8 protein-coding genes (2 of these 8 cut by a window edge) are annotated in these 57,671 nt (G+C 50.9%); all 8 read right to left on the reverse strand.

From position 1 onward, the window contains the following. Positions 1 to 7,031 carry the 5' portion of a non-ribosomal peptide synthetase gene (locus ACXHJ2_RS11665; protein ID WP_165083676.1) on the reverse strand. It extends 4,216 nt beyond the left edge of the window, so only the first 7,031 of its 11,247 coding nucleotides appear in the window; its start codon is at positions 7,029 to 7,031; its stop codon lies off the left edge, out of view. A gap of 173 nt (positions 7,032 to 7,204) precedes the next feature. Further along, on the reverse strand, positions 7,205 to 49,582 hold the full coding sequence (locus tag ACXHJ2_RS11670) for a non-ribosomal peptide synthase/polyketide synthase (protein WP_457874834.1): 42,378 nt from the start codon (positions 49,580 to 49,582) through the stop codon (positions 7,205 to 7,207). 51 nt (positions 49,583 to 49,633) lie between these two features. Further along, positions 49,634 to 51,499 carry an ABC transporter ATP-binding protein gene (locus tag ACXHJ2_RS11675; protein ID WP_064962318.1) on the reverse strand — a complete coding sequence of 622 codons (1,866 nt, stop codon included), beginning with the start codon at positions 51,497 to 51,499 and terminating at the stop codon, positions 49,634 to 49,636. Further along, positions 51,474 to 53,303, reverse strand: a complete 1,830-nt coding sequence (locus ACXHJ2_RS11680; protein ID WP_165084302.1) for an ABC transporter ATP-binding protein — start codon at positions 53,301 to 53,303, stop codon at positions 51,474 to 51,476. The genes ACXHJ2_RS11675 and ACXHJ2_RS11680 overlap by 26 nt, the downstream gene beginning before the upstream one ends. Positions 53,304 to 53,518: 215 nt before the next feature. After that, positions 53,519 to 54,343 carry a thioesterase II family protein gene (locus ACXHJ2_RS11685; RefSeq protein ID WP_165084304.1) on the reverse strand — a complete coding sequence of 275 codons (825 nt, stop codon included), beginning with the start codon at positions 54,341 to 54,343 and terminating at the stop codon, positions 53,519 to 53,521. A gap of 806 nt (positions 54,344 to 55,149) precedes the next feature. Continuing rightward, positions 55,150 to 56,127 carry a class II fructose-bisphosphatase gene (gene glpX, locus ACXHJ2_RS11690; RefSeq protein ID WP_014599716.1) on the reverse strand — a complete coding sequence of 326 codons (978 nt, stop codon included), beginning with the start codon at positions 56,125 to 56,127 and terminating at the stop codon, positions 55,150 to 55,152. Between the two features lie 144 nt (positions 56,128 to 56,271). Then, positions 56,272 to 57,075: a pyruvate, water dikinase regulatory protein gene (locus tag ACXHJ2_RS11695; protein WP_064962314.1), complete on the reverse strand. Its 804-nt coding sequence runs from the start codon at positions 57,073 to 57,075 to the stop codon at positions 56,272 to 56,274. A 13-nt stretch (positions 57,076 to 57,088) separates the two neighbouring features. Further along, positions 57,089 to 57,671, reverse strand: partial view of a helix-turn-helix transcriptional regulator gene (locus ACXHJ2_RS11700; RefSeq protein ID WP_052452861.1) — the 3' portion only. Its footprint extends 113 nt past the window's final position; the window shows 583 of its 696 coding nt (coding positions 114-696); its start codon lies off the right edge, out of view — the gene reads right to left on this strand; the stop codon is at positions 57,089 to 57,091.

Below are 57,671 nucleotides of genomic sequence, written 5' to 3' on the forward strand. Positions count from 1 at the left end.
CCACTATAAGGAGACGACTGCAGGTCATTTCCCTTCATATCCTGATCAAATTGTCCTAAATAGTTAAAGCTGATCTCAGGATCTACCTCACATAGGGCTGGAGATACTTCGGCTAAATATTTCAGTATCCCGTAACCTATTCCTTTTTGCGGAATACTGCGCAATCCTTCTTTCGCATGCTTGATTCGCTGCGAAAGAGCCGTTTCTTTTGGCATATCGAGTAAAACAGGATATTGGCTTGTAAACCACCCAATCGTCCGGGTAATGTCCACCTCTGGTAAAATGGCTTCACGACCATGTCCCTCTAGATTAATTAGGAATCGATCATGACCACTCCATGCTTGCAATGCCATTCCTACTGCCGTCAGCAACAGGTCATTAATTTCTGTACGGTAGGCACGATTGGCCTGCTTGAGCAATTGCTCTGTCTCTTCGTGTGTCCACAAAGCAGTAACCGACTCACTATCGCCAATCAATGGCTTGTCGTGCTCGTTATGTCCATAATCTTGCGGCAAAGGTGCCGGTTTCGCTAGTGCAATCCCCTCCCAATACGCCCGCTCACGTTCCATAGCTGGGCTGTTAGCATAGGCGTGCAGCTTCTCGGTCCATGTTTGAAACGAATCCGTCTTGTGCGGTAACTGAATCATCTGTTCGCCCTTGGCGGCTTGCTCATATGCTGTCGCCAAATCCTCGAATAGGATGCGCCAGGATACCCCATCCACTGTCAAATGGTGAATCACGACCAACAGATGATCACCATCCGGGCAACGGAATAGGCCGAGCCTCATCAATGGCCCTTCGCTCAAGGAAATACTGGATTGAATTTCATTGCATTTTGCCTCAATCATTTTCTCCAAATTCTCTTCAATTACTTCGCTATCCCTATAGTCAAAGCACTCCAAATGGTACGGTTCGCCTTCCCCTACACCTCGGTTCCATGCCGTATATCCGTTCTCCGACGAACGAAAAGTCATTCGCAAGGCGTCATGGTGCGCTGTAATCTGATGGAGTGCCAGCCGAAGTGCCCGTTCGTTATAGCCTTCCTGCCGATAGAGCATGACAGATTGGTTGAAATAATGTGGTTCATCCGTTGACTGTTCAAAGAACCAGCGCTGAATCGGTGTAAGCACAACATGTCCCGTAACCTCACCCTGCTCGGCTACTCGTTTAACTGGCTGAATATATGTGCTCAATCCTGCAATCGTTGGATATTTGAACAAATCCTTCATTTCCAGCTTGTATCCAGCCTGAAACAAGCGGGACGATACTTGGATAGCCTTGATGGAGTCACCACCCAAATGGAAAAAGTTATCTTGTGTGCCTACCTTCTGTATACCCAGAATGGCTCCCCAAGCCGCAGCCAAGGCCAGTTGGACATCTGTCTCAGGTGCCACATAATCCATACCTGTATCGACATTAGGCTCAGGTGCAGACAGTGCCCTACGGTCTACTTTGCCATTCAGTGTCAAAGGCAGTTTCGACAGCTGCACAAAGTAGGAAGGCACCATATAGCTCGGCAGATCCTGTGATAACACACTACGTAAGTCGCTAGCGCTCAATTCGCTGTCTGTTACAAAATATGCACACAGCTGTTTTTGCCCGCTATCGTCCTGCCGCACAGTAACAACAGATTCCTTCACACCTGCAATCGTGGACAAACGGGTTTCAACTTCACCCAGTTCGATGCGGTAGCCGCGAATTTTGACCTGCTCATCCATTCTTCCCTTGTACTCCAGTACGCCATCAGCACGCCAACGCACCAAATCCCCTGTACGATAGCAATATTCTTCAGGCCGGAATGGACTTTCAATAAACTTTTCTGCCGTAAGCTCAGGCCGGTTCAGATACCCGAGTGCCACGCCATCGCCACCGAGAAGGAGCTCGCCCCACGCCCCGACAGGCTGCAATTTTAACGAACGATTGACCACATAAATGGTGGAATGATCAATCGGACGTCCAATGGGAACACCTTGAGTTTGCGGTTCTGTAATTTCATAGGTGGTGGAAAAGGTCGTGTTCTCTGTCGGCCCATAAACATTACTCAACCGAAGCTGCGGGTACTCCTTCAGCACGCGGTTAACATGTGGTACGGACATCACATCCCCACCCACGAGCAATTCCTTTAGGGATGCAAACACTTCAATGTCTTGCTGTGAATGCTGATTGAATAAAGCCGTGGTCATGAACATGGTGTTAATACGATACTTGTTCATCACTTGTTTGAACTTGGCAGCATCCAAAATAGTGTCATGATTTACTACATATAATTGACCACCGTTCAGCAGCGTTCCCCAGATTTCAAACGTGGAGGCATCGAATACAACTGCGCCCATTTGCAGCATACGCGTATTTTCGTCAAGCGTGGCGTAGCTATTGCCTTTCACCAACCGTGCGACATTACGGTGATTGACCATAACGCCTTTCGGCTTGCCTGTCGTACCAGAGGTGTATATGACATGCGAAAGATCTAAGGCAGACCCCCCATTTGTAATGGAATCTGATTCATGAGTATGAGTGTATCCTTCAAATTCGCTGCTCCATAGTTGCGCATCACTCAAATCGATAACCGGAATACCTGGTTCAAAAGAAATCTGTTCCCGTCGCTGTGACAGTAACAGCTCGGCACCGGAATCCTCCAGTAAATAACGGATACGCTCTTCCGGATACTCGGGATCAATAGGAACGTAAGCCCCGCCTGCCTTCATAATAGCCAGCATGCCCACGACCATTTCAATGGAACGCTCAGCTACTATCCCTACTCGCTGTATCTGAGCCCCGGACCCACGCCGTATCCCATGGGAAGTAAGGACACATGCCAGACGATCGGAACGCTCATTCAGCTCGCGATAAGTGAGCTGTGTGTCCGCAAAGGTGATCGCTAGTCGATCTGGCGATTGTGCAACCTGTTCCTCGAACAGCACATGCAGTAATTGATCCCGTGGATACGGAAAGTCTGCTGCTGTAGTGCTGAATTGCTCCACCAGCTGCTCTTTTTCTTGGGCCGAAACCATTTCTATAGCCGCAAGAGCGATCTCCGGCTGTTCTATAACCACATTGATTAGCTGCTGTAAATGTACAGCCAGTCGTTCGATGGTTTCGCGTTTGTACAGCCGGGTTCCGTATTGAAAACCGCAGGCAATTTGTTCCCCATCCTCCTGCGCGAACAGACTTAGATCAAATTTGGCCGTTGTTTGTTCACTCGGATAGGGCGCTAATTGCAGCTCTGCCAGCTGCTGCTCTGTTTGCTCCAGGTTTTGTAAAGCAAACATGGTATCAAATAATGGATTGCGGCTTAAATCCCGATCCACGCCCAGCTTTTCTACCAGCTCTTCGAAAGGATAATCCTGATGTTCAAAAGCCTTTAACGCGTTATCCTTGACCTCCAGCACATAATCGCGGAATGTTTTCCCGCCTTCCGGATAATTGCGGATCGCCAGTGTATTGACGAACATCCCAATCAGACTGCTAAGATCAGCATGTGGCCGCCCCGCAATCGGCGAGCCGACAATAATATCCTCCTGCCCGCTGTATTGGCTAAGCAAAGTCGTATAGGCAGCCAACAGCACCATATATAAGGTCGATTCGGTCTGCATCGCAATGCCTTTTAATCCTTCGCTTTGCCGTTGATCGAGCGTAAATTCCAGTACATCTCCTTCAAAGCTTCTCACCGCCGGACGTGGATAATCCGTCGGGATATCCAGCACTGGCAGCTCTCCTGCGAAGGTATTGAGCCAGTAATTTTCCTGTTCCTGATAGCGTTCACTTTGCTGCTGTTCCTGCTGCCATGCAGCATAGTCCTTATACTGAATGCGCAGCGACGGCAGCGTGTCCCCCGCATATAAGTGGATGAAGTCCTGAATCAATACATTTATAGAGGTGCCGTCCGAAATGATGTGATGCATATCCAGCAGCAAAATATGATGCTCTGGCCCAGTTTCAATCAGACCCGCCCGGAACAGCGGAGCATGCGCAAGATCAAACGGCTGAACAAAGCCATGCACCAGCTCATCCGTTTCCTTTTGGTCAGCTCCGTGGGCATGAATCAACTCCACGCGAAAAGGAACCTCGTCATGTACTCGCTGGACAGGTTCACCGTTCATGCTCTCAAAGCTTGTGCGCAATGTTTCATGGCGATTAATAAGCTGACGGAACGCGTTATCCAGTGCCTTGTAATCAAGTGAACCGGTCAATGTCAAGGCGCCTGGTATGTTATAGCTAGTTCCCGCTCCATCAAGCTGATTGAGAATATACATCCGTTTTTGAGCCGAGGATACCGCATAAAATGGCTTATTTCCCGAAACAGGAATGGATTCATAGGTGGTTTGCTCCAGTGCTTCAATAACCTGCGCAAGCTGTTCGATGGTTGGGTGCTGGAACAGGTCCTTTAGCTGCACATTTTTATGCAATTCCTTATGGATGAGCGAGATGACATTTGTCGCCCGTAAGGAATGACCTCCTGCTTCAAAAAAGTTATCCTTAATCCCAATGCACTCAAGTTCCAGCACATCTTTCCAAATGCTGACCAGTTGTGCTTGTAACTGATTTTGAGGAGCTACATATTCTGCACCTGAGCTTATGCTTCCCTGCGGCTGAGGCAAAGCTCGACGATCCACCTTGCCATTAGGCGTCAATGGCAACTGCTCCAACTGCACAAAATACGACGGCACCATATAGCCCGGCAGTTCCCGGCTCAAAGCGCTGCGGAGCTCACTTAACTGTGCATTCGCATGAGTTACTACATAAGCGCAGAGCTGCTTTTGCCCCTGCTCATCCTCATGTGCAGTCACAACAGCTTCTCGCACCACCTCCAGCTTCAACAGCTGCGCTTCCACCTCGCCCAGCTCGATCCGGTAACCCCGGATTTTCACTTGCGCATCGATCCGTCCCTTGTATTCCAGCGCCCCATCTGCATTCCAACGTACCAGGTCCCCGGTGCGATAGCAGCGTTCGCCGTTACGGAACGGACTATCGATGAACTTTTCAGCCGTTAAGTCCGGACGGTTGCGGTATCCACGTGCCACCCCATCACCGCCCACTAGCAACTCACCCCATACCCCGACGGGCTGAAGCTGCATCGAACGGTCCACGACATATGCTGTCGAATTATGGATCGGTCTGCCAATTGGCACAGATTCCGATTGCACACCGTTGATCGCATGCACTGTGGAAAAGGTCGTATTTTCAGTTGGGCCATAGATATTACTGATTCGCAGGGACGGATGAGCCTTCAGCACCCGAGTCATATGTGGTACGGACATCACATCACCGCCGACCAGCAGTTCCCGTATCCCCTCGAACAGCGCCAGATCCTGCTGAGACAGCTGGTTAAAGAGCGGTGTGGTCAGAAACATCGTGGTAATGCCGTGGCTGCGTACAGCTTCCTTAAGCTTAAGCACGTCCAAAATGACATCCTGACTCACTAGCACAAGCTGTCCACCATTTAGCAACGCCCCCCAAATTTCAAAGGTGGACGCATCAAAGACAACAGACCCAGTCTGCAAAATGCGCGTGTCCGCATCCAAACGTGCATAGTTTGCATGTTTCACCAAACGAACGACATTGCGATGTTCCACCATTACCCCTTTGGGCTGGCCTGTTGTCCCTGAGGTGTACATAATATAGGCCAATCGATCAGCTGCGGTCGCCTTCGGTTGTTCTTCAGCTGCATAAACCTGCTGTATTGGTTTAGCTTGTTCTGATTGCGTAGCTTCTGTTGGGATAGTTGTAGTAGAAGCAAGTTCGGGACTAGCAGAAATAGAATAGAGTGGGTTTAGGCAGTCCACATATCCCATATTACCCGTATCTGTACTCATCCCGTTATCATACGACAAAACGGAATTGCAGCGATCAGCATCATCTGTTTCATAGATCGCATCATCACTCAGGTCAAGTACTATTCCCTTAAAATCTGTGGGCCGATGCTCCATTTTTTGTACAAGTAGTATCTTGGTCTCGGAATCCTCCAGCAAATAACGCACGCGCTCGTCCGGGTAATCAGAGTCAATCGGAACATACACCCCGCCTGCTTTAAGAATCGCGAGCATGCCTATGATCATCTCAATCGAACGCTCAGCTACAATGCCGACTGTCTGTTCGGTACGGATTCCCTGCTTACGTAAAAAATGAGCCAGTCGGTTGGCCTTTTCATTTAATTCTTCATAGGTTAGGCTATTGGGTCCAGACACTACTGCCACCTGCTGTGGTACCTGCTTCGCCTGTATCTCGAACAATTCATGAATGGAAGCATCACGTGGATAATCTACAGCTGTATCGTTGAAAGTATGAACCAGCTGCTCTACTTCTTGCTCTGACAGCACTTGTGCTGTGCAAATCTCCAACTCTGGCTGATGTAGAACAACGGTATACAGCCGTAATAGCTGCTCAACAAAGCGTTCAATCGTCACCTGGTCGTAACGGTCGCTACTGTATTTCACGTTTAGAGAAACTGCAGCATTTTCCCATTGAAATTGAAAATCCAGCTCAGATTGCACGTGATGTAGAAAATCAGAAATGTGAATATTTTGCAAGGAGGCCGTGGTGTGGATAAGAGGCTTGTCGTCCTTGTTACGTAGGATTTCAAGCCCCTCAGTATAGTTCCAAAAAGGAATATTTTGGTGTTCAATAGCTTCACTGACAGAGGTTTTGATTTGAGACAGCAAGGTTTTGAAGGTCGTGAATGAATCCAGCGTATTTTTCAATAAAAGCAGATGGTTGATCGGCTTGGTAGCACCGTTGCCAGACTTGGCTACAGGAATGCCCAGCAGCACACTTTCTTCACCTGTGTATTTATGCAATAAGCTCTCAACTCCAGCCAGCAGAACCATAAACACGGCCCATGGAGCTCCACCTGTTATAGATGATATTCTTTGGGAAATTTCTGATGGAAATGTCAGCGTGTACGTATGACAATTAGAATCCGTTGCAGCTGTATCCCTGGACACATGGTTGGTATATGGCAAGCAGATGATACGATCCTCGGATTCCAGCTTATGACTCCAGTAATTTTTCTCTTTCTCAAATAAGGCTTTCAATGACATCCCTCCTGCTTTATGGGGTCTGTACCCCGGTTGGAATGGTGCGTTGTTACGTAGATGAGCGTTGTATCGGAAAAAGAATACTTTGCAGGCAAGGGCAGTCGGACGAAGCCGCTGCCCTTTGCACATGCAAAGTGAAATCATTGCCTTTTAGAAACCTGAAAACTGATCTAGAAAACAAAGTCGATGGAATCCGGTGAGAAGCCTTCTGCTTGTTCACCCAAGTTCACCTGAATATCGCTTAATTGCAAATCTGGATTGGCCGCAACCTGTGACAGGATCGCTATCAAATCTCCGGTTAATCGTTCAATAGCGTCGGCGCCAAACAGCTTCGTGCAATATTCAAAGGAACCCTTGATCTGCCCGTCTTCATCACTCATGGACAAGGTCAAATCAAATTTGGAAATACGATGCTCCTGCACATAAGGACTGAAGGACAACGTTTCAAGCTTCGCTTCCTGCGACTCCGTATTTTGCAGTACAAACATAGTATCAAACAACGGATTACGGCTTGCATCCCGTACTATATCCAGCTTTTCCACCAGCTCTTCCAGCGGATACTCCTGATGCTCGAAGGCTTGTAACGTACGATCTCGGGCTTCCAGTAGGTAGCTGTGGAACGTTGAGTTGCCCTGTGGCTGGTGCCGAATGGCTAGTGTATTGACAAACATGCCGATCAGCGGCTCCAGTTCAGGTAACAAACGACCTGCTACTGGCGTACCGATGATCAAATCATCCTGACCGCTATATTTGGACAGCAGAACGGTGTAGGCGCTCATCAGCACCATGTACAGCGTACTTCCGGTCTGTGCCGCCACTTGGCGCAATTGCTCAGATACATTCGGGTCCACGGTAAACTCATACGTTGCTCCCTCGAAGCTGCGAACAGCAGGTCTAGGATAAGCAATCGGCAAATCCAGTACCGGTAATTCCCCGGCTAAATGCTCCAGCCAAAACTGTTCCTGGCGCTGGTAGGACTCACGCTGCATTTCCTGCTGCTGCCACACCGCATAGTCCTTGTACTGAATGGACAACGGCTTCAAGGCCTGTCCCTCGTACAGTTGTCCCAGCTCCTGCACGATATTGTTAGACGATACCCCGTCTGAAATAATATGGTGCATGTCGTACATCAGGAGATGGCGCTCGGGTCCGGTTTGAATAAGACGGACACGCAGCAGCGGTGCCTGCCGAAGATCGAAGCTGCGTACAAAGGACTCGATATACACTTCCGCTTCGGACTCACTAGCCTGCAGGCGTTCTACGGCAAACTCAACCTGATCGTAAACCCGCTGCACGACCTCGCCGTCCACCATTTCAAAGGAAGTTCGCAGCGTTTCATGGCGGGCCACTAACTGACGGAACGCATCCTCCAGTCGATCGGCCTCCAGCGGCCCCTCCACTACTAATACACCCGGCATATTGTAGCTGACATCTCCACCTTCCAGATGGCTCAAAATGTACAGTCGTTTTTGCGCCGAGGAAGCAGGGTAGTAGGCTTGTTTCGTCGCGGCAGGGATCACCGTATAGGCATCTGTGCCATGCGTTGCGATGAGCTGGGCTTGCTGCTCAATCGTAAAGTGCTGGAACACTTCACGCAGTGTCATTCGGCTGCCCAGTTCCTGATGGATTTTGGCCACCAGCGACGTTGCCCGCAGGGAGTGCCCCCCCACATCGAAGAATGAGTCGGTGACGCCTACGCTGGACAGCTTCAATACATCCTGCCAGATTTGCGCTAACTTGGCCTCCAACGGCGTCCGCGGTGCAACGTACTCCAGACCTCCTTCAAGGCGTGTTTCCGGTGCTGGCAACGCCTTCCGGTCGATTTTCCCGTTTGGCGTCAGTGGGAAACGATCCAGCTGTACCACATACGTCGGGATCATATAATCCGGCAGCTTCGGCTGCAGCGCATTCCGCAGTTCTGGTAAACTCAGCGACTCCGAAGCTACGATATAGGCACACAGATCCTTGTGTCGGTCTTCGTTTTCCCAGGCTGTGACCACGGCTTTTTGAATGCCGTCCACGGTCAGCAGCTGCGCTTCAACCTCGCCCAGCTCGATCCGATACCCCCGAATTTTCACTTGGTGGTCGATCCGGCCCAAATACTCGATACTGCCATCCGGTAGCCACCTTGCCAGGTCGCCCGTTCGGTACATCCGGTTTGCGAAAGTGCTGTCCGCTTGATCGGCTGCCTCCGCATCAGCGAACGGATTCGGAATAAACTTCTCAACCGTCAGTTCCGGCAGGTTGAGGTATCCTCGTGCGATACCTGCACCTCCGATATAGAGCTCACCTGCGATACCGATCGGCACCAGCTGTTGCTGGTTGTTCAGGATATACACTGCCTGGTTCGCTATCGGCGTTCCGATAGATACCGTATGCTCCCCTTTTTCCAGCAGTACATGCAGGGACTCTACATCTTCAATCGTATAAGCCGTCGCATCTACCGTCGTTTCGGTCGGACCATACACGTTCGTAATCACCGGACGATACCCGGACCATTTGTGTAGGAACACCTTTACCAACTGCACGGATAAGGCTTCGCCCCCGATCAGGTAGTGCTTCACTTCAGGCGCTTCGGTCACGCTGACACTTTCGTTCAAAATATGCAGGTGCGCAGGTGTGCCGTCCGACAGATCGATTCGGTGCGTGCGATAGTAGGCGATCAAATGCTCTCCGCTCAGGCTGACGTCACGGGACACCACATGCAAGGTGTGGCCTAAGAGCAAGCTGGCAAAGATTTGCTTCACCGAAGCGTCAAATACAAAGGCCGACAGCCATGCGATGTGAAGCGGCTGATCATACCGGCTGTATACGCGCTCGTATAGAGCCTCTACCAGATTGCTGACACTGCCCTGCTCGATCATGACTCCTTTCGGCTGACCGGTTGTACCTGACGTGTAAATCATATAGGCCAGGTTGTGCAGGCCGGAGACAGGAACCAGGTTGCTTGCATCCTGTTCTCCCAAGTGAGCTTGAACGCCCTCATCGTCCAGAACTACAGCTTGTACTGCTACCGGCAGTCTGAGCGAGAGAGTGGCGGCTCTGCTTGTAATCACGACTGGTGCCCCACTGTCTTGGAGCATGTAGTCAATGCGCTCCTGTGGATACATCGTATCCATTGGCACATACGCGCCTCCGGCCTTCAGTACCGCCAGAATACTCACCAGAAGATCCGCAGAACGTTCCAGCAGTACGCCTACTGGCTGATCTGCTTCCACACCATTCGCACGTAGCACGCGGGCCAATTGATTCGCCTGCTCATTCAGCTCAGCGTAGGTTAGCGCCATGTCCTCAGACACAACGGCTATCCGCTCAGGATGGTTCTTCGCTTGCTTTTCAAAACGCTCGCTGAGCGACAGCCCTTGGAGTGTTCCACGCACGCTATGTGCGTTCGGATCATTGAACACCTTCAGAATCCGCTCGGTTTCTTCCGTCGTAATTAGCTCCAGCTCACCCAGCTTCGCATCCGGGTTCGCCGCGACGGCTTCGGCTAAGCGAATAAAGTGACGAGTCATCCGTTCAACGGTTTCCCGTTGATACAACGCGGTTGCATATTGCAATCCGAACTGGATGCCTGCCTCTTCCTCTCTGGCTTCCAGCGTTAAATCAAACTTCGCTGGCGTTTGCTCCAAGCCATATGGACGGAAGCTCAGGTCTGCCAACTGTAGTTCGCCTTCTTCGGTCGTTTGCAGGGTAAACATCGTATCGAATAGCGGATGGCGGCTCATATCCCGCTTCACATTCAGCTTTTCCACCAGCTCCTCAAATGGATAGTCCTGATGCTCGTAGGCTTGCAGGGCGCGAACCTTCACTTCTTCCACGTAGCTGCGGAAGGTATGTTCTGCTGTCGGATAGTTTCGCAATGCCAACGTACCGACGAACATCCCGAGGATCGGCTCCAAATCCGCATGCGGTCGTCCGGCAATCGGCGTGCCGACGACGATGTCCTCCTGGCCGCTGTATTGGTGCAAGAGGGCGGTATACGCCGCCAGCAACACCATATACAGTGTAGAGCCTGTGTTCGCAGCCAGTTCTTTCAGACGCTCGCTTACTTCGCGTTCCAGCCCAAACACCACGGTATCGCCTGCCGTACTTCGCACCGCCGGACGGGCAAAGTCTGTCGGTAGATCCAGTACAGGCAGTTCACCCCGGAAGGTGTCCAGCCAGTACGCTTCCTGACGCTGCATCCATTCCTGATGGGCTTCGCTTTGCTGCCATACGGCATAATCCTTGTACTGTATCCGCAGTGGCGGTAACTCTTCACCGTCGTACAAGCGGACAAATTCTTCAGTCAGTACCCCCATCGACACACCATCCGAGATGATGTGGTGCATATCGAGCATAAGCAGATGTTGGGATTCCTGCTCTACTCCCTGAACGCCCAGATCCACCAAACCTACTCGCAGCAGCGGCGCAGCTTTGAGATCAAACGGACGGACAAAGCGACTCACCAGCTCATCCACTTTCTTGCCGACCCTCGTGTCTGTATCCGTAGTCGCACCCTCTGCTTGTACCTTCGTATATTCCACCTCGAACGGCACCGTGTCCTCAACCCATTGCATCGGCTCACTGTCGATCAGATCAAAACGGGTGCGCAAGGACGCATGACGAGCGATCAGTTGACGGAATGCATGTTCCACCCGCTTCACATCCAGCGGACCGCTCACTTGCAGCACCGACGGCATGTTGTAGTTCACATCATGCGGATCGAACTGATGCAGCACATACAGTCGTTTTTGCGCCGAGGACAGTGGATAGAAGCTGCGCTCTTCCGTTACCGGAATAGAGGCATACGTCACTTGATCCAGCTGTTCCAGTACAACGGCCAGTTGCTCAATCGTTGGTGCTTCAAAAATACTACGCAGTGGAAGTGGCTTGTTCAGCTCTTTGTGAATCTTCGAGGCCAGTGTCGTCGCCCGCAGGGAATGTCCACCAATCTCGAAGAAGTTTTCCTTCACGCCGACCTGCGCCAGGCCCAGCACGTCCTGCCAGATTTGCGCCAGCTTCACTTCCACCCACGTCCGCGGTGCGACATAGTCGGCTCCGCTTTGCAGGCTGCCTTCTGGTGCTGGCAGGGCCTTGCGGTCGATTTTACCGTTCGGTGTCAGCGGCATTTGTTCCAGCTGTACCAAGTACGAAGGCACCATGTAGTTTGGTAGCTCCTCACCCAGTAAGCTTCGCAGCTCACCCGCACTCACGTCACGTTCGGCAACAAAGTACGCCACCAGTTGGTTTTGTCCCTGCTCGTCCGCCTGGGCCAGTACGATGACCTCTTGTATGCTCTCTACTTTCAAAATTTGTGTCTCGACCTCGCCCAGCTCGATCCGATAACCCCGGATTTTCACCTGATGGTCGATCCGGCCCAAATATTCAATGTTGCCATCCGGCATCCATCTTGCCAAGTCACCCGTACGATACATTCGTTCATAACCTGCTTCGCCAGCCGCAAATGAATTCGGTACAAATTTCTCAGCCGTCAGCTCTGGACGATCCAGATAGCCACGCGCCAGACCTGGACCGGATACGCACAGCTCACCCGCTACGCCTGTTGGAGCCAAATGTCCATGTACATCCACCATGTATACCCGGTGATTCGGTACAGGGCGGCCGATAGAAATCAGCTGTCCTGCTCTCTCATCCTTGGATACTGGCCAGATGGATGTCGCCACCGAGTTTTCAGTTGGACCGTAGCCGTTGTAGTACGCTACATGATCCTTCCACTTGTATACCAGCTCTGTTGAAGCGGCTGAACCGGCAGTGATCAGAATACGCAGGTTTGGCATCCGTTCTGGCTCCAGATAGACCGCATAGGTCGGTGGTAATGTCGCTATCGTAATCTGATGTTCTGTCATGTAATGCTCGAATCTCTCATAGTCCAAAATCGTCTCTGACGTTGGCATGTACAACGTGGCACCACAGAACAGGGCTTGGAATATTTCCCAGCAAGCTGCATCAAACGAATAGCTGGCAAACAGCAATGTATGATCCGACGCGCTGATCTGGAATTCCTGATCAAAATACGTTTTCAGATTACACAGACCGCGATGCTCCAGCATAACCCCTTTCGGCTGTCCCGTCGTACCTGACGTATAAATCACATACGCTAGATCGTTCGGACCAGACAACGACTCCAGATTGGAGCCATCCTCGTGATGCACACTCTCTGCCCCATTCAGCACCAGCACCTGACCGTCGAAAGCTACTTTGTCCACCAAGTGGCTTTGCGTCAACAACAACTCTGCTCCCGAGTCACCCAGCATATAGCGGATACGCTCCTCTGGATACGTCGGATCGATTGGCACATATGCACCTCCGGCTTTCAAAATGCCGAAGATGCCCACGATCATGTCTACCGAACGCTCGGTCATCAGACCCACCAGCCGATCCTTCGTCACGCCTTGACTGCGCAAGGTACGAGCCAGACGATTCGCACGTTCATTCAGCTCGCGATAGGTCAACTGCTCACCTTCGAAGTACAGCGCTGGCTGTTCCGGTGTCTGCACGGCTTGTGCTTCGAACAAGCCATGGATCGTTTGTTCGCTTGGATACTCAGCGGCTGTATCTCCCCATACGTGGAGAATTTGCTCGCGTTCCTGCTCGCTTAACACATCCAGCTCCTGCACTTGAATGTCCGGCTGCGCTACCACCTGCTCCAGCAGCTGTACCAGATGACCCTGCGTCCGTTCCACCGCTTCCCGATCATATAACTTCGCATTGTATTCGAATCGGATTTTCATCGCTTCCTGCGGCATGACGACCAGATTGAAATCATAGTTCGTTTGTTCAATCATCCCTGCATTGCTAATTACAAAATCCGATTCCGCACCTTCGCCAAGCTGTTCGACCTGCTCCTCCACCGGATAGTTTTCAAACACGATAATGTGGTGGATCAGCTCTTGCTTTTGCTCGGTCAAGGCTTGAATTTCATACAGCGGATACGTTTCATAATCTTGAGAAGCCAGCGCCTGCTGCTGATTTGCTCTGATCAGGTCGGCAAAGGTGTCCTCAGCCTGGCTGCGGATACGAATTGGGATGGTGTTAATGAACAAGCCCACCATGTTTTCGATCCCTGAAATATCTGCCGGGCGACCCGATACTACACCGCCAAAGACGGCGTCGTTACTACCGTTGTACTTTTGAAGCAGTAAGCCCCAGGCTGTTTGCAGTAGCGTATTGGTGGTCACGTGATACTGCTTGGCTACCATTTCCATGCGTCCTGTCAAAACCTTACCTAGGTCGCACAGTACATGCTCAAATTGTTCGCCGTCCGCTTTCGCGCCTACTTTTCCGGTCGGAATCGAAGTTTGTTGATCATAATCCAGCAAATATTCCTTCCAGTATGAGGTTGCTGCTTCTACATCCTGTGCTTCAAGCCACTCAATATACTGACTGTATGGAGTCACCGGGGCGAGCTTCGGTGCTCTATGCTCTACGGCTGCAAAATAAACCTCAAACACTTCATCCGTTACCAACGCCACACACCAGCCATCCATTAGGATGTGGTGAGAGCTCCAGACAAAGTAATAATCCTCATCCCCGGTCCGCAAAATCGCCACGCGCATCAACGCATCCCGGGATAAATCAAATCCGGCGGCCTTGTCCTTACGAATAAATTCCTGCACATACGCGTCACGTTCCTGATCTTCCAAATGACGCAAATCCTCATATCTAAAACCAACCTCTTTATGGCGGAAAATCACCTGTACGGGCTCATCCTGCCAGCCGCTGATGAAATTAGCTCTAAAGATCTCATGCCGCTGCGCCAGTTGATTCAAGCTATCTTGGAAAATATCGGCCTGGAAGCGTCCGCGCAAATCAAAGGTCGTTTGTTCAAAATAAGCCCCTGATTCTGCATCCATCAGACTATGGAACAACATGCCTTTTTGCATCGGTGTCAAGGCATATACATTTTCCAGTTCCCCGATGTCACGCGTCCGTTCGACCAACTGATCCAGCTCGGCCAAGGTTACAGGTTTAAGCATAACATCGCTTGGCGTCAGCTCCTGCTGTTTGCGGCCCGCACAATGCGTGATGATTTCCTGCAGGCTGGTTCTAAGCGCTTCAGCTAACTGCTCCATCGTTTCCCTGCGATATTCCTGATGGCTGTAGCTGATCGTCAATTGCAATTGACCTTCCGAAATCAGTCCGTTCAGATCCAGCGTGTGCGATCTGGCTGCATATGCGCTAAGCTCGGCACCACTAGCGTAAGGAGACACGCTAATGGATTGATGTTGCATCTCCTGGTCAAATTGGCCCAAGTAGTTAAAGCTGATTTCAGGTTCGGTTCCAAAATGCGCTTGCTCACATGCTGCAGATAGGTATCTCATCATCCCGTAGCTAATGCCCTTTTGCGGAATCCGGCGTAGCCCTTCTTTCACCTGTTTGATGTGCTGTGAAAGGTCTTGCCCTGCGCTCATATCCAGCACAACCGGGAACTGTGTCGTAAACCAGCCCACCGTGCGCGTAATATCCAGCTCTGGCAAAATGGACTCCCGCCCATGGCCTTCCAGGGTGACAAGCACGCGTTCAATCCCCGCCCAGCGATGAATAGCCGTGCCAAGTGCGGTCAGCAGCAGATCATTCATATCTGTGTTGTAGGCACGATGCGCCTGTTTTAACAACTGCTCCGTTTCCTGAGTGGTCCATGTGACCGTCATAAGCTCGCTGTCTTTATTCAAGGATTGTAGTTGCGGCTGGTCTTTTGGAAGCGGCTCATACGCCCCCTGTTCCACTTCCTGCCAGAAGGAGAGCTCTGCTTCCATTGCTGGACCGTTCGCATAGTGAGACTGTGCCTCAGCCCAAGTGTGGAACGAATCCGTTTTGTGCGGAAGACGAATCGGTTGTCCGTTCAATGCCTGTTCATAGGCTGTCGTAAGATCCTCGAACAAAATGCGCCAGGATACGGTATCCACCACTAAGTGATGAATAGCCATTAGCAAATGATCTCCATCGGGGCAATGGAACAGCCCCAGCTTCACCAGCGGTCCTTCGCTTAAATGAATCCCCGCCTGAATTTCATTTGCTTTAGCCTCGATCGCCGTAGACACTTCAGTCTCATGGCTGAAGTCTATACGTTCCAGCGTATACAGCTCGCCCTCACCCACCGCGCGGTTCCAAGCTTCATACCCGTGCTCCGTAGGACGGAAAACGATCCGCAGCGCATCGTGATGGCTAACGATGTGGTCCATCGCTGTGCGCAGGGCCACTTCATCAAAACCGTCCTGGCTATGCAGCATAATGGACTGATTATGATGATGAGCATCCGTCAGGTTCTGCTCAAAGAACCAATGCTGAACAGGTGTCAGCTTCACAGTGCCCACCACTTGGCTCTGATCTGCCAATCTTGTCACCGATTGGACTTTCAGCGCCAAGGCAGACACCGTCGGATGACTGAACAGATCTTTCATCTCCAGTCGATAACCTGCTTGCAGCAAGCGGGACGAGACTTGCAGGGCTTTGATCGAATCGCCGCCCAGCTCGAAGAAGTTATCCTGCGTGCCTACGGCTTCTACGCCGAGCACTCCGGCCCATACCGCAGCCAGTACTTGCTCCACCTTCGTACGCGGGGCCACATAAGCTGCTCCCGTATGGATGCTGCCTTCCGGCTCCGGCAAGGCCTTGCGGTCGATTTTGCCGTTGCTGGTCAGCGGGATGGTCTCCAGTCGCATCAGACGTGCAGGCACCATGTGTGCTGGCAGTCCGGCTTCCAGGGCTGCCTGTATTTCCTCGATCCGCAGCTCCTCGGTTTCTCCCGTAATGTATCCACACAAATACTTGTGTCCACGCTCGTCTGTCCGATCGATGACCACGGCTTGACGCACACCCGGCACCCGCTGGATCGCCGTTTCAATCTCGCCCAGCTCGATCCGGTAGCCCCGGATTTTGACTTGATAGTCCATCCGGCCGATAAAGTCTACATTGCCGTCCGGCATCCACCGCGCCAAGTCACCTGTGCGGTACAGTCGTTCACCTGGTACGTACGGGTTCGCTACGAATTTCTCGGCGGTCAGGTCCGCACGGTTCAGGTAGCCCCGTGCGACCCCGATGCCGCCGATGCACAGTTCGCCCAGTACGCCGATCGGCACCGGATTCAGCTGGCTGTCCACGATGTAGAAGCGTGCGTTCAGCCATGCCTGGCCAATCGGCACATGGCCGCTGCTTGGCAGCTTCGACAGCTCTTCGTCGTAGAAGCTGGAGTCAATCGCCGCTTCGGTGACGCCGTAGCTGTTCATGATGCGGATATTCGCACCAAACCGTTCTTGCAGCACCCGGTAATCCGTCACACTGCAGCTATCCGAGCTGGTGATCAGCAGTTCCAGACTGCTCATGTCAAGGTCCTGTTCATGCACATGCTGCATAAACGGTACGATCAGGGCCGGGGTCGATTCGAACACGGTAATCTGATAATCGCGAATCCATCCGTACAGACGGCTTGGATCAATGCGGTCGTCTTTCGGACAAATGACCATCGTGCCCCCGTTATAGAGCGTCCGTGCAATATCCCCGACGAACACGTCGAAGGAGAAGCTGGCTAGTTGCAGCAGTCGTACCGGGAACTGGTTCAGACGGTAATCCCGGCGATACGCTGCAGCCGTATTCACCAAGCTGCGATGCTCAATCATGACGCCCTTCGGACGTCCGGTTGTGCCAGAGGTGTAAATCACATACGCCAGATCGTGCGGTTCATTGATAGGTTCAACATCCGTCGTATCCCCGGTATACAGCGACTCATCGTCCAATGCCAGTACGGTACGCAGACGCAGCCCTGTTGCTGATTCGGATGCTGCTTCGCTGTCAGACTTCGAATCTGCTTTCAAGCTCACACCTTCATTGAGGCGGTCGCTTTCCATCGTTTCAGCGCTAACCGCTGTTTCCAACTCACCCTCGGTCTTTCCTTCGCCCGGAGCCCCTTGGCCTTCACTCAGCCATGCTTGTGCGCGCTCCTGCAAACTGGTTTGAGTCAGCAGCACCGTCGCACCGCTATCCTCCAGCATGAAACGAATGCGCTCTGACGGATAGTCTGCATCCAGCGGCACATATGCGCCTCCAGCCTTCCACACCGCCAGTACGCCGACCAGCATGTTTACCGAGCGTTCACTCCAAATGCCGACAATCGATTCGCGTCCGATACCTTCATTTCGCAGTCTGCGAGCGAGTTGGTTCGAACGTTCATTCAGTGTGCGGTACGTAAGTTGTTGCTCTTCGTACACCACCGCCACATGATCTGGTACAAGCTGGGCCTGTTCTTCCACAAAGACATGGAATAAGGCTTCTGCTTCAACTGTAGCAACATCCGATACGCCTACATCTCCAAAACCATAGATGATTTGTGCTTTTTCCTCGACAGTTACCATATCCAAAGCGGACAGTGACTGCTGTGGGTGAAGTGTAATGGCTCGTACGAGTTCAGTAAAATGCTGTGCAAAGCGCGCGATGGTCTCAGGCTTGTACAGCGCCGTGCTGTATTCCAGACTGCACAGAATGCCTTCTGACTGCTCTACGGCATCCAAGGTCAGATCAAATTTGGACGTATGATCGTCCGTTGGATACGGCTTGAAGGTCAGCCCTTCCAGCTCGAACTCCTGCTGCTCAAATGTTTTCAGCTCAAACATCGTATCAAACAGCGCATTCCGGCTCGTATCCCGCGTTACATTCAGCTTTTCAACCAGTTCTTCAAACGGATATTCCTGGTGCTCATACGCACTGAGCGCATGCTCTTTGACCTCTTGCAAGTAGTCAAGGAACGTTTTGTCACCAGACGGATAATTGCGAATCGCCAGTGTGTTCAGGAATACGCCTACTAGGCTACCCAGCTCCGCATGTGGTCTTCCGGCAATCGGCGTGCCGACGATGATGTCCTCTTGACCCGTGTATTTATGCAAGAGTGTGCTATACGCTGCAAGCAATACCATGTACAAGGTGGATCCGGTTTGCGCGGCCAGCTGCTTCAACTGCTCGCTGTCCTCCATGCAGATCGCAAACTCAAATCGAGTTCCTTCCAGACGTTGTACGGCGGGTCTTGTAAAATCCGTTGGCATATCCAGTGCCGGAATTTCACCAGACATGGTGTTCAGCCAATAGCTTTCTTGCGCACGAAGACGTTCACTTTGCATATCTGCATGCTGCCAAACGGCATAGTCCTTGTACTGAATACGGAGTGGCTGCAACTCCTTGCCTTCGTACAATTGAGAGAACTCCTGCACGATAATTCCTTCCGTGACGCCATCCGAAATAATATGGTGCATGTCATAGAGCATAACGTGACGCCCCGGTCCGTTTTCGATCAACTGAACCCGCAGCAACGGAGCTTGTGCGAGATCAAAGGCACGTACAAAGTCCTGTGCGTACTGCGGTGTCTCTTCTTCGCTTGCTTGCACATACTCCACGCTGAATGGGACGTTAGATTCAATCCGCTGAATCACCTCGCCATCCACCATCTCGAATCGGGTTCGCAGGGTTTCATGACGGGCAATCAGCTGGCGGAAGGCTTGTTCCAGTCGCTTTTTATCCAAGGAGCCTTCGATAATCAAAGCTCCTGGCATGTTGTAGCTCACCTCTCCACCTTCCATGTGACTCAGCACGTACATCCGTTTTTGCGCCGAGGAAACGGGATAATATTCGCGCTCCTCCGCCACAGGTATGGATACATACATTTGCTGGGCCTGATCTTCACCCATCACCTGCACCAATTGCTCAATCGTCGGATATTGGAAAATATCTCGCAAGGCCAGCTTGTGATTCAGCTCCTGATGGATTTTCGCCATCAGGGTGGTGGCACGCAGTGAATGTCCTCCCACTTCAAAGAAGTTATCCTGGATGCCTACCCGCTGATGATTCAGAACGCTTTGCCAAATACGTACCATCTGCTCTTCCAGCAGGGTCCGCGGCGCAACATACTCCGTACCTCCTTCGAGGCGCGCTTCCGGTGCTGGCAACGCTTTGCGGTCAATTTTTCCGTTTGGTGTCAGCGGGAATTGATCCAGTGGTACGACATACGTCGGGATCATATAGCCCGGCAGTTTGGGCTGGAGTGTGCTGCGCAGCTCCGGCAAATTCAGCGCCTCCGAGGCTACGACATACGCGCACAGATCTTTGTCTCCGTTTTCGTTTTCCCAGGCGGTAACGATGGCTTTCTCAATGCCATCCACAGTCAGCAGCTGCGCTTCCACCTCGCCCAGTTCAATCCGGAAGCCCCGGATTTTGACCTGATCATCCATCCGGCCAATAAAGTCTACATTGCCGTCCGGCATCCACCGCGCCAAGTCGCCGGTGCGATACAGTCGTTCACCCGGTACGAACGGGTTCGCCACGAATTTCTCGGCTGTCAGATCCGCACGGTTCAGGTATCCCCGTGCCACCCCAATTCCGCCGATGCACAGTTCGCCCAGTACGCCGATCGGCACCGGATTCAGCTGGCTGTCCACAATGTAGAAGCGTGCATTCAGCCATGCCTGACCAATCGGCACATGACCGCTGCTTGGCAGCTTCGACAGCTCTTCGTCATAGAAGCTGGAGTCAATCGCCGCTTCCGTGACGCCATAGCTGTTCATGATGCGGATATCTGCGCCAAACCGCTCTTGCAGCACCCGGTAATCCGCCACACTGCAGCTGTCTGAGCTGGTGATCAGCAGTTCCATGCTGCTCATGTCCAGCCCCTGTTCATGCACATGCTGCATAAACGGTACGATCAGGGCCGGAGTTGATTCAAACACCGTAATTTGATAATCACGAATCCATCCGTGCAGACGGCTAAAATCAATCCGATCGTCTTTCGGACAAATGACCATCGTTCCACCGTTATAAAGCGTCCGCGCAATATCCCCGACGAACACGTCGAAGGAGAAGCTTGCCAATTGCAGCAGTCGTACCGGGAACTCGCTCAGACGGTAATCCCGGCGATACGCCGCAGCCGTATTGACCAAACTGCGATGCTCGATCATGACGCCCTTCGGACGTCCCGTTGTCCCAGAGGTGTAAATCACATACGCCAGATCCTGCGGCTCATTGATCGGGTCGATATTCGTGGCATCCCCGGTGTACAGCGACTCATCGTCCAATGCCAATACGGTATGCAGACGCAGCCCTGTTGCTGATTTGGATGCTTCTTCGCTGTCAGACTTCGAATCTGATTTCAAGCCTAAGCCTTCATTCAGGTTGTCTCTTTCCATCGTTTCAGCACCAGCCGCTGTTTCCAGCTCACCCTTAGCTTTTTCATCGCCCAAAGCCACGTAGCTTTCATTCAGCCATGCTTGTGCGCGCTCCTGCAAACCGGTTTGCGTTAGCAGCACCGTCGCACCACTATCCTCCAGCATGAAACGAATGCGTTCGGACGGATAGTCTGCATCCAGCGGTACATATGCGCCTCCAGCCTTCCAGACCGCCAACACACCGACCAGCATGTCTACCGAGCGCTCACTCAAAATGCCGACAATCGATTCGCGTCCAATGCCTTCATTTCTTAGTCTGCGCGCCAATTGGTTCGCACGCTCGTTCAGTTTCCGGTACGTAAGCTGTTGCTCCTCGTATACCACCGCCACGTGATCTGGTATAAGCTGAGCCTGTTCTTCCACATAGGTATGGAACAGGGCTCCTGCTTCAACCGCAGCAACATCCGTTACGCCCACTTCTCCAAAACCGTAGATGAGTTGCTCTTGTTCCTCATCGGTTACCATATTCAAAACTGCCAGTGGCTGCTGCGGATGATATGCAATCGCTCGAACGATTTCCGCAAAATGCTGTGCCAATCGCGTCATGGTCTCCCGCTTGTACAGCACTGTGCTGTATTCCAGACTGCACAGAATACCTTCCGGCTGCTCTATCGCCTCCAAGCTCAAATCGAATTTTGCCGTTTGATTGTCCAGTGGATAGGAGCTCAAGGTCAGCCCTTCCAGCTCGAACTCCCGCTGCTCCAACGTTTTCAATTCAAACATCGTGTCAAACAGCGCATTCCGGCTTGTATCCCGCGCTACATTCAGCTTTTCCACCAGTTCTTCAAACGGATAGTCCGGATGCTCATACGCACGGAGCGCATGCTCTTTGACCTCCTGCAGATAATCCAGGAACGATTTGTCGCCACACGGATAATTACGAATCGCCAGTGTGTTAATGAATACACCGACCAGACTCTCCAGTTCGGCATGCGGTCGTCCGGCAATCGGCGTACCGACAACCATGTCCTCTTGACCTGTGTATTTGTGTAGGAGCGTGGTGTACGCCGCCAACAACACCATATACAGGGTAGAGCCGGTCTGGGCAGCCAGTTCTTTCAGGCGTTCACTAACCTCACGCTCCAGTACAAATTCGATCGTATCCCCTGCCGTACTCTGTACCGCTGGGCGGGCAAAGTCCGTAGAAAGATCCAGCACAGGCAGTTCCCCTCGGAAGGTGTTCAGCCAGTACGCTTCCTGACGCTGCATCCATTCCTGATGGGCTTCGCTTTGCTGCCATACGGCATAATCTTTGTACTGAATCCGCAATGGCGCCAGCTCTTCACCGCCATACAAACGGACAAACTCATCAGTCAGGACCTCCAGGGACACCCCATCTGAGACGATATGGTGCATATCGAGCATAAGCAGATGTTGGGATTCCTGTTCTACTCCTTGAACGCCCAGATCCACCAAGCCTACTCGCAGCAGCGGCGCAGCGTTGAGATCAAACGGACGGACAAAGCGCCGCACCAGCTGTTGCGCCTCTATGTTGACCCTTGTGTACCTATCTGTAGTTGTGTCCTGATCTGTATCCGTAATCACATCTTCTGCCTGTATCTTCGTATATTCCACCTCGAATGGCACGGTGTCCTTGATCCATTGCATCGGCTCATTGTCCACCAGCTCAAAACGGGTACGCAACGTCGCATGGCGGGCGATCAGTTGACGGAATACATGTTCCACTCGTTTCACGTCCAGCGGACCGCTCACTTGCAGCACCGACGGCATGTTGTAGTTCACATCCTGCGGATCGAACTGATGCAGCACATACAGTCGTTTTTGCGCCGAGGATAGTGGATAGAAGCTACGCTCTTCCGTTACTGGAATGGACGCATACGCCACCTGATCCAGCTGTTCCAGCACAGCCGCCAGTTGTTCAATCGTTGGTGCTTCAAAAATACTGCGCAGAGGAAGCTGCTTGTTCAGCTCTTGGTGAATCTTCGAGGTTAGTGTCGTCGCCCGCAGTGAGTGTCCACCGATCTCGAAGAAGTTTTCCTTCACGCCGACCTGTGCCAGGCCCAGCACATCCTGCCAAATTTGCGCCAGCTTCACTTCCACCCACGTCCGCGGTGCAACATACTCGGCTTCGCTTTGCAGGCTACCTTCCGGTGCTGGCAGTGCCTTGCGGTCGATTTTGCCATTGGGACTCAGTGGCATCTGCTCCAACTGTACAAAGTACGATGGTACCATGTAGCTTGGCAGCTCCTGCCCCAGCGCACTTCTCAGCTCGCTGGCACTGATTTCTTGCCCCGCGACATAGTAGGCCACCATGTGTTTTTGTCCCGTTTCGTCTGCACGAGCCATGACCACGGCTTCGCGTACCGATTCCACTTGGAGCAACTGCGTTTCCACCTCGCCCAGCTCAATCCGGTACCCCCGGATTTTCACCTGATGGTCGATCCGGCCCAGATATTCAATGTTCCCGTCCGGCATCCATCTCGCCAAATCGCCGGTGCGGTACATCCGCTCATACCCTGCTTCCCCGCCGGCAAACGGATCAGCTACAAATTTCTCGGCCGTCAGCTCTGGACGGTTCAGATATCCTCGTGCTACGCCGACACCGCCAATGCACAGTTCACCTGCCACGCCAATTGGCTGCAATTGCTCCGTGCCTTCCTTGACGATGTACAGACGAATGTTTTGAATCGGTTTCCCGATCGGAATAACCGAATAGGCTACATCAGGCTCGCAATCGAAGTACGATACGTCCACCGTCGCTTCGGTTGGGCCATACAGGTTGACCAGCTTCGCTCCGGCCAGGCTCGACACGAGCCGCTGGAACCGGGCCACATGCTGTGGCGGCAACGCTTCACCACTGGCAAAGACATGGCGCAGTGTGCCCAGCTTCGCTTGCATCACTTCTCGTGGCTGCTGTTCCACATACTCCAGGAACGCATGCAGCATGGCTGGTACAAAGTGCATCGTGCTCACGCCATCGCGGGCAATCGTGTCGACGATGTCTTCCGGGTTCTTTTCCCCGCCGACCGACAGCAGGCTTACCTTTGAGCCGACCATCGACCACCAGAACAGCTCCCACACCGACACGTCGAAGGTGAAGGCGGTCTTTTGCAGGATCGTATCTTCTGCACCCAGGCCGTAGCGATCATGCATCCACAAAATCCGGTTTAACACGGAATGGTGCTCCACCATTACACCCTTCGGTTTTCCAGTGGAACCGGAGGTGTAGATGACATAGGCGACATGGTGCGGCCCAGCCAGTGGCTCCAGATTTGAACCATCTTCGTGGTAAATATTCTTGCCAGCCTGCTCCTGACGATCTAGCACCAGCACCTGACCGTCGAAACTCCGTGATGCTTGCTCCGCCAGATGCGATTGCGTCAGCACCAGCTTCGCGCCTGAATCCTCCAGCATAAAGCGGATGCGGTCGGCCGGATATTCCGGATCGATCGGTACATAAGCTCCGCCTGCCTTGAGGATCGCGTAGATACCTACGATCATGTCCAGCGAACGGTGAAGCAGAATGCCCACAGGCTGATCCGGTTCAACCCCTTTCGCACGCAGCGTCCGAGCCAAACGGTTGGCTCGCTCGTTCAGCTCACGGTAGGTCAACATCTCCGACCCGAATATCACCGCTGCCTGATCCGGTGTAATTGCTGCCTGCTGCTCAAACAGTGCGCTTAGCGTTTGATCCTGCGGATAGGCTGCCGCCGTATCTCCCCATACCTGAACGATCTGTGCCTGTTCTTCTGGTGTCACCAATTCCAGCTCATTCACACGGATATGCGGATTGTTCACGATTTGCTCGATGACATGCAGTACATGTCCCTGCATCCGCTCGATCGTAGACCGATCGTATACATTGGCGTTGTATCTGAACATGATACGGAAGGTTTCATCCGGCATCACAATCAAGTCCAGATCATAGTTCGTCTGCTCAACAACCTCTACATTCGTAATGTCAAATGCAGACGGACGAACTTCGCCTAGCTGCTCGACCTGCTCCTCTACCGGGTAATTCTCAAATACCATAATGTGATTAATCAGATGCTGCTTCTGCTCGGTCAGCGCCTGAATTTCATATAGCGGGAAGCTGTCATATACTCCCGAAGCCAGCGCTTGCTCCTGCGTGTTCCGCATGATGTCGACAAACGTGGCATTCCGTTCACTTTGAATCCGAACCGGGATGGTATTAATGAACAAACCGATCATATTTTCTACACCCGCAATATCCGTCGGACGTCCAGATACGACACTGCCGAATACAACATCCTCATTGTTGTTATATTGCTGCAAAATAACGCCCCACACGCTCTGCATCAGCGTATTAATCGTGACCTGCTGCTGCTTGGCAATCCGGTACATGGCTTCGCTCCACGTTGGATCCAGCTCTACCGTTATTTTTTCAGAAACATATTTGCTGGTATCGCTTGTTGTCGTGGGCAGAACACTTTCGCTGCTATCCGTCACGTGATCTTTCGATGCAGTATCCGATCCAGGCAGCAACGTCTGCTGTTCAAAGCCCGCCAAATAGTTGCTCCAATACTCTTTTGCCGCACGTTCGTCCTGATGCTCCAGCCACTCGATATATTGGCCATACGGTGTGATCGGAGCCAGCTCCGGCTGTTTCTGCTCCAGCAGGGCAAAGTACGTACCAAACACCTCACCCGTAACGAGCGATAAGCACCAGCCGTCCATGATAATGTGATGGAAGCTCCAGACCCAGTGATACGTTTCTTCATCGGTCTGCCATACCTGTACGCGCATCAGTGCATCCGTACCGAGATCAAAGCCCCGAGCCTGATCCTCCTGCTTCAACGCCTGGATATACGCCTGTTGTTCTGCTTTCTGCATTCCGCGTACATCCTTGTAGGAAAGATCGCTATCTTTGTGACGGAATACAATCTGCAATGGTTCCTGACCGTGTCCGGTCTCAAACCGATGGAAATTCGTCCGCAGCGCTTCATGACGCTGTGTCAGCAGATCCAGGCTCTTACGGAAAATAGCAACATCGAAGCTGCCTTTTTGATCAAACGAGGCTTGCTGGAAGTATGCGCCTGAGTCCGATTCCATCAAGCTATGGAACAGCATCCCTTTCTGCATGGGAGAAAGAGCATACACATTTTCCAGTTCACCCACAGAAGCCGTTTGCTCTGTTAATTGCTCCAGTTGTTCCAACGACAAGCCTTTGAACAAGACATCGCTTGGCGTTAGTTCGCTCCGCTCTTGGGAGGCACAATGCTTGATGACTTCCTGCAAGCTTTCCCGTAGCAACTGCGCAAACTTTTCTACGTTTTGCTGATGATATACTTGGCTGTCATAGCGAATTTCCAGTGTCAGCACGCCTGCTGTAATCATGCCGTTCACATTCAGCGGCTGCTCCAGCACGGTATAACCACTCATCGGTTCTCCGTCCGTATGCGAAGACAGCACGATGTCACTCTGTTCCAAATCCTGATCAAATTGTCCCAAATAGTTAAAGCTGATCTCAGGCTGCAGATTCAAGGAAGGATCGGCATTATCCGAAGACATATACTTCAAAATACCGTAGCCAATGCCCTTATGCGGGACATGGCGCAGGTCCTCTTTTACCCGCTTGATGCGCTGCCCTACTTCTGATGTTCCATCCACATCCAGCAGTACCGGATACTGACTCGTAAACCAGCCCACGGTACGTGTGATATCCACATCTGGAACAATAGCTTCCCGGCCATGCCCCTCCAGATTGACCAGCACACGCTTCTGCCCGCTCCAGTTGTACAATGCGCTGCCGAGTGCGGTTAACAGCAGATCATTGACCTCCGTGTTGTACGCACGATGTGATTCCTGAAGCAGCAACCGGGTTTCCTGTTCGTTCCAAGCCACGGTCACCGTCTCACTATCTCTGACCCAAAAAGGCTGTCCTGCTGCTTTATCTTGATCCTTAGGTAGCGATGCGACTGCCATGTGGGCAAGACGCTGCCAGTATTCGCGTTCGTTGTCGATGGCCGGACTGTTCGCATATTGAGACAACCGCTCTGCCCAAGCGGAGAACGAATCCGTTTTATAAGGCAAGCGAATCGCTTCTCCCCGAACGGCCTGCTCATAGCCAGTCGCAAAATCTTCAAACACAATCCGCCATGAGATCCCGTCTATGACCAAATGGTGAATGGCAATCAGTAAATGATCTCCATCCATGCAGCGGAAAAGTCCCAGCTTCACCAGCGGTCCTTCATCCAGACAAATAAAGCTTTGGATGGCATTGGCTTTCATCTCAATTGCGGCTGCCACCTCTGCCATGTTTTGCACCTTCGTCAAATCTACAACGTCCAGACTGTACAGCTCGCCTTCGTTCACACCGCGATTCCACGCCTCATAGCCCTGTTCGGTCTGACGGAAGACCATACGCAGCGCATCATGATGCTCCGTCACCTGGGTCACCGTGCGATGCAATGCGCCTATGTCGAAGCCTTCTGCTCTATGCAGCATCACCGACTGGTTGAAATAATGCGGCTCTGCCGACGATAGTCCAAAAAACCACTGCTGGATCGGGGTCAGCTTGACGCTGCCCGAAACCTCGCCCTGATCGGCCGTACGACTAACTGGGTGTACATGACCACTCAGCAGCGAAATGGATGGATATTGGAACAAATCCTTCATGTCCAGCTTGTAGCCCGCTTGCAGCAAGCGGGAGGATACCTGGATTGCTTTGATCGAATCGCCGCCCAGATCAAAGAAATTATCTAAAATACCGATGTTCTTCGTTCCTAATACAGACTGCCAAATCGAAGCCAACGTCTGCTCCAGCGCTGTGCGCGGCTCTACATAATCCGCTCCGCTTTGCAGACTGCCTTCCGGTGCCGGCAGGGCCTTACGGTCGATTTTGCCGTTCGGTGTCAGCGGCATCTGCTCCAGCTGGATGAAATACGAAGGCACCATGTAGTTTGGCAGCTCCTCACCCAGGAAGCCGCGCAGCTCCCCAGCGCTTACGTCTCTTTCAGCGACATAGTACGCCACCAGTTGGTTTTGTCCCTGCTCGTCCGCTTGGGCCAGGACGATGACTTCTTGCACGTTTTCCACTTTCAACATTTGTGCCTCGACTTCGCCGAGTTCGATCCGGTAGCCCCGGATTTTCACCTGATGGTCGATCCGGCCCAAATATTCAATGTTGCCATCAGGCATCCATCTCGCCAAGTCCCCCGTACGGTACATTCGTTCATAGCCTGCTTCACCCGCTGCAAACGGGTTCGCTACGAATTTCTCCGCCGTCAGCTCTGGGCGATCCAGATAACCACGCGCCAGACCCGGACCGGACACGCACAGCTCACCTGCTACGCCGACCGGCGCCAAATGTCCATGCACATCCACCATGTATACCCGGTGATTCGGCACAGGACGTCCGATGGAAATGAGTTGTCCTGCCCTTTCATCCTCGGATACCGGCCAGATGGATGTTGCCACCGAGTTTTCGGTTGGACCATAGCCATTGTAGTACGCCACCTGATCCTTCCACTTGTATACCAGTTCGGTGGATGAGGCTGAACCCGCAGTGAACAGAATACGCAGGCTTGGCATCCGCTCTGGCTTCAGATACACCGCATAGGTCGGTGGCAAAGCGGCCACCGTAATGTGGTGATCCGCCATATATTGCTCAAACCGCTCGTAGTTCAAAATCGTCTCTGTTGTTGGCACATATAACGTAGCCCCGCAGAACAGCGCTTGGAAGATTTCCCAGCAAGCCGCATCGAACGAATAGCTGGCAAACAGCAACGCATGATCCGTTGTACTAATCTTGAGTGTCTGATCAAAATACGTTTTCAGATTGCACAGCCCGTGGTGCTCCAGCATAACGCCCTTCGGCTGTCCGGTTGTACCCGACGTATAGATTACATACGCCAGATCGTTCGGACCAGACAGCGGCTCCAGATTGGAACCATCCTCGTGGTACACGGTTTGTGCTCCATCCAATACCAGTACTTGACCGTCGATAGCTACTTTGTCTACCAGATGACTTTGTGTTAACAGCAGCTTCGCACCCGAGTCGTCCAGCATATAGCGGATACGTTCCTCTGGATACGTCGGATCAATGGGCACATATGCACCTCCGGCTTTTAAAATCCCGAAGATACCCACAATCATGTCTACCGAACGCTCGGTCATCAGACCCACCAAACGATCCTTCGTCACCCCTTGACTGCGCAAGGTACGAGCCAATCGATTGGCGCGTTCATTCAGCTCGCGATAAGTCAGCTGCTCTCCTTCAAAGAACAAGGCTGTCTGCTCCGGTGTCTGTGCAGTTTGCACTTCGAACAAGCCGTGAATCGTTTGTTTACTTGGATAGGCTACCGCTGTATTTCCCCATACCTCAACGATCTGCTTACGCTCCTGCATCGTAACCATGTCCAGTTCATGTACGCGAATGTTCGGATTCGCTGTCACCTGCTCCAGTAGCTGCACCAGATGACCTCGAATGTGCTCTACACTTTCCCGTTCAAAGGCCAGGGCATTATAGCCAAAGCTCATGTGGATGGTATCCCCTGGCAGCACCACCAGGTTAAAGTCATAGTTGGTCTGCTCGACAGACTCGGCTCCTGTGATCGTGAAGCTGGATGCCTCACCACTACCTAATTGCTCGATTTGTTCCTCTACCGGATAGTTCTCAAAAATAAGAATATGGTTGATCAAATCCTGCTTAAGCTCCGACAACCCCTGAATTTCATACAACGGATACGTATCATACACATGGGAAGCAATCGATTGCTCCTGGACGTGCTTCATCACGCCCGAGAATACACTGTCCTTATGACTACGGATACGTACTGGAATCGTATTGATAAACAGGCCAATGATATGCTCCACATTCGGAATGTCTGCCGGACGTCCAGATACTACGCTGCCAAACACGACATCATCGGTGCCATTATATTTTTGCAGCAAAAGGCCCCAAACGGTCTGCATCAACGTATTGACGGTGACCTGATAACGCTTGGCTATGTGCTGAATACGAGCGGTTAGTTCCGCGCCCAAATCAAAATCCAGACGCTCCGCCTGATACCCCGTTTTGCCCTGGATTTTTGCCTGTGGCAAGCGGGACTGCTCCTCATATCCTTCCAGCACCTTGCTCCAGTAGCTGGATGCGGCCTGACGATCCTGCTGTTCCAGCCATTCGATATACTGACTGTACGGGGTTACAGGGACCAGTTCCGGTTGTTTATGAGCCAGTATCGCAAAATAACTTGCAAACACTTCGTTGGTCACCAGCGACAAGCACCAGCCGTCCATCACAATATGGTGAAAGCTCCATACAAAACGATACGTCTCCTCACCTGTGCGCAACACAGCGACACGCATCAAGGCGTCTTGTGCCAGGTCAAAGCCTCTTTGCTTGTCTTTACGCGTAAATTCGAGCATGTATTCGTTTTGCTGCTCGTCCTCCATGTCCCTTAAATCTTCAACATACAGTTCGCTGCGCTTATTCCGGCACACGACCTGAAGCGGTTCATCCTTCCAGCCGCTGTAGAAGTTCGTGCGCAGTACCGTATGCCGCTGCACCAATACATCCAAACTGGCTGCAAAGGCAGCGATATTAAAATGTCCTCGCAGATCAAAGGAGGCCTGTTCAAAATACGCGCCCGATTGCGAATCCATCAGATTGTAAAAGAGCATGCCCTTCTGCATCGGTGTCAGTGCGTATACATTTTCCAGCTCACCAATACGTGCCGCCTGTTCCGCAATCTGTTCCAGTTCTCCAGTCGTCAGACCTTTGAAGGATACATCACTTGGCGTCAGCTGAGGCTGCTTTTGAGCGACGCAATGCGCAATGACCTCCTGCAAAGCAGATTTCATTAGCCCCGCCACCCGTTCCAGCGTTTCTTTACGATACTGCTTACGGCTGTAAGCGATCGTCAAACGCAGCGTGCCTTCCGAGATCATCGCGTTCAGATCCAGCGTGTATGGCAAGCGGGAATGGGCATCCTCTGTTTCCCCTGCACGGTAGGAGGACAACGTGATTCCACTATTTTGCAGATCCTGATCGACCTGACCCAAATAGTTAAAGCTGATTTCCGGCTCGGCTGCGATCGTGTCCATTTCATCTGCAGGCAACGCAGAGGACAGGTAACGCCAAGTGCCATAGGTAAGCCCTTTATGCGGAATACGCCGCAGGCCTTCCTTCGTTTCTTTAATCCGCTGAGCCAGTGTCATTTCCTTGCCGGTCTCCAGCAGCACTGGATACAAGCTCGTAAACCAGCCTACTGTACGTGTAATATCCACCTCTGGCAAGATCGCTTCCCGGCCATGGCCCTCCAGGTTCACCAGTACATGTCCTGCACCTGTCCAGTTGTGCACCGCGAGTCCCAGCGCGGTCAGCAGCAAATCATTGACCTCGGTGTTATAGGCGCGATGGGCCTGCTTCAGCAGTTGCTGGGTTTCAGCTTCAGTCCACTCCACCGTCAGCACTTCGCCGTCTGCATTCACGGAGCCCTCGTAGGCAAAATCCTTAGGCAGTGGTGCAGCTTCAGCTTTGACCTGTTCCAGCTGCTTCCAATAGACTTCATCCGATGCAGCCTCAGGACGGTTAGCATAAGAGGATAACTCCCGTGCCCAAGTTTGGAAGGAATCTGTTTTATAGGGCAATCGTACGGACTCGCCCTGGATCGCCTGCTCGTAGCCTGTCGAGAAATCTTCAAACAGAATCCGCCACGACACCCCGTCCACCACCAAGTGGTGAATGGCGATCAGCAGATGGTCGCCCTCCGCTGTGCGGAACCATCCGAGTTTCACCAAAGGTCCTGCGGACAGGTCCATGCTGCTTTGGATTTCCGTTGCCTTCGCTTCCAACTCTTCCGCATAAGCGGCCCGTTCACGGTAATCCAAAGTTTCCAGTGTATATAACGTGCCTTCCTCTACATGGCGAGTCCAAGCTGTATAACCAGCGGAAGTCTGATGGAATACCATACGCAGCGCATCATGATGCTTCACGAGGTGATCCATGGCTTGGCGAACCGCTGTCTCCTCAAAACCCTCGGCGCGATAGAGCATAACCGCCTGATTAAAGTGCTGCGGACGCTCGCGCTCCTGCGCAAAGAACCAATGCTGGATCGGAAGTAGCGCCGTTTCCCCGCTGACTTCTTCCTGATCTGCCATACGACGGACCTCGTGCATATGCGGTGCCAGGGCTTCAACGGTTGGATACTGGAACAAATCCTTCATGTCCAGCTTATAGCCGGCCTGGAACGCACGGGACGCGATTTGGATCGCCTTGATCGAATCACCGCCCAGATCAAAGAAATTGTCCAAAATACCAACCGTCTGTAGTCCCAGCACTGACTGCCAGACCGCTACCAGCGCGCGTTCTTGCACGGTACGCGGCTCGGCATAATCGACTCCAGTTTGCAGGCTGCCTTCCGGTGCCGGCAAGGCCTTGCGGTCGATTTTGCCATTCGGTGTCTGTGGCAGCTGTTCCAGTTGTACAAAGTAGGATGGCACCATGTAGCCTGGCAACTCCCGTCCCAGCTCACTTCTTAGCTTGCTGGCCTCGACTTCTTGTCCCGCGACATAGTAGGCCACCATGTGGTTTTGGCCCATTTCGTCCGTACGGGCCACGACGACCGCTTCGCGTACCAATTCTACTTGGAGCAGCTGCGTTTCCACCTCGCCCAGCTCAATCCGGTACCCCCGGATTTTCACCTGATGATCGATCCGACCCAGATATTCAATGTTGCCGTCCGGCATCCATCTCGCCAAATCGCCGGTGCGGTACATCCGTTCATAGCCTGCTTTGCCTCCGGCAAACGGGTTCTCTACAAATTTCTCGGCCGTTAGTTCTTCGCGTTTCCAATAACCACGGGCTAATCCTTGCCCTGCAATACATAATTCGCCCGGCACACCGATTGGCTGCAATCCCCCATCCGCGTTCATGATATATATTTGGGTATTCGCGATAGGACGTCCGATATTAATTTGATGAGCATGGGTCAGTTCCTGTACAGTCGACCAAACTGTCGTTTCTGTAGGTCCGTACATATTGTAAATGCGAGGACCGTTTATCTTTTGCAGATCTCCCAACAGCTTGGACGGTAGGGCTTCACCCCCGACCATAATTGCCTTCACGCTTTGCAGTGCTTGGGAACCTGTTTCATGACCCAGTAGCATTTGCACCCGCGATGGTGTCATTTGCAACATCTCAATATGATGATGAGTAATCAACTCACCAAGTGCCTGAGGATTCACCTGATGCTGGCGGTCGCCAAGCACAACCGTCATGCCACCCAGCAGAGGCAGGATGGTTTCCAAGACAAAAATATCGAATGAAATGGTCGTCAGTGACAAAATGGTTTGACTCGTTTCAAAGTCAATTGCTTCGCGCATACCTGTAATAAAGTTGAGTACTGAGCGATGCTGGAGCATAACCCCTTTCGGATTTCCAGTTGAACCAGAGGTATAGATGACGTAAGCCAAATGCTCTGAGCGGGCAATCGCCTCCAGGTTGCTGCTTTCTCCCTGATACAATTCTGCATCCTCAATAAATATTGCATTGGCGTTGCAATGGTGCTCTTCCAACAGATCACGACTGGTCAGAAGCACTGTGGCCTCGCTATCTTCCAGCATGTATTGAATACGAGATGACGGAAATTCGGGATCAATTGGCACATATGCACCGCCTGCTTTTAGAACGGCCAGCAGACCTACGATCATTTCCACTGAGCGATGCACCATCAGGCCGACCAGCTTATCAGGTCCTACCCCCTGTGCTTGAAGTATTCGTGCCAATGAGTTGGCTCGTTCATTCAGCTCCCGATAAGTCAGACTCTGATGTCCAAACATTAATGCTACCTGATCCGGTGTCTGTGCCACCTGTTCCTCGAACACCGCACTTAACGTCTGATCCTGTGGATAAGCTGTTGCAGTATCGCCCCAAACCTGAATAATCTGCGCTTGTTCTTCCGATGTTATCAATTCCAACTCACTCACACGGATATTCGGATTCTCCACAATTTGCCTAATGACATGCTCGATATGACCCTTGATGCGCTGCATTTCGGACCGGTTATATACCAGTTCATTGTATTCCAGCAGGATCGTGATATCCTCGTCAGGCACGACAATCAGGTTAAAATCGTAGTTGGTTTGCTCTGCAATTGCCACATTGGCTATAGATAAGCCTGTATGTGCGTCTGCTTCGCCGGAATCAATCGCCTGAGATATCTTTTGCCCGATCGGATAGTTTTCAAAGACCATAATATGATTAATCAGGTCTTGTTTTTGTTCAGTCAGCGCCTGAATATCGTAGAGCGGAAACGTGTCATATGGACCGGAGCTCAAAGCCTGTTCCTGTGTACGCTTTAATATTTCAGCAAATGTTGCATTCCGCTCACTGTAAATGCGTACCGGAATTGTATTAATGAACAAACCGATCATGCTCTCCACGCCTGCGACTTCTGCTGGACGCCCGGATACCACACTACCAAACACGACATCCTGATTATTATTGTATTTCTGTAAAATAACACCCCACGCACTCTGTAAAATCGTATTAATTGTTACTTTCTGTTGCTTTGCAATACGCTTCAATGCGGTACTCCGCTCTTTACCTAACCCAAAGGTCACCTTCTCCAAAACATAGCCTGTATCCGAACGCCCGTCACTTCCGTCTGCATCCTCATTCTGCACTGTTACAGAAGCCTGCGCTTTCTCACCAAGCAACAAGGTCTGTTGCTCATAACCCGCCAAATAGTCGCTCCAATAGCGAGCCGCTTCCTGCGCTTTCTGCTGTTCCAGCCATTCAATGTAACGGCTATATGGTCTAACAGGTGGTAGTTCCGGCTGCCTGTTCTTCATCAAAGACGAATACGCACTTAGCACTTCTTCCATGACAAGTGACAGACACCAGCCGTCCATCAGGATATGATGGAAGCTCCATACAAATCGGTATGAGCAATCCCCTGTACGGAAGACAGCTATACGCATCAGCGCATCCTTGCCTAAATCAAAACCTCGAGCTTTGTCCTGTGTCACAAATTCAGCTACAGTGTTTTCACGCCCTCTGGCATCTTCATAACGGAAGCTCGCATTTTTATGACGATAGACAACCTGCAACGGTTGACCATGCCAGCCACTGTAGAAATTTGTACGGAAAATTGCATGACGGCTTACGAGCAGCTTCACACTTTCCTCAAACATGCTCGGTTCAAAATCTCCTTCAAGATCAAACGTCAACTGTTCAAAATACACTTCGGTTTGTGTATTCATCAAACTATGGAACAGCATACCCTTTTGCATTGGCGTTAGCGGGTACACGTCTTCCAATTCCCCAACCGTCTTTGTCTGCTCCTTAATCGTATCTAATTGCTCCAAGGTCAGACCTTTAAACAGTACATCACTTGGAGTCAATTCGTTCTGCTCCCTTGCAACACAGTGCTCGATAATTTCAAGCAGATTGGCTTTTAGCAGGTTAGCCAGCATTTGGATGGTGTCCTTACGGAAGACCTTGCTGTTATATCGAATATCCAGTTTCAGGATACCGTTGGTTACACTCGCGTCCACAATGAAATCGTATTTCATCTCCAGCTGATCACTAACGACCGATCCAATCGAGTAAGGTGACATACGGATATCACTGTTTTGCAACTCCTGATCAAACTGTCCGTGATAGCTAAAACTTACCTGTGGCTCGGCAAAAGCTTGATGTTGACCGAGATTCAGTGCATCTGCTTGCTGATCCGTGGCTTGGCCGGATTCACTCAAATATCTCCAGATTCCGTAGCCAATTCCCTTATTCGGAATATCACGCAGACTCTCTTTGACCTGTTTGATGCGTCCCGATAAAGTAGAATCACTGCCGATGTTCAGCCATATTGGATATTGAACCGTAAAGCAACCTATCGTACGAGAAAGGTCCGTATCTGGTAAAATGCCCTCACGTTCATATCCTTCCAAATTGATCAGGCTACGTTCATGACCGGTCCATGTGTACAGCATCATGCTCAAAGCTGTCAGCAGCAGATCGTTCACTTCCGTGTTATATGCGCGGTGCGCTTGCTTCAATAGCCGTTCTGTCTCTTCTTCCGAAAGCTTAACGACCATTTTACCCGTGTCAGCCAAGATAAATTTGCCATCCTGTGCTTGATCCTCAGGCAAGCGTACCTGGTCAGCCAAAGCGGATGCGTTCAGATGCTCCCAATAGGCGCGTTCGCCTTCCAGTGCTGCACTATTCGCATAGGTGTACAGTCTTTGAGACCAGGAACGGAACGAGTCCGTTTTATCCGGTAACTGAAGCACTTCTTGATGGACGGCTTTCTCATAGACTGTGGCTAAATCCTCCAACAAAATGCGCCACGATACCCCGTCTGCCACCAAATAGTGGATGGCTATGAGCAAATGATCCCCATCCGCACAGTGGAACAAACCAGCTTTAAATAACGGGCCTTCATGCACATAAATACTGCTTTGAATTTCGCTGACTTTCGCCTCAATCGTCGCACTAAGCAAGGCTTCATCAGTGACATCTCTAAAGTTCAATACATCCAGATGATACAGTTCGCCCTCATGTACTCCACGGTTCCATGCTTCATAGCCTTGCTCCGTCTTTCTGAACACCATCCGTAGTGCATCATGGTGCTCAGTTAGCTTCATGAGCGCCTGACGTAGAGCGGATTCGTCAAAGCCCTGCTTCAGATGCAGCATAACCGCCTGGTTAAATGGATACGCATGCACTTGCCCTTGTTCTGCAAGCCAGTATTGGGTCGGCGTTAGCGCCACTTTCCCCGTGACCTCGCCTTGCTCGGTCGTTTGCTTGTCCGCTAACCGAAGATGCGGAGCCAGCTCCTTCACATTTGGAAATTTGAACAAGTCCTTCATATCCATCTTGTACCCGGCTTGAAGCAGTCGGGAAGAGAATTGAATCGCCTTGATGGAGTCGCCGCCCAGATCAAAGAAGTTGTCTAAAATACCGACCGTTTGTACGTTCAGAACGGACTGCCAGATTGCTACGAGTGCCCGTTCGGCTCCAGTGCGCGGCTCTACATACTCCGCTCCGCTTTGCAGACTGCCTTCGGGTACCGGCAGAGCCTTGCGGTCAATTTTGCCGTTTGGACTCAGTGGCATCTGCTCCAGCTGTACAAAGTAGGATGGTACCATGTAGCTTGGCAGTTCTCGGCCCAGCTCACTTCTCAGCTCACTGGCACTGAGTTCTTGCCCCGCAACATAGTAGGCCACCATTTGGTTTTGGCCCGTTTCATCCGCACGAGCCATGACCACGGCTTCTCGTACCGATTCCACCTGGAGCAGTTGCGTTTCCACCTCGCCCAGTTCGATTCGATAACCCCGGATTTTTACCTGATGGTCAATCCGTCCCAAATATTCGATGTTCCCGTCTGGCAACCATCTCGCCAAATCGCCTGTGCGGTACATCCGCTCATAGCCTGCTTCCCCACCAGCAAACGGATCGGCTACGAATTTCTCAGCCGTCAGCTCCGGTCGGTTCAGGTAACCGCGAGCTACGCCGACACCGCCGATGCACAGCTCACCCGCAACCCCAATCGGTTGCAATTGCTCTTTGCCTTCCTTCACGATGTACAAACGAATATTTTGAATCGGTTTCCCGATGGGAATAACTGTATATTCTTCATCCAGCTTGCAATCGAAGTACGATACGTCCACCGTCGCTTCCGTCGGGCCGTACAGGTTGATCAGCTTCGCTCCTGCTAGGCTCGACACGAGACGTTGGAACCTCGCCACATGCTGCGGTGGTAAGGCTTCACCACTGGCAAAGACATGGCGCAGCGTGCCCAGCTTCGCTTGCATCACTTCCCGTGGCTGTTGCTCCACGTATTCCAGGAACGCATGCAGCATAGCCGGTACAAAGTGCATCGTGGTCACGCCATCACGGGCAATCGTGTCGACGATGTCTTCTGGGTTCTTCTCCCCGCCGACTGACAGCAAACTCACCTTCGAGCCGACCATCGACCACCAGAACAGCTCCCACACCGACACGTCGAAGGTGAAGGTGGTTTTTTGCAGAATTGTATCCTCCGCACTCAAGCCGTAGCGATCATGCATCCACAAAATCCGGTTCAGCACGGAATGGTGCTCCACCATTACACCTTTCGGTTTTCCAGTGGAACCGGAGGTGTAGATCACATAGGCGACATGATGTGGCCCCGACAACGGCTCCAAGTTGGAGCTATCTTCGTGGTAGATGTCGTTGCGTTCCAACACCAGCACCTGGCCGTCGAAACTCAGCGATGCTTGCTCGGCCAGGTGCGATGACGTCAGCACGAGTTTCGCTCCCGAATCCTCCAGCATAAAGCGGATGCGGTCGGCCGGATATTCCGGATCGATTGGTACATAAGCTCCGCCAGCCTTAAGGATCGCATAGATGCCTACGATCATGTCCAGCGAGCGCTGCGCCAGAATGCCTACCGGCTGTTCCGATTCTACTCCTTCTGTGCGCAAGGTGCGTGCAAGACGGTTGGCTCTCTCGTTCAGTTCACGATAGGTTAAGGATTGATGCTCCCAAACGACAGCTACATGATCTGGTGTGCGTTCAGCCTGCTCCTCAAACAGCTTTTGGATCGTCTGATGGCTTGGATATGCTGAAGCCGTCGCATTAAACGCTCCTGTAATCTGCTGCTTTTCCGCTGCTGTGACTAATTCCAGCTCTTCAACCCGAACATGCGGGTTGAGCGAAATTTGCTCCAGCAGGCGTGCTAAATGCCCATGCAGACGCTCAATACCTGCTTGATCAAAGCTGAGCGCGTTATACATAAAGCGAATCTTGATGCCTTCTCCCGGCATAACAGCTACGTTCAGATCGTAGTTGGTTTCCTCTGTAGCCACCACGTTCGAAATCGTAAATTTATCCTGTCCCTCGCTACCTAACTGTTCTACCTGCTGTCCCACCGGATAATTTTCAAATATCATAATATGATTAATTAAATCCTGTTTCTGCTCGGTCAGCGCCTGAATTTCATACAACGGGAATGCATCGTAGGCATTGGAAGCCAGCGCCTGCTGCTGGGTTCGTTTCATCAGCTCGACAAAGGTTTCACCTTGTTCAAACTGCACACGCACTGGAATGGTATTAATGAACAGCCCGATCATGTGCTCCACGCCTGGAATATCCCCTGGACGACCGGACACAACGCTACCGAACACGACATCCGTACTGTTGTTATATTTTTGCAACAGAACGCCCCATACGGTCTGAATCAGTGTGTTGATCGTGACCTGATTTTGCTTCGCCACCCGTTCGATCTGAGCAACCAGCTCTGGCTGGAAGTTACATTCCAGATCTTCAGCGACATACTCCCCGGATTGTAAAGATTTCGACTGTGTTTTTTGCTGTGGAAGCGTAATTTGCTGCTCGTAGTCCGCCAAATACCCACTCCAGTATTGCAAGGCTGCCTCACGGTCCTGACGTTCCAGCCATTCAATAAATCGACTGAACGGCGTGACTGGCTCCAGTACTGGCTCCCCTCCCGCACGCAGTGCCAGATAGCTACCGAATACCTCCTGTGTCATAAAGGACAAGCACCAGCCATCCATCAAAATGTGATGGAAGCTCCAGATAAAGTGATACGTTTCATCCCCGGTTTGCAGGATGGAGATACGAATGAGTGCGCCCTCTGCGAGATTGAATCCTTTTGCTTTATCTTCGATGACAAAAGCTTCAACACGAGCTGCTCGTTCCTCTTTTTCCAGTCCGCGCAGGTCTTCATAATATAATTGTCCGCTACGGTTGCGGAAAACGACCTGTACAGGCTCATCCTTCCAGGAGTTGATAAAGTTCGTCCGCAATGCCTCATGACGCTGCACGAGCAGATCAAAGCTTTTACCGAAAGTAACTACATCGAAGCGGCCATTCAACTCAAAGGTGGCCTGCTCAAAATAAGCTGCCGAATCCTCATCCATCAAGCTGTAAAAGAGCATCCCCTTTTGCATCGGCGTCAAGGCATATACATTTTCCAGCTCGCCCAGATCTCGCGTATCCTCCACCAATTGCTCCAGCTCATCCAGCGTTACATGGTTTAACAGGACATCACTTGGGGTTAGCATCGTTCTTTCTTGGGCAACACAGTGATGAATCACCTCACGCAAGCTGGATGCCAGCAGCTCTCCAAGCCGTTCAATCGTTTCATGACGGAACTGCGTTGTGCCGTAGCGAATCGTGAACATCAACTCGCCATCTTCGATTACTCCATTGATATCCAGCGCAAAATCCATAGTCGCGTTCGTGCTGACAGGCACACCGATAGAATAGGCGGAAGGCTGTAGATCATTGCCTTTATAATCCTGATCGAATTGGCCCAAATAGTTAAAACTGATCTCAGGCTGAGCCTGTAACCGCACGCCTGCTTTCTCCAGCATATTCATATCTGACAGGTATCGTAAAATACCGTAGCCGATGCCTTTTTGCGGAATATGACGCAGCCCTTCCTTGATCCTTTTGATCAGACGAGCGGTATGTCCCCCTTGTCCCAAACTTCCATCCAGTACAACCGGGAACTGGCTCGTAAACCAGCCGACCGTGCGCGTAATATCCACATCCGATACAATGGCTTCCCGTCCATGGCCCTCCAGATTGACCAGCACCCGTTCGGAACCAGACCAGTCATAGACTGCTTTTCCGAGCGCAGCCAGCAACAGGTCATTCATTTCCGTGTTGTACGCGCGATGAGCTTGTTTGAGCAGCTGCTCGGTTTCCTGCTTCGTCCAGCGGACCGTCACAACCTCACTGTCTCCAAGCCGTGCATTGTCATTTGCAAAATCCTTCGGCAAAGGCTTCGCAAGGCTAGCTTCTGCTTGTTCGATATGCTGCCAGTAAGCAAGCTCCTGCTCCATCGTCGCACTGCTGGCATAGGCTGACAGCTGTTTGGCCCATACCTGGAATGAATCTGTTTTATGCGGCAGTCGGATCGCTGTGCCGGTTTGACCTGCAACAGCCTGCTCATAACCGGATGCCAAATCTTCCAGTAAAATACGCCACGATACACCGTCCACAACCAAATGATGAATGACGATTAATAAATGGTCGCCCTCAGCGCAGTGGAACAGACCAAGCTTCACAAGTGGACCCTCACTCAAATGAATGCTCGCTTGAATTTCACTCGCCTTGGCTTCAACAGCGGTGGATTCGTCTTCCACTGCGCTGAAATCTACAATGTCCAGCGTGTATAGCTCGCCTTCTGCTACACTGCGGTTCCAAGCAACATAGCCCTGCTCCGTCTCACGGAATACCGTGCGCAATGCGTCATGATGCTGGACCATACGGTCCATCGTACGGCGCAGCGCGTCGACGTCAAAGCGCCCAGCTCGGTACAGCATCATCGCCTGGTTGCTGTGGTGCAGGTCAGCCGGCTGCTGCTCGAAGAACCATCGCTGAATAGGTGTCAGTTCCACCGGGCCTACTGCCTCTTCCTGACTGGCCATCTTGCCATCTGTACGAAGCAAAGGACTGAGTGCCGCTACGGTCGGATTACTGAAGAGATCCTTCATGTTCAATCGATAACCTGCTTGCAGCAATCGGGACGAGACTTGCAAGGCTTTGATCGAATCGCCACCCAGCTCGAAGAAGTTATCCTGCGTGCCTACGGCTTCCACGCCCAGCACCCCAGCCCATACCGCAGCCAGTACTTGCTCCACCTGGGTACGCGGGGCCACATAGGCTGCTCCCGTATGGATGCTGCCTTCTGGCTCCGGTAAAGCCTTGCGGTCGATTTTGCCGTTGCTGGTCAGCGGGATGGTCTCCAGTCGCATCAGGCGCGCAGGCACCATGTGCGCTGGCAACCCGGCTTCCAGCGCTGCCTGTACTTCCTCAATCCGCAGCTCGGCTTCTCCCGTGATGTATCCACACAAATACTTGTGCCCACGCTCGTCCGTTCGGTCGATAACTACGGCTTGGCGCACACCTGGCACTCGCTGGATCGCCGTTTCAATCTCGCCCAGCTCGATCCGGTAGCCCCGAATTTTGACCTGATAGTCCATCCGGCCAATAAAGTCCACATTGCCGTCCGGCATCCACCGCGCCAAATCGCCGGTACGATACAGCCGTTCACCCGGTACGTACGGGTTCGCTACAAATTTCTCGGCGGTCAGGTCCGCACGGTTCAGGTACCCCCGTGCCACCCCTGCTCCACCAATGCACAGCTCGCCCAGTACGCCGATCGGCACTGGATTCAGCTGGCTGTCCACAATGTAGAAGCGTGCGTTCAGCCATGCCTGGCCAATCGGCACATGGCCGCTGCTTGGCAGCTTCGACAGCTCTTCGTCGTAGAAGCTGGAGTCAATCGCCGCTTCCGTGACGCCGTAGCTGTTGATGATGCGGATATCTGCGCCAAACCGTTCTTGCAGCACCCGGTAGTCCGTCACGCTGCAGCTATCCGAGCTGGTGATCAGCAGTTCCATGCTGCTCATGTCCAGCCCCTGTTCATGCACATGCTGCATAAACGGTACGATCAAGGCCGGAGTCGATTCGAACACCGTGATTTGGTAATCGCGAATCCATCCGTACAGACGGCTTGGATCAATGCGATCATCTTTCGGACAGACGACCATCGTCCCCCCGTTATAAAGCGTCCGTGCAATATCGCCGACGAACACGTCGAAGGAAAAGCTGGCCAGTTGCAGCAGTCGTACTGGGAACTGGTTCAGACGGTAATCCCGGCGATACGCCGCAGCCGTATTCACCAAGCTGCGATGTTCGATCATGACGCCCTTCGGACGTCCGGTTGTACCCGACGTGTAGATTACATACGCCAGATCGTGCGGTTCATTGATCGGTTCGATATCCGTGACACCCCCGGTGTACAGCGACTCATCGTCCAATGCCAATACAGTACGCAGACGCAGCCCTGTTGCCGGTTCGGATGCTTCTTCGTTGTCAGACTTCGAATCCAATTTCAAGCTTACGCCTTCACTCAGGCTGTCTCTTTCCATCGTTTCAGCGCCAGCTGCTGTTTCCAGTTCGCCCTCCGTCTGCTCTCCATCCAAGTTGAGCCATGCTTGTGCACGCTCCTGCAAACCGGTTTGCGTTAGCAGCACCGTCGCACCACTGTCCTCGAGCATAAAGCGAATCCGTTCGGACGGATAATCCGCATCCAGCGGCACATATGCGCCTCCTGCTTTCCAGACCGCCAATACGCCGACCAGCATGTCCACCGAGCGTTCGCTCAAAATACCCACAATGGACTCGCGTCCAATGCCCTCATTCCGCAATCTGCGAGCAAGCTGGTTTCCACGCTCGTTCAGCTCGCGGTACGTAAACTGCCGTTCCTCGTATACAACGGCCACGTGATCCGGCACAAGCTGTGCCTGTTCTTCCACATAGGCGTGGAACAACAAATTAGATTCTTTTTCATCACTCCACGCAGCTACGCCTACTGATCCAAAACCATCGATGATTTTTGCTTTTTCCGCAGCAGTCACCAATTCAAGCTCATCTACCCGTGCATCTGGTCTGTGAATCGCTTCTTCAATCATATGCAGCAAATGCTCACGGATTTGCTCTACAGCTGCACGTTCCAACACCTTCGCGTTGTACTCCAAATGGAAATGAATTTCATCACCCGGCACAACCGTAATATTGAAATCATAGTTCGTTTGCTCTGACATGGAAGCATTGGCAATCGTAAAGCCATTCGCGCCACGGCTACCCATCTGCTCCATGCGCTGTTCCACCGGATAGTTTTCAAACACGATAATATGGTTTACCAAGTCCTGTTTCTGCTCGGTCAGGGCCTGAATGTCATACAACGGATAGGTTTCATAGGCACGGGAAGCCAGTGCCTGCTCCTGGATCTGCTTCATCAGCCCAGCAAATGTCATATCTTTCTCACTGTGAATCCGTACAGGAACCGTATTAATGAACAACCCAATCATTTTGTCTATGCCCGGAATATCGGCTGATCTACCAGATACGACACTGCCAAATACCACATCCCGGCTGTTGTTATACCGCTGCAGCACAACGCCCCACGCTGCTTGCAGAAGTGTGTTGACCGTCACTTGCTTCTGCTTAACCAGCTTGTTCATTCGTTCCGTCACTTCACGGCCCAGTGTAAACGAAAGCTTGTCCGCTTCATATGCTTTAGCGTGACCGTCCAGCTGTTTGACCTGCGGCAATACCGTCTGCTGCTCAAAGCCCGCAAAATAATCGCGCCAGAACCGTTCAGCCTCCGTCTTGTCCTGCCGATCCAGCCATTCAATGTATTCGCTGTATGGTGTTACCGGGGCAAGCTCCGGCTTGCGGTCTTCGAGGATAGCAAAGTACGTATTAAATGCTTCCCCTACAACCAGGAACAAGCACCAGCCGTCCATCAAAATATGATGGAAGCTCCACACAAAGCGGTACGACTCCTCGCCTGTACGTAAAATAGACACCCGCATCAGCTCGCCTGAGCTGAAATGAAAGCCTTCGGCTTTGTCGCGCTCAGCAAAATCAGCAATGTACGCGTCCTGCTCTTCTTGTCCCATCAAGCGTATATCTTCAAAACGGAACCCCGCATGTTTGTGTCGATACACCACCTGTAAAGGCTGTTCATTCCAGCCGCTATAAAAATTCGTTCTGAATATTTGATGGCGATCCACCAGTTGATTGAGGCTTTCGGCAAAAGTCTCCACTTGAAAGCTGCCTTGTAGATCAAATGTCGCCTGCTCAAAATACGCCCCGGATTGCGGCTCCATTAAGCCGTGGAACAGAATGCCTTTTTGCATGGGTGTTAACGAATAAATGTTTTCCAGTTCCCCCGCAGCAGCCGTCTGCTCTACAATATGATCCAGCTCTCCGGCCGTTAGTCCTTGGAAGGACAAGTCGCTTGGGGTCAGCTCCGGCAACTCTTTGACCACACAGTGAGCCAATACCTCACGTAAACTCTCCTGAAGTAAATCAGCCAGCTTTTTGATTGATTTTTTCATGAACATTTTGTTGCTGTAGGTGATCGTCAGTTCCAGTGCGCCGTCTGTGATCATGCCGTTAATATCCAGCGCATACCGCTTGGTCAATGTGTCACTCATGGAAGCCCCGATGGAATAAGGAGACATGCGGAATGCATTATGCTTCAAATCCTGATCAAATTGTCCAAGATAGTTAAAGCTGATTTCCGGCTCGGCAACAAAAGTTGCTTTCCCTTCTCCGTCAGCAAGATATCTCAAAATCCCGTATCCAATCCCTTTATGCGGCAAACGGCGCAGCCCTTCCTTGACGTTCTTGACACGCTGTCCCACATTCCGGTCCTCGCCCATATCCAGGACAACTGGGAATTGACTGGTAAACCAACCGACCGTGCGCGTAATATCCATATCCGGCAAAATGGCTTCCCGTCCGTGACCCTCCAAGTTTACAATCACCTGACGGATGCCTGCCCACTCCTGAATGGCGATGCCCAAAGCTGTCAGCAGCAGGTCGTTTGCTTCTGTATTGTAGGCCCGATGAGCTTGTTTCAAGAATTGTTCCGTTTCTTCGACCGTCCACGCTACGGTCAGTGTTCGATCATCACGAAGCTGTGGATTGGCCTGAGATTTACGAGTGTAATCCTTAGGCAATGCCTCTTGAGCAGCACCAGCTCGCTCCACCTGCTCCCAATACGCACGTTCCTTCTCCAACGCGGTGCTGTTCGCATAAGCTGCCAGTTGATCTGCCCACAGGCGGAAGGAATCCGTCTTATTCGGCAAGCGGACAGACTCGTCCCGTAAAGCCTGCTCATAGCCGGATGCCAGATCCTCCAGCAAAATACGCCATGACACGCCGTCGACCACCAAATGGTGGATCGCCACCAGCAAATGGTCTCCATCGGTGCAACGGAACAGACCCAGCTTCACCAGAGGACCTTCATCTAGACAGATGCTGCTTTGGATTTCGCTGGCTTTGTTCTCCAGCAAATGAGCAAAGTCAGACTCCGTGGTATAATCCATCACTTCGAGGCTATACAGCTCTCCTTCTTGCACGCCACGGTTCCATGCTTCATAACCACCGTCTGCATTCTGGCGGAATACGATGCGCAAAGCATCATGATGCTCGACAATGCGTTGCAGTGCTTGATGAAGCGCCGTTTCGTCCAAACGATCCTCACGGTGCAACATCAGAGCTTGGTTATAGTGTTCAGGATGGGATGGCTGCTGTTCAATGAACCAATGCTGAATCGGTGTCAATGCCACGTTTCCTCTGACTTCTCCTTGATCGGACACGCGGGTCACCCTCTGCACCCGTCCATTCAGCTCAGCAATCGTTGGATACTGGAACAGCTCCCTCATTTCCAGCTTGTAACCATTTTGCAGCAGTCTTGAAGACACCTGGATGGCCTTGATCGAGTCGCCGCCCAAATGAAAAAAGTTATCCAGAACACCAATCTGTTCGATACCCAGTACAGATTGCCATACCGATACCAATGTCCGCTCTACCTCATTACGAGCGGCTACATAATCCTCGCCGGAATCCACGCTTCCCTCCGGCTGCGGCAACGCACGCCGATCCACTTTGCCATTTGGTGTCAATGGCAATTGTTCCAGCTGTACAAAATACGACGGCACCATGTAACCCGGCAATTCCTGACTCAAGTCGCTTCGCAGCTCACTTGCTGTGATATCGGCAAGGGTGACCACATATGCGCAGAGCTGTTTTTGTCCCTGCTCATCCTCACGTGCAATGACAACAGCTTCTTGCACTGCCTCCAGCTTCAACAGCTGCGCTTCCACCTCGCCTAGCTCAATCCGGTAGCCACGGATTTTCACCTGTGCGTCGATCCGTCCTTTGTATTCCAGCGTTCCGTCCTCATTCCAGCGCACCAAATCGCCTGTACGGTAGCAGCGCTCACCGCTGCGGAAAGGACTGTCTATGAACTTTTCAGCCGTTAAATCAGGACGATTCCGGTAGCCACGTGCCACCCCGTCGCCGCCGACGATTAGCTCACCCCATGCCCCTACAGGCTGAAGCTGCATGGAACGGTCTACAACATACGCTGTGGAGTTGTGGATCGGACGCCCGATCGGCACCGCTTCCGATTGCACGCCAGCAATTGCATGAGTTGTAGAAAAAGTTGTATTTTCCGTTGGGCCATAGCCGTTGATAATCCGTAGGGACGGATGAGCCTCCAGCACCCGGTTAATGTGCGGTACGGATAACACATCACCGCCGACCAGCAGTTCTTGTACCCCCTCGAACAACTCCAGATCCTGCTGGGATAGCTGGTTAAAGAGTGGCGCAGTTAGCCACATAGTCGTAATACCATGGCTGCGGACAGCTTCCTTGAGCTTCGGAGCGTCCAAAATAACATCCTGACTTACCAGTACAAGCTGTCCTCCATTCAACAGCGCACCCCAAATTTCGAAGGTCGACGCGTCAAAGACAACGGCACCAGTTTGCAGAATGCGTGTGTCAGCACCCAATTGCGCATAGTTTGTATTTTTCACCAAACGCACGACATTGCGATGCTCTACCATAACTCCTTTAGGCTGTCCGGTCGTACCCGAAGTGTACATAAGATAGGCTAGTCGATTGCCAAATGTATGTGCTCCAGTAGTACTGTCTACGACAGACGAAGAAGATTCTTTTAAATTCTCATTTTTCATATTTAAATAATGGGTAAAATCTGCATGACTAGCTTCGTTTTGTTCCCCATGTATGTTATTCACGTCTTGGTTATTCTTTGTCCCGTACACAGCGGCATCACTCAGATCCAGCACAATTCCGGTGTAATCCTCCGGTTGCTGTTCCGCATGCTGCACCAGCAGCAACTCCGCTCCCGAATCTTCCAGCAGGTAGCGCACGCGTTCAGCCGGATAATCAGGGTCAATTGGCACATATGCGCCGCCCGCTTTGAGAATCGCAAGCATACCGACGATCATATCTGCGGAACGCTCTGCAACGATACCTACAGTTCGCTCGGCAGTTACACCGTGCCCGCGCAGCGTGTGAGCCAGTCGATTGGCTTTTACATTCAATTCGCCATAAGTTAAATGGGCATTGCCAGACACAACTGCTGTCTGATTCGGTGTACGTGCCGCCTGTTCCTCAAACAGCTCATGAATGCCTGCTTCGTGTGGATATTCCACTGCTGTAGCATTGAATACGTCGACGATTTCCGCCCGTTCTTCCTCACTGATCAGCGACAATTCCTGTATTCGCTTGTGTGGGCCCTGTACCATATGCCCCGCCACACTCAAAAATTGTCGAATAATTCGAGCAATTTCCTGCTCACTAAACAACTCGGTACGATAATCCAGGTATAATACGAGTCTATCGTCATCCAGCATTTCAACCATGTGAATATCGAAGTCATTCACTGTATCTCCGCAGAAATCGTTATCCACCTGCTGAATCGCTTCATCAAAACGGGAGAAACTCAATGTACGGTACTGAATGGATGCCCCAAACAGACGCTGGATGTCCAGACTGCTTTGTTGTTCACGTAAATCTTGAATAATTTTGTTGTATGGGTAACGCTGATGCCGCAAAATGGACGCCTGCTCCTTCCCTACACCCTGTAAGAAGGCCAGCAGTTCGGATTTCGGTTCGACCAACAGACGCGTAGCCACGGTGCTGACGAACATGCCGATGGTATCCTTTTCTTTCTTAGACGTACGGTTGGCATAGAGTGTTCCTACGGTTAAGTCCTGCTCACCCGTCACTTTATGCAAATAAATATACAGAGCCGCCAGGAAGAACGTGAAAATACTGATTTTATGTTCCTCGCAAAAAGCCGTAACACCACGATACAATCCATGTTCCAGTATAAAACTCTCCCGGCGTGCAGCTGTGCTCAGTGTCAGCGGGTTATATGATTTTAAACCTGTGGTCTCTGGCAAATCAGCAAACTTTTCCGTCCAATACGTCTTGTCCTTTTGATAGCGATCAGATTGCTCATAGCTTTGCTCTACCTGAATAAAATCCAGATAAGGATTGCCTTTGGTTGATGCATCCTGTCCTGTACCGTACACAATATCCATATAATGTCCAGTGATTTCATTAATGGCCTGATTCATGGACACGCCGTCCGAAATAATATGATGCATTTTAAAATTAAACCAGGTTTCTTCTGCCCCTAACTGCAAAATAACAAATCGGTACAGCTGCGAATTCAACAATGAGAACGGCTGTGGATTATGGCGCTTTAACCATTCATTCGCTTCTTCCAGGGTTACTTGAAGCGTTTCAATACTTTCCGCTGTAAACGGCTCTACATATTGATATGGGGTTCCATCCTGAGCAGTGATTTTGATACGGAAAGAATCGTTTTGGGCAATCACCCGGTTCATTGCTTGCTGCAATGCATCTATACGAACAGTTCCTCTGATTTTCACAGTAGCAATAATGGTTGAAGTGTTCCGATGAGGATACAAAAGCTCCGTGTACCAAATACGTTGCTGTGGCTGGCTTAAGGAAAACAATTGAACATCTTGCTGTGTCATCCGTCTCTCTCCTCGCAAAATAGATATTTGGTAAAAAGAAAATTCGCATATTTATGCGGTTTGTTCCTCGGGATGCTTTCGAAACTGAAGCTCGTACAGCTCCGCATAATGACCTCCCTCAGCAAGGAGCTGGTCATGAGTTCCCTGTTCTTTGAGCTCGCCATCGGCAAGGACACAGATCGTATCCGCCCGTTCAATCGTAGACAATCGATGGGCAATAACTAATGTGGTGCGATCCTTCATCAGCTCATCTAAGCCCTGCTGAACTTCGTATTCCGACTCTGCATCCAGGGCTGAGGTCGCTTCATCCAGCAGCAAAATCGGTGCATTTTTGAGCAGAGCACGGGCAATCGCAATCCGCTGTCTTTGTCCGCCGGACAAATTGGCTCCGCGTTCACCGACAATCGTGTCATAACCCTCCGGAAGCTCAGCTATGAAGCCGCTGGCATAGGCTGTTTTGGCCGCAACCTTTACTTCCTCATCGGTGGCATCCGGTGAGCCAAAACGGATATTATCCGCTACTGTACCATGGAACAGTGTAGCCTCCTGTGGCACATAGGCCATCAATTCCCTAACCTCATCCAACCGAAATTCTTCTGCCAAGCGGCCGCGAACTCGCAGCACTCCTTCATCCGGTGGGTAAAATCCCAGTAACAGCTTCATCACTGTGCTTTTGCCACCCCCACTCGGACCGACAATCGCGGTTACCTGCCCTTCTGGCACGACCAAGTTCAATCCTCGCAGCGTTGGACGGTCTGGCTGATAGCCAAAGGTAATGTTATGCAGTTCCAGCGCAGCCGCAGTCTGTTCAATGGCGAGGTCTGAACCCACAGTCTCGACACCGCCATAAGATTCCTTAGGTTCACGGGCGGATGAAGCTGATACCTCCAGATCGATAAGCCCGGTTACTGATCCCTTCTGCTTCGCCGCAGGGAACTGTTCCTCTTCCTTCGACTCATTCAAGATTTCGCGGATACGCGCCAAGCCTGCCAAAGAGTTTTGTAACAGGGATACAGCCGCCCCCAGTTCCAAAAACACCGTTGAAATACCCGTTTGCAGCTGCACAATCTGTCCCAAAACTCCAAGTTCCATTTGCTTCTGCGAAACCAGGATCAATCCGGCAACAAGCACACCGCCCAATGTAATAAATTCAATGACAAAATTGCACATATCCTGCAAGCCCATATGACGTCCCTGTCGGATACTAATGCGATTTATGTCTTCGCTTGCATCGTTGCAAAGTCCGCCTACCTTTGCCCTGAGCCCAAACAACTTCACCGTCTGTAATCCGGAAAGCAAATCACTCAATCGTTCTGTAAATCTGCTCATCCGTCCCTGTAATTCTTCGCTCGTGTGTCGCATTTTCTTCGCGAAATGAGCATTTATCCAGGCTGAAGCCAAACCAAGTAAAACCGCCATAGCCCCAAATCGCCAATCCAGCACCATCAGAATGACTAATGAGCCTAAGAAAAGCGAAGTTTCCAGTATAATCGAGCGAATATGAACGGTATAAGCCTGCTCCAGCGCTTGCACATCGTTCGTCATGCGGGATACAAGATTACCCGAATGATGTTTTTCGGCTTTTTCATACGATAGCTTGACAACATGGCCGAATAGCTTCATTCGTACATCGGCAATCGCAAGCTTGACACAGCGTTTATACATATAGCTGCACACAGGGGAAATAAGACTTAATGCCAAAAATGTCCCGCTGACCAGATAGACCGCTCGATATAGCTCCTGTACATCGCCATTAACCGCAAAATTCAGCAGATTATGCACCACAAAAGAAAGCAAAATTGTGATGCTGGCATTGGTTAGACTGTTGCCAACCAACCCCGTAAAATACCATTTTCGATGCGGCTTCATCAGGGACATCAATTGCTTAAATTCATAAAACCCCTGCTTGAAGGTCACGACGCTCACTCCTTTCCTCAGGCAGTGAATACCCGTCTTCCTCCGTTTGCTGTCCTTCAAAATTTTGCAAATATAGCTTTCGGTACACACCATCACGGCCTAGTAATTCCTCATGTGTACCTGATTCCACAATGCTCCCCTGATCAAGTACGATAATGCGGTTCGCCTGGCGTACAGTTGACAGTCGATGAGCTATGACCAGTACCGTCCGGTCTTGCATGGCTGCATTCATTGCAATCTGTACCTGAGCCTCCGACTGGCTATCAAGTGCTGAAGTCGGCTCGTCCAGTAAAAGCAGCGGAGCATTTTTCAGCAATGCTCTTGCTATAGAAATACGCTGCTTTTGTCCGCCGGACAATCCGCCTCCCCGCTCGCTCAACAGAGTTTCATATCCCTCTGGTAGCTGAACAATAAAGTCATGCGCATGTGCCGCTTTCGCCGCCTCGACAATTTCTTTCCGAGTCGCCTCCAGACGGCCATATCCGATATTTTCTGCAATGGTGGCCGGAAAAAGCGACGGTTCCTGAGATACCATCGAGATATGGCTACGTAGGCTTGTTAGGTTCCAATCTGTCAAATTCTTGCCAAATAATTGAACGGTTCCAGCATGTTCTCCAGGTTCATTAAATCCGCATAGCAGCTTGAAAATTGTGCTTTTACCGCCACCGCTGGCCCCAACAATCGCTACCGTTTCACCTTGTCCTACCTGAAAGCTAATATCCTTCAGCACCGTGTTCCCTTCGTTGTAGCCAAAGGTCAAATGCTCAAAGCTGACTACAGCAATGTCGCCCTTGCTTTCTGCATCGTCTTCCTTGAGATTTTGGCTTATTGTAGTGATTTTCCCGTCTTGCCGTTCATCCGGCCAATCCAGCACCTCAAACAAATGCTTCGCAGCTCCCTCTGCTTCCTTCATTTGTGAAATGATTGTCGGCAGCATGGCGACAGGCTGCAAGATGAACGAAATCAGATATAAAAAAAGGACAATGCCTCCAGCATTCAGCTCACCTTGTTGAATCAGATATCCCCCGCACACTATGACCAAAATAATTGGTGTTGCCAGCATCATCACACCTACTGGGGTGATGAACGCATAGCGTTTTTCCAGCCGCAGCCCACGCCGGATGACCTCCTCCGTAATCACCAAATACTTCTTCAACAGCACAGCCTGCATATTGAATGCCTTGACGATAGGAAGTCCTCCAATTGCATCCTGTCCCACCGCATTCAAATGAGCAATTTTCTCCTGAAGCTCCTTGGAATATTTTTCAATTGGCTTGCTCATCAGTGAGGTGATAATCATTCCTACAGGCATAAGCGCAAGACTTGCCAAAACCAGTTTCCAGCTTGTCAGTAAAAGCAACGTTAATGATGCTGTAAACACAAGTGGCAAATAAAACAGATTAGCAAATTGCTGGATAAAAAAGTTCTGCAATAGCGCCGTATTGTTTGTTAGACGGGATACCAGATCTCCGGTGAACTTCCTCTCCACGCTAGAAACAGGTAAATCATAAAACTTATGTACGAGATCACCTCTCAAGTCACGCAGTGCACTAACACTAAATCGTGCTGAAGCGTACCTCATCACAAACTTACAAGGCATTCCAATGACCGTCATACCAACAACTAGATAGATCATGTTCTGGGTGGAGGAGAATGTGCCCTGTGCCATTTGCTCTATGGCCTTACCCAAAATAATGTCAATAGCTGCCAAACACAAAGAAGAAATTACGGTTATAAAAACCCAAAGGTTATACGGTTTTATATAACGTGTAAGTCTCCGAAAAGCAGAATTTGCTCGAAACAAGGGCATCCCTCTTTTTCATTGCCCACACTTTATGCAGTGCGAACTATTTAGATTGGCGATGGACGTCGTTGAAGTAAACTCTGTGTCTGAAATGAATGAGTGCCTGTACAGTAAAGTTGGATTTTAATCTATGTTGGGAAATGCATCATGGTGGGTTGTTTTATCGGTTATTGCTGAGATGGTGATAGCGAAGTGCATCGTGATGTGTGGGACAGTCAACTCTGCCTGAATCGTGGTTGTGGAGTGCTTGTATTGCAAGCAGTATGAGCTGCCGCAGTGTGGGCCATCGGCGAGGATGCGGAAAGAATGTCCTCGACTGCACTCATAACCTCTTGCTCTTGTTCATGGATGAAAAAGTGATTGCCTTCGAACATCCGGACATCCATAGGTGACATCGTATGCTGCTGCCAGGCACGTAGTGAGTCTGTGCTAACCTCAAAATCCTTCGTTCCCCCTAGAACCGTCATCGGGCATGCCAGTGGATTTCCCGGCTGATAAACATAAGTTTCACATACCTTAAAATCTGCACGCAGACGAGGCATAATAATTTGCATCAATTCTGCATTTTGCAGCACCTCTTCGGGGGTGCCCTGCATCAAACGGAGCTCTTCGGTGAAAGAATCATCTGCTAAATCATGGAGTCGTTTTTTGGAGTATGGAATATGAGGGGCGGATTTGCCAGATACGATGATATGCACAGGTAGTTTTCCTGTTTTGCTGTACAACTGCCGTGCTGTTTCAAATGCAATCAGTGCCCCCATGCTATGTCCAAAAAAGGCAAACGGCTTATGCATGTATGGAGCCATAGCGGGAACCAACGATTGAACGATGTCTTGAAGGGTTTCCATTGGAGCTTCAATGGAGCGGGCCTCACGTCCTGGGAGTTGTATTGGCAACACAGTAATATCAGGTGCGAGCCTGGACTTCCAAGAGTTAAATATGTAAGCACCGCCGCCGGCGTAGGGGAAGCAAAATAATCGGAGTTTCGCAGTCGGTTGGATCTCTGTTTTCGCGAACCAAGATTGTGATCGAGTCGTCATATGAATTCCTCCACCCTCTATTAAGTCATAATTTTACATTAAATCCTTATATATCTTTTTTTCTTCCAACACTTTCTAGCTTTTTTAAATATACAAACTTTAAAACGGCTTGACATGGGACAAAAGTGCTAAATTACTAGACTTCATAAAAATAAACCAAAATCCATATTATGCTATTTGTTTCCAAACTACAAAAGCAACAATTTTACTTTTTCGCTCATTATCTGCCCATCACGATCTGCAAATTTGGCTTAAAACATAATTTCACATTTTCACGAACATTGTAAAACTAAAATCATTATGATTTACAATTACGCCTAAAGCCCTTATCCTATAACAATTTTATCTTTACATGCCTTTAACATAAATGTAACAAATTCAACCTGATATCATCCGACAAATTCCGACTTTTTCCGCATCTCCCTTCAACCTCCTATATAATGGAACTAATTTAAAACAACCACACACAAACCCAAATTAATAACTCTTTAAATTTTTAATAAACAGGGTTTTTATATAGTTCCAAAGAACTATATAATGCATAATTTTTTTTGACTCTTCGTCTAAAAAAATTAGTTCGAATTGATTTTTTCTCTTCCAAAGCTATGTTTTTTCTTTTCAAGCCCTAATAGAAACGTTTCAATTTCACTTCAAAAATGCCTGTTTTTTAGAAATTTATATCCTTGCTTTTACTCTTTTATCCCCAAAAAAACAGTAACAGCAAGTCTCCCTTTAGTCAGAGACTTGCTGTTTTATAAGTTTATTATGATTGAATTCACCAGTGAAGGAAGTCTTGACTTCAAATTTCAAGAGGATGCCGCGGCTGCAAGTGTACCGGAAGAATCAGCTGTATGATGAATACTTCGCACGAAACGAATCGTTTTTGTATCTGAATGCATTACAACTGAATGGGTTTCAGCTCTGTGACCAGGCAGAGAACGAACCCCCTGCAACCACTCACCAGGCGTAACGCCTGTAGCGACAAACATCACGCCTTGGCGTCCGACCATGTCCTCCATCGACAGCAACGCCCCTGGATCAGTAATACCCATGCGTTTGCAACGTGCAATCTCTTCTTCTCCATGAGGAAGCAGACGGCCTTGTATTTCTCCGCCCATGCATTTCAGCGCGGCCGCGGCCAATACACCCTCAGGAGCACCGCCAGAGCCGATATGCAAATCTACACCGCTATCCAGGCAGGTTTCAATTGCGCCCATCACATCCCCATGACCAAGCAGCTTGATCCGAACGCCGCTTTCCCGCAGAAGCTGGATAATCCCGGCATGCCGTGAACGATCCAGAATCGACACCGTAAGATCGGACAAGGATTTCCCCAGTATGCGCGCTGCTTTTGACAATGTAGTCGGAATCGTGTCTTCTAGTGACAGCTTTCCAGCCAATGCCGGACCAACAGCTAATTTTTGCATGTACATATCCGGAGCGTGTAGTAGACTACCACGAGGTGCAGCAGCAATGACCGACAGTGCGTTATTCAAACCGTTCGCCACCGTTTCCGTCCCTTCGAGAGGATCAACAGCAATATCCATGGCCGGCCCTCTGCGATTGCCTACTCTCTCTCCAATATACAGCATGGGAGCCTCATCCATTTCGCCTTCACCAATCACGACCGTGCCGTCCATGGATACCGCATTAAAATGAGTACGAATGGCTACTGTTGCCGCCTCGTCCGCGCTATTCTTATCTCCACGCCCTGTCCATTGTGCCGATTGCAGTGCCGCTGCCTCTGTTACCCGAACGAATTCCAATGCCATTTGACTCTCCATACCTATCCCTCCACCTCTCCTAAAAATAATTGTTACCCACAGGCAAATAATATTTCACGGCAGCTTTGCTGCCATTTTATATTTACACTCCTGTATCCCGTTATTCATATTTTTTTATAAACGCTGCTTCTAAGTTGCTTCGCTTTATAGCATTCTGACAATCAAGCCTGCTGTCTCTTCAATTGCTTTATCTGTAACATCAATGATCGGACAATTCAGTTCTTTAAACAAAGACTGCGCATACGCGATTTCCTCTTCTACCCTCGTCGCTGTAGCATACTGCACATTATTCGGAAGCCCCATTACCTTCAGTCGTTCACTGCGTATTTTCAACAATAGCTCCGGCTGGATCGTCAATCCGAACACTCGGCCACGCTGAACATCCTTCAACTGAACAGGTGGTGTCAGCTCCGGTACAACCGGTATGTTGACTGTTTTATAACCTTTATGTGCGAGAAACATGGATAAAGGAGTTTTGGAAATACGAGACACCCCAAGCAATACTATATCTGCTTTGAGAATAGCGCTCACATCTTTGCCATCATCGTATTGAACCGCAAAATCCAGTGCCTCTACACGCCGAAAATAGTTGTCGTCCAGTCGGTGCAATAGACCAGGCTTCTCTTTGGGATCGTTATGAAACGTATCGGCAAACGCCTGCATCATCGGTCCCATAATATCGACAGCCCGCACATTCAGCCGAACAGCCTCCTCTTTCATCGCCTCTCTCAATTCCGGCTGTACCAGCGTATAAGCTACAAAGCCTTTACGCTCGGCAACTTCCTCCATTACCCGACTCAGCTCGTCTTCATCCCTCACATTCATAAATCTTTTGATCTCTGTGTCTGGTAACTCAAATTGGCGCATGGTCGCCTGTACGACAGCTTCTGCCGTCTCACCAATCGAGTCTGAACAGATCGCTATAAAATGACTGCTCGCCTGAACCATTCGATTCCTCCCATTAATCCTCTGCTACCATATCGAGCAACATTTTAATAATATTTGTCTTTGTAATACGTCCCACGACTTTCCAGTGCTCTCCTGGTTTGTCAGAATCCGAAGGGACGACGACAGGCAGACTGTCGATTTGACGGGCAATAATTTTGCGTGCTGCCTCTAGTACGGTATCCTCTGGGGAAACAGTGACCACATTCGCCTGTCGGGTCATCACAAGACTGACAGGAATGGTTGCTGCATTGGGATTGCCTAACGTCACTTTGAGTAAATCCTTGCGGGAAGCCACCCCTGCCAAATCTCCATCTTCATCGGTGACGATCAAATTGCTCACATTTTCCAAAAACAGAGCTACGACAGCTTCCTGAATTGTGGTTGTTTCACGTACGATGACTGGAACCCCGTGAAGATCACCGACCTTCATTTGCAAAAGCCGGAATTTTTCCTCCCGGTTCGGTGTACCCCGCTTTCCAACAAAATAACCGACCTTGGGCTTAGCATCTATGTAATTCAAAATGCCCAATTTGGATAGGTCGGTCCGAATGGTCGCCTTACTGAGATTAAGCATTTCCGCAATCTGGTCACCCGTA

It is taken from the genome of Paenibacillus sp. ALE3, from assembly GCF_054113405.1.

Excerpts from the sequence above, each read along its gene's own strand:
- ACXHJ2_RS11670 (WP_457874834.1), bottom strand. The coding sequence starts at position 49,582 with ATGACACAGCAAGATGTTCAATTGTTTTCCTTAAGCCAGCCACAGCAA.
- ACXHJ2_RS11685 (WP_165084304.1), bottom strand. The coding sequence starts at position 54,343 with ATGACGACTCGATCACAATCTTGGTTCGCGAAAACAGAGATCCAACCG.
- glpX (WP_014599716.1), bottom strand. The coding sequence starts at position 56,127 with ATGGAGAGTCAAATGGCATTGGAATTCGTTCGGGTAACAGAGGCAGCG.
- ACXHJ2_RS11695 (WP_064962314.1), bottom strand. The coding sequence starts at position 57,075 with ATGGTTCAGGCGAGCAGTCATTTTATAGCGATCTGTTCAGACTCGATT.